This window comes from Janthinobacterium sp. GMG1, assembly GCF_034427795.1.
Taxonomy (GTDB): domain Bacteria; phylum Pseudomonadota; class Gammaproteobacteria; order Burkholderiales; family Burkholderiaceae_D; genus Janthinobacterium.
The window spans coordinates 972,753-1,029,109 of the sequence record NZ_JAXQNT010000001.1 but is presented as its reverse complement, the minus strand read 5'-3'; the positions used below and the strand labels follow the sequence as shown (position 1 = coordinate 1,029,109).

The window sequence follows — 56,357 nt, the reverse complement described above, 5'->3', positions numbered from 1 at the left end:
CGACGATTTCGCTGCCGTTCAAGCTGATGCTGTTCGTGCTGGTCGATGGCTGGCAGTTGCTGCTGGGCTCGCTGTCACAGAGTTTTTACTAGGGGAAGTACGATGACACCCGAAAGCGTCATGACCCTGGGCCGCCATGCGATGGAAATCACGCTGATGGTAGCGGCGCCCATGTTGCTCGTCGCCCTCATCATCGGCTTGATCGTGAGTATTTTCCAGGCGGCCACGCAGATCAACGAGGCGACCCTGTCCTTCATTCCCAAACTGGTCGGCATTTTCGTCGCCCTCGTCGTGGCCGGCCCGTGGATGCTGTCCGTCATGCTCGACTATATGCGCCAGGTGTTTACGGGCATCCCGAACCTGGTGGGCTAGTGCAGTCGCTGTTGCCATGCTGACCCTGTCCAGCATCGAACTCAATACCTGGATCGCAGCACTGCTGTGGCCACTTAGCCGCATCCTGGGCCTGATTGCGGCCGCCCCCCTGTTCGGCAACGCGGCCGTGCCGGCCACCGTCAAGGTGACCCTGGGCGCGCTGCTGGCCATGATCATCGCCCCCACCGTGCCGGCCTTGCCTGCCGTCAACCCGATGTCCTTGCCAGGCTTGTTGATTCTCACGCAGGAGATGCTGGTGGGCCTGGCCATGGGTTTTTCCATCCGTATCGTGTTTTCCGCCATCGAAATGGCCGGTGAAATCAGCAGTCTGACCATGGGCCTGGGCTTCGCCTCGTTCTTCGACCCGCAAACCAAGGGCCGCTCTTCCGCCATCAGCCAGTTCCTCGTCATGCTGGCCACCTTGATGTTTCTGACAGTCAACGGCCACCTGGTCTTGCTGGCGGCGCTGGCGGAAAGCTTTGTCAGCCTGCCGATTTCATCGAGTCCTATCAGCGGCGGCGGTTTCCAGCAATTGGCGGCCTGGGGTGGGGAAATCTTTCGTTCCGGCCTGCAAATTTCGCTGCCCATCATCGCGGCCCTGCTGCTGACCAACGTGGCGCTGGGCATCCTGACGCGGGCCGCGCCGCAGCTGAACATTTTCGGTATCGGTTTTCCCGTCACCCTGGGCGTGGGCTTGCTGGTGATCGGCATGGTCCTGCCCTACCTGGCCACGCCGTTCCAGAACATGTTCCTGCGCGGCATAGAAACGGCGCGTTTGCTGCCACGCGGCTTTGCCACGCGCGACCGGCCTGCGCCGCCCGTACCGCCGAATCCCTTGCGCCCGGCGCCACCGGCACCGCTGCCAGCCGCGCGCTGAACAGAAGTATCAGCCCAGCGCGTGGCGCAGCAGCAGCGCCGACAGCACGAACATCGTGATACCAATCAAGCCATCGAGCACTTGCCAGGCCCGGGGCCGCGCAAACCACGGCGCCAGCCAGCGCGCGCCAAATCCCAGCGAGGCAAACCACAGCAGGCTGGCCGCGCTGGCGCCGGCGATAAACCAGGCGCGCAGCGCGCCCGGCTGCTGGGCGCCGATGCTTCCCACCAGCAATACCGTATCCAGATACACATGCGGATTGAGCAAGGTAAAGGCCGCAGCCTGCGCCAGGATGGCAGCCAGGCCCAGTTGCGCCCCGCCTTCGGCCGCGCGCAACTGCTGCGGCCGGCGCGCGCGCTGCAGGGCTTGCCAACCGTAGACGACCAGGAAAGCGGCGCCACCCAACGCCAGCGCGCTGGCCAAAAGGGGACGCTGCCCCAGCGCACTGGCCATGCCCAGGACGCCGGAGGCAATCAGCGCCGCGTCGGCCAGGGCGCAAAACAGCACGATGGCGCCCACGTGTTCGCGGCGCAAGCCTTGTCGCAAGACAAAAGCGTTTTGCGAACCGATGGCAACGATGAGTCCCAAGCCCAGGGTCATGCCTTGGAGAAAGACGGAAAAAACCAGTGGTGTGGTGGCGGTCGGGAGTGTCATGCGGCGATCTTGCCAGCCCCACGAAATGAAGGCAAACTACCTTTTCTACAGCCAGTTAAGGAAAACTTCATTCATGCTCGATTATGCCGCCCTCGCCGCACTGGCCGCCGTCATCCGCGAAGGCAGTTTCGAGCGCGCGGCGCGCGCCTTGCACGTGACGCCATCGGCCATTTCGCAGCGCATCCGCCTGCTGGAAGAGCGCGTCGGCTGCGCGCTGGTGATACGCGACCAGCCCTGCCGCGCCACGCAAACGGGCCGGCGCCTGTGCCAGCACGTGGACCAGGTGCAATTGCTGGAGCAGGATTTGCAGGGGACCTTGCCGGCGCTGGCAGCGCAAGGCCCCTCGCGCGCCAGCGTGCCCGTCGCCGTGAATGCCGACAGCCTGGCCACCTGGCTGGCGCCCGCCATCGCTGCCTTCGCTGCCGAACACCCGGTGCTGCTGCAGGTGGCCGTCGACGACCAGGACCATACGGCCGAGTGGCTGCGCAGCGGCGCCGTGCTGGCGGCCGTCAGCGCCACGGCCCGGCCCGCATCAGGCTGCAACAGCCGTCCGTTGGGCGCCATGCGCTACCTGGCGGCCGCCAGTCCCGCCTTCGTGCAGCGGCATTTTGCCCACGGCGTGGGCGCCGCCAGTCTGGCGCTGGCGCCCAGCCTCGTCTTCAATGCCAAGGACGAGCTGCAATCGCGCTGGGTGCGCCGCCTGTGCCACCGGCACGTGGAATTGCCGCGCCATGCCCTGCCTTCGTCGCACGCCTTCGTCACGGCAAGCCTGGCCGGCATGGGCTGGGGCTTGCACCCGCAGGCGCTGATCCAACCCCACCTTGACAAGGGCGCCCTGGTGGAACTGCTGCCCGCTACGCCATTGGACGTTCCCCTGTACTGGCATACGGCGCGTGCCGCGTCCAGCCTGCTCGACGGCTTGAGCGCAGCCATCCTGGCCGCCGCCCGCACGGGCCTGCTGCCGCCCTGATCCGTCGCGTCAGGGCTGGTCGCTGCTGAACGCAAAACGCCAGTGCCGCAGGTCGACGTTCAAACGCAACTGGTGATGCTTGACCAGGTAGCGCACGCCGACCAGCGCCGCCGCCAGGCCCGAGAGTGCGCCTATACCCAGCGCCCAGCGCGGGCCGAAGGTATCAGCTACCCAGCCCACGATGGGCGCGCCCAGCGGCGTGCCGCCCGCCGAGATGGCCAGCACGATGGCCATGACCCGGCCCCGCATGGCGGGCGCCGTCGACAGTTGCACGCTGCTGTTGACGCTGGTGGTAAAGGTTTGCGCGGCAATGCCGATGACCACCAGCGTCATGCCGAACAGCCAGTAATTGGGCATCACGGCGGCCAGCGCGCACGCCACGCCGAACAGCGCTGCGGCGCCCAGCAGCAAGGCCAGGGTGGGCTGGCCGCGCCCCGCCGCCAGCAAGGCGCCGGCCACGGAGCCGCAAGCCATGATGGAACTGAGCACGCCATACTGGCCGGCGCCCGCATGGAAGGCCGTCACGGACATGGTCGACAGGAAAATCGGGAAGTTCAGGCCAAAGGTGCCGATCAGGAATAGCATCAGCAAAATAGCCATCAGGTCGGGCCGCTGGCGCACGTAGCGGAATCCCTCGCCCAGGCTGGCGCGCGTGGCCTTCAGGCGCGGCGCGCGGCGCAGCAATTCCACGCGCAGCAGCAACAGCGATCCGATCACGGCGGCAAACGAGACGGCGTTGATGATGAAGACCCAGCCGCTGCCGACGCTGCTGATCAGCAAGCCGGCGACCGCCGGGCCCAGCATGCGCGCCGCATTGAACGAGGTGGAATTGAGCGCCACGGCGTTCGTCAAATCTTCCTCGCCAACGATTTCGGCAACAAAAGTCTGGCGCACGGGCGAATCGAAGGCCGTCACGCAGCCCAGCAGGAAAGCAAACACATACACGTGCCACAGTTGTACCAGGCCGCTGATGCACAGCAAGCCCAGGCCCAGCGCCAGTAAACCCATGGCCGCCTGCGTACACAACAACAATTTCCTGCGATCCAGCAAATCGGCCGCCATGCCCGTCAGCGGCAGCAACAGCAGTTGCGGGCCGAATTGCAAGGCCATGACGATGCCGACGGCGCTGGCATTGTGCTGCGTCAATTCGCTCAGCACCAGCCAATCCTGCGCCGTGCGCTGCATCCAGGTGCCGATATTCGACACGAGGGCGCCGCCGGCCCAGATACGGTAATTGGGAATGCGTAGCGAACGGAATGTGTTGTTCATCTGGGCGTGCGGGCTCCTTGCCGGGGTCGTGGTGAAAAATTCAGCGGATCACTCCGCCAAGCGTTTGAGTAATGCCACCGCATGGTTCAGTTCGGTGACTTCGTCCGGCGTGAGCCGGGTTTCAATGGTGCGCGCCAGCCAGTCTTCGCGCGCGGCGCGGCTGGCCGCTATCCAGGCGCGGCAGCTGTCCGTCAGGGTCAATAGCGTTTGCCGGCCATCAAGCGGATCGGGCGAACCCGTCACCATCTGCGCTTCCGTCAAGGCTTGCACGGTGGCGGCCATCGACTGGGGCCGCATGCCTTCGGCGCGCGCCAGGCTGCTGGCAGTGGCCGGGCCGTCGCGTTCAAGACGGCTGAGCACGGATGCCTGCGACATGCTGACATCGCCCAGGTGCGCCTCTTCGCGCAGGCGGCGGCGCAGCTTGCCGACCAGGATGCGCAATTCGCCGGCCAGTTGCAGGACTTGTTCGTGGTCTTCTTGCGGGGTGGTCATGGTAGCCGTGTGGTGGATCAACGGCCCCTACTATAACACATATGCAGGTAGACTGCACAGTTTGCCTGTATATCTTGTCAAGACAGCCATCTTGCGGACGCAAAAAAGCCGGGGCGGGAGATCTCCTCCCTGCCCCGGCTTGCCGGACTTCCTGCCGATGCGGCTGTTTAGCTGATGTAGTTGAACAACGACAGGCCCGAGATCGAGGTGAACGTTTTCTGCGCCGCCTGCAGGGTAACTTGCTGCTGGCTGAAGTTGGAAATGGCTTTGACCATGTCGAGGTCTTGCAGGTCCGACAGGGTGGTGGCGTACTGGATGTCGAGGTCGTCGCCGGCGCTGTCGAGATAATCGAGTTCCTTCATGCGCGAACCGACTTCCGCGCGCACGGACAGGACATTGTCGTAGGCTGTGTCGAGAATATTATGCGCGGCGTTCAAGCCATTCGTCAGGCGCGCCTGTCCCGCATCGCCACTGCCCGGCTGGCGCAGCACGCCGATCAGGTTTTTCACGGTGGTAAACAGCGATTCCTTGGCGCTCGGCTCCAGGGTAAAGCTGTCCTGGTCGGCCGGCTTGCCCGTGATGTTCACCTGCTGGCCATCGAAGGTGATGGCGTCGCCCGCCTTGTAGGGGATGGGCACGGCGGGATTGGGCACCGTCTGGCCCAAGGTGGCGTCCGTGACAGTGTACGTGGTGACGGCATCCGTGCCCGTGCCCGTGACCTTGAAATCGATCGAATACTTATGCCCCGTCAATGCCGACGGGTCCGTCACCGTGCCGCCGGAAACGATGCCCGAGCCGCCGCGCGTGAAGTTGGCGGTGGCGGCCGCCGTGGTGAACTTGCCGTTGCCGGTCAGGTTGTTTTCAAACACGGTAGCGCCGGAATCGCTGGTAGCCAGGTAGCGCGCCGAGCCCACCTGCAGTTCGCGCTGGCCCTGGTCGCCCACATAGCTGGCGCCCGTCGGCGTCTGGCTGAATGGCTGGGTGGTGGATTTATAGCCGGAAAACAGGTAGCCGCCGGCGCCGTCGGCCGTGTTCGCGATGCCCAGCAAGTCGGTCAGCCGGCCTTCCAGTTCCTTGGCCAGGGTATCGCGGTCGACATCCTTGAGGGAAGGATTGCCGGCCTTCACGACCAGGTCTTTCACGTCGGCGATCAGCGAGGTGGTGCTGGCCAATGCCAGCTCTTCCTGCGACAGGAAGTTCTTCGCGTTCGAGCGGTTCGTCACGAACTGCGTGTTGATCGATTGCGACTGCGTCACTTCCAGCGCGCGCGCCGAGGCGATCGGATCGTCGGCCGGCGTCAGGTTGCGGCGGTTCGACGACAGCTGCATCTGCGTACGGTTCAAGGCACCCTGCAGATTGTTCAGCTGCGAGCTGCCCTGGTCATAAATCATTCGTGTGCTGATGCGCATGATGCTGCCCTTCCAGAAAGCCGCCGCGCGCTGCGCTGCGGTGAAAATTGATTAACGTCCCAGGCCGATCACCACGTCGAACAGGGTACTGGCAATTTGCATGACTTTGCCACATGCCTGGTAGGACTGCTGGTAACGCAACAGGTTGGCAGCCTCTTCATCGAGGTTGACGCCGGAAACGGCCTGCTGCTGGGTACTGGTCTGCTGCAGCAAGGCCAGGCTGGCCAGGCCGCTGACCTGTACTTCGCGCGTCTTGTTGCCCACGAAGCTCACGGTTTGCGCATACGAACCCTGGAACGTGGCATTGCCGCCATCGAGGATGTTCTTCGTCTGCAAGCCCGCCAGCAGCGCGGCGTTGCGATTGTCGCCCACACCACCCGTGTTCGGCGCAATGGTAAATTTATCGCCCTGCGCCGGCGTGCCCGTCATGCCGACATTGATGCCGCCAAAGCTGAAGTTGTCGCCTTCCGTATACGGGATGTTCGCCGTGCCGGCCGGATAGGTCGTGGTGGCGCCATTCAAGCCCTTGACCGTCACCGCCTGACCCGCCGGGAAACCCGTCAGCGAGGTGGTCGCCTTGTCGTAAGTCAAGGTCACGGGACCGGTCAGGGCATTGCCTGGTGTCAGGTAGGCCTTGTCGACGGAGCCGGCGCTGAGCTTGCCCGAACCCGTATTGGCCACGGGCGCCGCCGTGACGATCGGTGCGGCCGCGGCGATCTTGTTGCGGTCGGTGATCAGCACAGCCAGGCCGGCCGCACCGTTCGCCGTCGGCCTGATGACGTAGTTGTCGCCCTGGGCAGCCGTGCCCGAGATCGAGAAATCGACGCCGTCGATGGTTTGCGGCGCCGTTTGCGGGTAGGGATTGATGATGGTGTGCGCGCCGTCGGACTCGCGCGTCACCACATAATTGCTGCCGTCGTATTTCAGGCTGTAATCGCTGGCCGTCAGTTTGGTGGGGTCGCTGACCTTGGCCGACAGCACAGTGGTGCTGCTGGCGTTGTTGCCGCGATCGGCGCCGATCACGGGATCGGGTATCTTGAAAAAGTCGCCGCCCATGGCGCCATTCAAGTCCAGGCCCAGCTTGTGCTGGTCGTTGAAGGTGCTGGCCAGTGCGATGGCCACCTTGCCCAGCGAGTTCTGGACATTGTCCAGGGTACCGCTGCGGAATTCCAGCAAGCCGCCCAGCGAGCCGCCGGTCAGGGAGCTGTCCGGCAGTACGGTGACGGTACTGCCCGTGACATAGCCCACCTCGATGCGGTTCGGGTCCGTCCGCGAAGGCGTGGCCGCCAGCTCGAAGCTGCGGTCCGCCACCACCAGCGGCTGGCCCGAGCCGATGGAAATGGTGACGGTATTGTTGGCAGCGGGCTGCACCGTCGCCTTGACATATTTGTTCAATTCCGTGATCAGCTGGTCGCGCTGATCCAGCAGATCGTTGGGCTGGTTGCTGGCATCGACCGACAACTGGGAAATTGACTTGTTCAGCTCGGCGAGCTGCTTGGCGTAGGTATTGATCACCGTCACATTCGAGGTGATCTGCGAATTGACGCCGTCGCCGATCTCCGTCAGGCGCGCGCTCAAACCCTGGAAACGGGAAGCGAGCGAGCCGGCGCTCGACAGCAGCGCCTGGCGCGATGCGACCGAGGAGGGATTGGAGCTGAAATCCTGCACGCCCTTGAAGAAGTCCTGCAGGGCGGGCGACAGGCCCGCCGTGGGATCGGCCAGCAAGTTATCGATCTGACTGATCTGCGTGTAATAGGCGTCGAGCGCGCTGGTGGCGCTTTGCGCGGCATTGACCTGGGTAGCCATGAAACTGTCGTACTGGCGCTTGATCTGCGACACTTCCGTACCCGTACCGATGAAGCCATAGCCGGCATAGTTGGACTGCGAAGTCTGCTGCAGCACCACCTGGCGGTTGTAGCCGGCCACGTTGGCATTGGTGATGTTATGCCCGGTCGTCGACAGGCCCACCTGCGCTGCAAGCAAACCGCTCTTACCGATGCTGAGTAGATTCGAAGTCATGGTGTCTTATTGGTTACCGTCAAATGTATTTACGGCAGCCGCGGCGAAAACTTGAAGCGCGCGGCCTGCACAGGGGTATGGCGGTGGCTTAACCGACCAGCGAATTTTTAATGATTTTTGTCAATTTAGCAGCGTAATTCGGGTCCGTCGCGTAGCCGGCTTTCTGCAAGCCGTGGGCGAACGTGCTGGCGTCGCCCGCGCTGGCCAGGACTTTCTCGTAGCGCTTGTTGTTCGTAATCAACTGCGCATAGTCCTTGAAGCTGTCCGCGTAGTTGTCGTAGGCGCGGAATTTTTCCACCTTGCGCTGCGCCTTGCCATTCACGTATTCCGTGGTGACGGCTTCCGTGACCTTGCCCTTCCAGTCGCTGGATGCCTTGATGCCGAACAGGTTGTGGCTGCTGCTGCCGTCGCGGGCGATGATTTCGCGCTTGCCCCAGCCCGTCTCCAGCGCCGCCTGGCCCAGCATGAACTTGGCCGGGATGCCCGTGGCGCGGCTGGCTTCTTCCGCATGCACGCCCAGTTTTTCCTGGAAGGCGCGCACGTGCGGCGCCTGCGTGGCGTTGGCCTTGTCGCTCAGGGTCTTGCCGGCGGCGGCGGCGCTGCCGGCGCCATCCGTGAGGGCGCCCTGTTGCTGGCGGAAGGCGGCCAGCGCCTGCGCCATGCTGGACGACCGGGGCGACGGCGCTTCGGCGCCATCGGCGGCCAGCGCCTGGTTCGACGACGACAGCTGGCGGATCAGCACGTCCGCCAGGCCCGTGCCACGCTTGGCCAGGTTCTGGCTCGTCTGCTGGTCCAGCATCGAGGTGTACATCTTGCTTTGCTGGCTATCCATGATGCCGTCTTGCGGCGTCGCTTCGCGCATGCTTTTCATCATCATGTTGATGAACATGGCTTCGAATTGCGTGGCCGCCTCTTTCAGGGCGGCGGGGTCCTTCGCCTTGGCGGACTGGCGCAAGCCATCCATGCCTTTCACGTCATAGGCGGCGGTATTGCTGAGGTCGGTTTGACTGATCATGGCGTGTCCATCAAATGATTTCAAGTTCGGCGCGCAGCGAACCGGCCGCCTTCATCGCCTGCAGGATGGCCAGCAAGTCTTGCGGCGAGGCGCCGATGGCGTTGAGGGCTTTCACCACGTCGGACAGCGAGGCGCCGCCCTTGATCAGCATGACCTTGCCCGGTTCCTTCTTGATATCGATCTGCGCCGTCTGCGTGACCACCGTGCGTCCGCCCGACAAGGGCGCCGGCTGGCTCACTTGCGGCTCGACATTGATGGTGACGGACAGGTTGCCGTGCGAAATGGCGCACGTTTCCAGGGTCACGGACTGGTTCATCACGACGGAACCGGTGCGCGCGTTCATGATGACCTTGGCCGCCAGGCGGGCCGGATTGACTTCGATGCTTTCCAGCTGGCCCAGGAAGGACACGCGCTGGTCGCTGCCGCTGGGTGACTGCACCTGAATCACGCGGCCATCGAGCGCGGCGGCCGTGCCGGCGCCGTAGCGGCTGTTGATGGCGTCGACCACGCGGCTGGCGGTGGCAAAATCGGTGGCGTTCAATTCCAGGCGGATGGTGTTGTTGGCGCCCAGCACTGACGGCACGCTGCGCTCGACGGTAGCACCACCAGAAATACGTCCCACGCTCAGGTGATTGATGACAACGGAGCTGCCGGCCGCCTGCGCGCCCACGCCTCCCACCAGCACGTTGCCTTGCGCCATGCCATACACCTGGCCATCGGCGCCCTTCAAGGGCGTCATCAATAAAGTGCCGCCGCGCAAGCTTTTCGCATTACCCATCGACGACACCGTCACGTCGAGCAACTGGCCCGGCTGGGCAAACGCGGGCAAGGCCGTCGTCACCATCACGGCGGCCACGTTTTTCAGCTGCAAACTGGTGCCTTGCGGCAAGTTGATGCCCTGCTGCTGCAGCATCGCCGCCACGCTCTGGATGGTGAATGGGGTTTGCGTGGTCTGGTCGCCGCTGCCGTCGAGGCCGACGACGAGGCCATAGCCCATCAGCTGATTCTGGCGCACGCCGGCGATGCTGGCCAGGTCCTTGATGCGCTCGGCCTGCGCCATGGGCGCCAGCAGAGAGATGGCCAGGCCGAAAATGGCGGCAAAGCGGGAAAAGGTAAAAGTTGCCATAATCAGAAAGGCAGCAGGCTGAGGAAGAAGCGCGAGGCCATCGAAGCCATCTCGGCGCGGTCGATCTGGCTGTTGGTGCGGTATTCGACGCGCGCTTCGGCCACCTGGGTCGAGGGCACGACATTGCCCGTGCCGATGGTGTCCGGATTGACCATGCCCGAGAAGCGGATGAATTCCGTGCCCTTGTTCATGGCGATCTGTTTTTCGCCGGCAACGATCAGGTTGCCGTTTGGCAATACCTCGATCACCGTCACGCCGATCGTGCCGCTAAAAGTGTTGCTGGCGGACTGGTTGTCGCCATCGGCAAATTTCGTCGCGCCATTTGCCGCCACGGTGCCGCCGAAACGGCCTTGGGCGAAGCCGGGCGTGCTGAAGCCCACGCTGCCCGACTTGTTGCCGGAACTGGCACCCGCCTTGACGGCATTCGTGCGCTCGGTGATGGCGATCGTCATGGTGTCGCCCACGTGGCGCGCGCGGCGGTCTTCGAAGGCGGGACGGTAGGTCGACGGCTGGTAGATGGAGCCGTTGTTGACGACCACGGGTTCCGGCATCGGCGCGCGCGTGGTGGTCGGGTATTGCACGATGGACGTAGGCGTGATGGCGCAGCCGGACAGCAGGACTGCAGAGAACAAAGCGATGATGGGGTATTGCATGGCGAACCTCCGCTGCCATCCGGCGGCGGATGGCATGACGACTATGAAAATTAAAGTTGCGACAGTTTCTGCAGCATTTGATCGGATGTGGTGATGGCCTTGCTGTTGATCTCGTAGGCGCGCTGCGTCTGGATCATGTTGACCATTTCCTCGGCCACGTTGACGTTCGACGTCTCGATATAGCCCTGCATCAGCACGCCGGCGCCGTTCGTGCCCGGGGTGTTGGTTTGCGCCACGCCGGAAGCGCCCGTTTCCATGTACAGGTTTTCGCCCTTCGATTCCAGGCCGGCCGGATTGACGAAGGTGGTCAGCTGCAACGAGCCGATTTGCGATGGCGCCACCGTATCGGGCAAGGTGACGGAAACGGTGCCATCGCGCGCCACGGTCAGGCTCAGCGCATTGGTCGGCACGGTGATGGCGGGCTGGATGACGAAACCTTCGGACGTCACCAGCTGGCCGTTGGCATCCGTCTGGAACGAGCCGTCGCGCGTGTAGGCGGTGGCGCCGTCCGGCATCAGCACCTGGAAGAAACCGGTGCCGTTGACCATCACGTCGCGCGAATTGCCCGATGCCTGGGGATTGCCCTGCGTATGGATGCGTTCGGTTGCCACGGTGCGCACGCCCGTGCCGATCTGCAAACCCGATGGCAGCTGGGTTTGCTGCGACGATTGCGCGCCCGGCTGGCGCACATTTTGGTAAAGCAAGTCTTCAAACACGGCGCGCGACTTCTTGAAGCCGGTGGTGCTGACGTTGGCCAGGTTATTGGCGATCACGTCCATCTGCGTCTGTTGCGCTTCCAGGCCGGTTTTGGCAATCCAAAGGGAACGAATCATGATTTTTCTCCAATAACAGCGCTAACCAGCCCTGTAGACTATTTCTATGTGACCATTATGCGGTGGCCCCTATCAATTCAAAGCGAGGATCTGGGTGGCTTTCGCCGCGTTATTCTCGGCATTCTTCAACAGGCTCATTTGCGTTTCGAACTGGCGCGCCAGGGCGATCATGCTGACCATGGAGTCGACGGGGCTGACATTGCTGCCCTCCAGGGCACCGGTGGTCAGCTTGACGGCCTGGTCGGCCTGCGCCACCGTGCCATCCTTCAGGCGGAACAGGCCGTCGTCGCCGCGCACCAGTTGCTGCTCGGGCGGATTGACCAGCTTGATGCGCCCCAGCACCGTCGACGGGCCCGGCGGCACGTCCGTAGAAATCGTGCCCACCGTGCCGTCGCTGGCAATGGCTACCGTCACGCCGGGCGGAATCGCCATGGGGCCCGTATCGCCCTGCACCATCAGCCCGCCCTGCGTTTGCAGCATGCCGTTTTCATTGAGCTTCAGGGCGCCGTTGCGCGTGTAGGCTTCGGAACCGTCAGCCGACTGCACCGCGATCCAGCCGCCGTTTTCCACGGCCACGTCGAGCGCGCGGCCCGTGTGCTGCATCGGACCTTGCGTGAAATCGGAACCGACCGTCGAATCGACGACGAAGGCGCGCGTTGGCATCATGCCGTCGGCCACCACGGGCACGGCGCGGAACGAGTCGAGCTGGGCACGGAAACCCGTGCTGGTAGCGTTCGCCAGGTTGTTCGCCGTGGTCGCCTGTTTGTCGAGGATATGCTTGGCGCCCGAGCCGGCGGTGTAAATGAGACGGTCCATTTTTTATTTCTCCCAAACCAACAATAAAATCGGGGGCATGCGCCCCCGGTCAACTTATTAGCGGAGGTTGACGAGTGTTTGCAGAACCGAATCCTGCGTCTTGATGGTCTGCGCATTCGCCTGGTAGGCGCGCTGGGCCGTGATCATGTTGACCAGTTCCGCCGTCAGGTCGACGTTCGACACTTCGACGGCCGACGCGCGCAAGTCGCCCAGACCGCCCGAGCTTGGCGAACCCGTCATGGGACTGCCCGAGACCGAGCTTTCCGCCCAGGCATTGTTGCCCAGCGGTTCGAGGCCATTCGGATTGGCAAACTTGGTCAATACCACCTGGCCCAGATCGCGCGTCTTGCCATTGTTGTACTGCCCCTGGATCACGCCATCGGAACCCACGACGAAACGGCTCAGCTGGCCGGCCGCGTAGCCATCGGCCACGGTCCGCTTTTCGCTGGTGGACGAACTGAGCTGGGTGGAATTGGTGAAGTCGACCTTGATCGCCAGGTTGGCGTTCGCGCCTGTGGCAGGGAAGACGGGCAGGTTCACCGTCACCGGCAAGGTTTGCGGCGGCGTCAGGCCCAGCATGGCTGCCTTGTCCAGGTTGCCGACGCTGTTGAACACCAGCGAAGCCGACTTCACGGCGGGCACCTCCGTCACCGAGGAGATATTGGCGTCAATCTGGTCTGGCGTCAGGCTGGAATTGACGCCGTTGGGCACGGCGCTGCCATAGGTGGCGCTGATGGCATTCAACTGGGCGGTGCTGGCGCCGGCCAGCACCGCGGCGGCGCGCACTGCGGCGCCGGCCGCATTGCCATAGGCGACGGCGGCAGCCGTGATAGCCGCCGGTACCAGCGGCACGGCCGTGACGGCGGCCTGGTAGGTGGCACGCGCGGCCACCGAGGCGGCATCGGTCTGCGCTGCGGACGCCACTTTCGCGCTGGTGATTTCCTTGCCGTCAGTGGCCGAGTAGACATCCCATGTATTGGTACCCGTCTTGACATAGAAATTGGACATGGTGTGCGCATTGCCCAGCGAGTCGAAAACCGGCACAGGGAATTGCTGGGTCCACGACTTTTGCTCGCCCACGGTGAACGGCACCACGGTCGGCATGGCCGATTTGGAATCGAGATTAATCTGGGTATCGACCTTGGTGGTCGCCTGTGGCGCCATGTCGGACGGGTCGATCTGCAGCGGCACGGTGGCGCCGGCCAGGATCTTGCCGTTCGCATCGGCCGGATAGCCGGTCAGCTGGGCTTTCTGCGCATTGATGATGAAGCCGCTCTTGTCGACCTGGAACTGCCCGTTGCGCGAATACTGGATGGCGCCGTTCACGCTGGTGCGGAAGAAACCGCCGCCATTGATGGCGATGTCGAGCGGATTGGACGAGCTCTCCAGGTTACCCTGGTTGAACAGCTGCGCCACTTGTGACACGGACACGCCGATGCCGGGCTGGTTGCCGCCCACGCCATACAGCGAGTTGGCATAAATGTCGGCAAACTGCGCCTGCGATTGCTTGAAACCCACGGTGGCCGAGTTGGCGATGTTGTTGCCGATGACGTCCAGCGATTTGGCGGCGCCGTTCAAGCCGCTCAGGCCTTGTTGGAAAGACATTGTGTTCTCCTGGTAGAAATTAGGGGTAGAGGGTCACGCTAAGGGGAAGCGGCTTACAAAATCTGTTTCACATCGGCCATGGTGATACTGCCCACGCCCGGCACGTTCAATTTCACGCCACCCGCGCCCGTCGACACGCTGGCGACCGAGCCAAACATCAGCGCCGCGGCATCGGTCAGCTTGGCGCCGCCGCGCGTGGCTTCCACCGAAAAGGTGTAGGCGCCATCCGGCAGCACGATGTTCTTGCCATCCTTGTCGAGCTCGGCGGTGGAGCCGTTCCAGCCCAGCGGCAAGGTACCCGCGTCCTGCGGGCCCAGGTCGATGGAATGGACTTCCTTGCCCGTGCTGTTGTAGATGATGACCTTGACCTTGTCGGCCGGAGTCGCCAAGTCCACGCCCAGCAGGGCCGCGCTCTTGCTCAAGTTGATGCTCTTGCCTGCCGTCAGCACGCCGTGGCCGATGATGTTGGCCGCCTGCATCGATTCGGCCTGCTGGTAGCTGGTCTTGAGCGTTTCCAGGGTGGTATTGAGCTTGTTGACGCCCGTCACCGTGGACAGCTGGGCCAGCTGGCTCGTCAGCTGTGCATTGTCCAGCGGGTTCATCGGATCCTGGTTTTGCAGCTGGGTCACCAGCAGGGTCAGGAATTTGTTCGTTTCTTCCTCGACGCTGCCTTTCTCGGCCGTGGTCTTCTTCGGATTCATCGTCGCCATCAGGTCGGTGACTTTGGAGGTGCTGGTATCGATGGTTGCCATAATGATCAGTCAGCCTTATTGGCCGATGGTGAGGGTTTTCAGGAGCAGCGACTTGGCCGCGTTCATGGTTTCCACGTTGGTCTGGTACGAGCGCGAAGCCGACAGCATGTTGACCATCTCGTCGACCGTATTCACGTTGGGCATGGTGACGTAGCCCTTCTCGTCGGCCAGCGGGTTCTTCGGGTCGTAGACCAGCTTCATCGGCGACGGGTCTTCGATCACCTTCTGCACCTTGACGGCCGTGGCGCCATTGGCCATGGGCACGGCTTCAAACACCACCTGCTTGGCGCGATAGGCTTCGCCCGTGGCGCTGGTGGCGCTGTCCGCATTGGCCAGATTGCTGGCCACCGTGTTCAGGCGCTGCGCCTGGGCGCTCATGGCCGAACCGGAAACATTGAAGATATTAAATAGCGACATGATTATTGTCCTCCCTGGATGGCCGTCAGCATGCCCTTGATCTGCGAGTTGAGGAACGTCACGGCCGCCTCGTAGCGGATGGCGTTATCGGCAAAGGCATTGCGCTCGAGATCCATGTCGACCGTATTGCCATCGACGGCGCCCTGGGCCGGCGCGCGGTACAGCAACGGCGTGCCGTCGGCCAGGGTCTCGACCTTGCCGCCACCGGCTGCGCCCGCTGCGGCGGCCACGCCCTTGCCCGGCATATGCTGCGGCGCCGTGCCCTTCAGCGCAGGCGGCACGCCGTCCTTGCGCGCCATCGCGCCCTTCAGCGCGGCGGCGAAATCGACATCGCGCGCCTTGTAGTTGGGCGTATCGGCATTGGCGATGTTCGAGGCGAGCAATTCCTGGCGCGTCGAGCGCAGGCTCAGCGCCGTCTCGTTGAAGCGCATGTAATCGTCGAGTTTCCCTATCATGTCAGGCTCCGGAAAGATCTGCCACTGGCGCCCGAGATGGCGGAAGGATGGCGGTATAGTGATGACAGGAAACATAGTACGGCGCCCACCAGCAAGACCATCGCCGGATCAGACCATACTTTTACCCCTTAATCGGCGCTTCGAACGGGGCGGCGCGCACTATCATGGCAGTATTCCAGAGGCCTATCACCATGAAAACACCGCTTGCTTTCTTCTTTGCTTTTGCCGCCCTGCCACTGCTGGCGCAGGCGCAAAACGCCGGCCGGCAAACGCCGGAAGCGCTGCGCAACAGCGTGGACCAGTTCCTGCAGGTGCAAAGCAACGGTTTGCCGGGCAAGGTGACCATCACCGTCGGCGCCGTCGATCCGCGCCTGAACCTGGCCGCCTGCCCCGCGCCGCAAGCGTTCATGGCGCCGGGCGCGCGCGCCTGGGGCAAGACCACCGTCGGCGTGCGCTGCACGGCGCCCTCCAGCTGGACCATTTATTTGCAAGCGAACGTGGCCGTCGTGGGCGACTACGTGGCCAGCGCCGTGCCGCTGGCGCAGGGACAAGCCATCGACGCCAGCCAGCTGGTGACGATGCAGGGCGACCTGGCCGCATTGCCGGCAGGCATCGCTACAGACATGGCGCAGGTGGTGGGCGCCAGCACGAATATTTCCTTACCGCCAGGCACGCCGATGCGCCTCGACACCCTGCGCCGCAAGCCGGTGGTGATGCAGGGCCAGCTGGTGCGCGTCGTTTCCAGTGGCAATGGTTTCCAAGTGGCATCAGAAGGACGCGCCATCGGCAGTGCCGGCGATGGCCAGACGGTGCAGGTACGCACGCAGAGCGGCCAGCAGATCAGCGGCGTGGCGCGGGCTGGCGGCATGGTGGAGGTGGCGTTCTAAACACGGATGGACAGCGATATTGTGGTCTGGCGCACTAAAGTTTCGGAAGAAGGTGCCGATAATGACACATATCCCGGAGTTTTTTGACTTCGACCAGACGAGGATCACGCTGTGAAAATTACCGACAACACCATTAAAAGCAATCCCGGCCTGCCGGTGGCGCCCGCGAGTACCTCCGGCGCCCGGAATGCCGAGAAAGCCCAGGCAACACCGACAACGTCGGACAATGTACGCCTGTCGCCGCAAGGACAGGCATTAGCGGCCAGTGCAACTGCCGGCAGCGGCGCCGTGTTCGACACGAAAAAAGTCGAACGCATCAAGCTGGCGATCGCCGACGGCCAGTTCCAGGTCAACTCAGAAAAAGTGGCGGACGGTCTCCTCGACACGGTCAAGGACTTGCTGCACTCACGAAATAGATAGGTTCCCTCATGCAATCAGTGACTCCGTTTTCCAGCCTGCGCGACGAGCAACAGCTCATGACCACATTGCTGGCATTGATGAAAGAAGAACAGCGGCATCTGGTTGCGGCTGACATCGATGCAATCACGGAGCTCACCGTACGCAAGACGGCACTCGTAGGACAATTGAGCCAGCTGGCGGCGCAACGCCACCAGGCGCTGGCGGCAGCCGGCTTCATGGCCGCCGAAGCGGGCATGGAAGACTGGCTGGTCGGCGCCAATGAAGCCGAAGCGGCGCCCCTGTGGAAAGCCCTGCTCGAGACGACGCGCGAAGCCAAGGAACAGAACCGCCTGAACAGCCTGCTCGTCAACAAGCACATGGTACATACGCAAGGCGCCCTGAACGCCATGCGCCCCCCGGCCCAAAGCGGCAATTTCTACGGCCCCAGTGGCCAGCCAACGAGCAACACGGCCAGCCGGCGCGTCGTCATCGGCTAGCTTCCCTTATTGACCAGTTCAACCGTGCGCGGAACGCCCCGCGTGCTGGCGCCATTTCGCCACGATGGCTTGCGCCCTGGCGCTGGCGGCCGCCTGCTGCTCCGGCGTCAGTTCGGCCTGCAGCCAGTGCCAGTATTCATCCTGATATGGATTCGTGACGCCGGGCGCCAGGATATCGTCGTAGACCTGGCGCAGGGCCAGCAGGTAGCCATACGCCTGCGACGCATCCTTCCGCACCACCTCGCCATCGCGCAGGTAGGCCATCATCAGCGTCGACACGCTGCTCAGTTCCGCCTCGTCCGCCTGCGCCGTCAGCTGGGCGATGGCTTGCCGCTTCCACGCCTGCACCAGCGGATCGTCGGGACGGTTGCGCAGCGCGCTGCGGTCGCCGAACGGCCCTTCCGACAGGAACAGGGTGGCCGCACCGGGCACGCCGCCTTGCGCGGCGGTGGCCAGGTAGCCGAGGCGATCCTCGCGCTGGCGCTGCGTCAGGCCCCCGCACAGCTGCTGCTGGGCGGCTTTTTCTTCCGCCGTCATCTCGCGCCCCAGCTCGAATTCCATCCCCGGCAAGCGGCTTTCGCGCTGGAAGACGATGCAGTCGTCGATCAGGTTGAAGGCCGCATACGCGTCTTCCGCCCTGCCGCTGGCGCCCAGGCGTTCGAGCCGTTGCGCCAGGGAAACGACAACGGGCATTTCAGCCGCAGGGACGGAAGCATCGATACTTAAATACGATTCCAGGCTGCGCCCCGGCGCAGCGCTGGCCACAGATTCCGGCGCGCCGCCGTCGGGTGCTGGCCAGTACACGAGCGCCAGCACTGCCGCGATGGCGGCGGCGATGGCGATGCTGGTGAATTTGACGTTCATGGTGAGGATGCGCGTGGATGGGAAGCGCACGTTACCACAGGCGCGCGGCAGTGGGCCGCACGCCTGTGCACTCTCAGCCGCCGGCCTTTTTCGCCTGGTGGCCCAGTTTGGCCAGCGCGGCCAGGATGGTGTCCACATGGTCGCCCTGCACTTCGATCACGCCATCCTTGACCGTGCCGCCCGAACCGCACTGCGTGCGCAACTGCTTGCCCAGCAGGGCCAGCGCAATGGCGTCCAGCGCCAAGCCTTTTACCACGGTGACGCTCTTGCCGCCGCGGCCCTTGGTCTGGCGCGACACGCGCACCACGCCGTCTCCGGAGGGCGCCGCCTTGGCTTGCGCCTTGCACGCGCATTGCGCCAGCGGCTGTCGGCAGGCGGGACACATACGGCCCGTTTCGGTGGAATAGACGAGACCGCCCAGGGAGCTGCTTTTCATGAGGAAGAGATAAAAAGAGAGAAGGCCGCGATTGTACCAAGCGGCGGCGTTCAATTGGCTGGTGCCACCGGCGCCGTCGGCACTTCCGTCACCGTTTCGGGGATGCCCGACAAAATCGTCACGGCGACCCGGCGGTTACGCGCGCGCCCTTCCGCCGTTTCGTTGGGCGCCACGGGAATATTGTCGGCGTGGCCCACGGCCGTCAGGCGCGAAGCCTTGACGCCGCTGGCGATGAACAGGCGCACCACGGCGCTGGCGCGCGCGGCCGACAATTCCCAGTTCGAGGCAAAATTGGAATTGCTGATCGGCTGCACGTCCGTATGCCCTTCCACCTGCACGTCGTGCGTGTCGTCCTTGAGCAGCACGGCCACGGCGCGCAAGGCCTGGTCCGACTCCGTCGTCAGCCGCGCCGCGCCCGGGTCGAACAGCACGCTGGCATTGATTTCCACGCTCACGCCGCGGCTCGTCTGCGTGACGCGCACCTTGCCCTCCTTCACCAGCGGCGCCAGGGTCGACGTCAGGTCCTGCGCCAGGCGCGTCATGTGTTCGCGTTCGCGGCGGATGGCTTCCGTGCGGCGTTTCAGGGCGGGGTTCGGCAGCGGGATGGCCTGTGGCGCTTCCATGATGATGGGCGGCGCGCCCTTTTCCAGGCTGAAGGCCTGGCCGATGGCGTTCTGGAAGACGCGGTATTTACCTTCGTTGACTTGCGAAATCGCATACATCACGACGAAAAAGGCGAACAGCAGGGTGATGAAGTCGGCGTACGAGATCAGCCAGCGGTCCTGGTTGTCCGGTTCCTCGTCATACTTCCTGCGCGCGCGCCGCATCATGGTCAATGCTCGTGCAAGAGGCTGGACACGCGCTCTTCGATGATGCGCGTATGGTCGCCCGTGGCGATGTCGTACAGCACGGCGGCCGTGATTTCGTACTGCAGCACCCGGCGCGAAACAATGGCCTTGAGTTTATTCGCCACCGGCAGGAACAGCAGGTTGGCCAGGCCCACGCCATAAATCGTCGAGACAAACGCCACGGCGATGCCGCTGCCCAGCTTGCTCGGGTCGGTGAGGTTTTCCATGACGTGGATCAAGCCCAGCACGGCGCCCAGGATGCCGATGGTGGGCGAATAGCCGGCCGCCGATTCCCACACCTTGACGGCCTGGCGCTCGGCCATTTCGTAGGCGGAGATTTCCACGTCGAGCAGCTGGCGCAGCTTGTCGGGCGCGATGCCGTCGACGATCATGCGCAAACCCTTGGCGTTGAAGCGGTCGGCCGTGTTTTCCATCAGGCGCTCCAGCGCCAGCGGGCCGTCGCGGCGCGCCGTCAGACTCCATTGCCCGATGTCGCGCGCCAGCGCGGCGCGCGTGTCGGACGGCGGCAGGAAGACCCAGCGCAACATTTCCAGGCCGCGCACAAAAGTGCGCAGCCGCGTTTGCAGCAGCACGGCGCCGAAGGTGCCGACGATGACGATGGCAAAGGCGGCCGGCTGCAGCAGGGAGGCCATCTTGCCGCCTTCCAGTGCCTGGCCGACCAACAGGCCCGCCAGCGCCAGCGCCAGCCCGATTACGCTGGACCAGTCCACGCCAGCTCCCTCAAGGTTGCGCGCAGGCGCGCGACGGCCTGGGTATGCAGCTGCGAGACGCGCGATTCCGACACGCCCATCACCGCGCCGATCTCCTTCAGGTTCAGCTCTTCTTCGTAGTACAGGCCCATGAGTATTTTCTCGCGTGGCGGCAGCGCGTCGATGGCATCGATCACGGATTGCCGGAAATCGGTATCGAGCAGGGAACGCAAGGGGTCGCTGTCCTCGTCCACGCAATGGCGGTCGAGGAAGCTGTCATTGCCGTCCGGGTCATGAAAGTCTTCGTAGTACACAAGCTGGTGGCCGCCGCCGTCACCCAGCATTTCCTGGTAGTCGGCCAGCGACATTTTCAGCAGTTTCGCCACTTCCGACTCCGTCGGCGGGTGGCCGAGGCGCTGCTGCAAGGTGCTCATCGCCTCTTCGATCTTGCGCATGTTCTGACGCATGCTGCGCGGCAGCCAGTCGCTGGTGCGCAATTCGTCGAGCATGGCGCCGCGGATGCGCAGCACGGCATACGTCTCGAACTGCGCGCCATGCGTCTCTTCATAGCGGCTGATGGCATCGAGCAGGCCGATCATGCCGGCCTGGATCAGGTCATCGACCTCGACCGAAGGCGGCAATTTCGCCTTCATATGGTGCGCCAGACGCTTCACCAGCGGAATGTGCTCCGTCAGCAAATAGTCCTTGTTCGATTTCCCTTTGACCGTGTACATAGGCTGCTTATTGTTTTCTCATCTTATCTGGTGCTACGGTTGGCTTCAGGCGCTGAACTGGTGTGGGCTCCCCGTCTGGTACAAGGTGCCGCCAAGTACCGGCGCCGCCGAACGGGCCAGCCGCTCGGCCAGTCCGCGAAACGCCACCGACGCGCCCGCCAGCGGAAACGCATCGACCACGCTGCGGCCCAGGCGCGCCGCGCGGTGCAGATACTCATCGGCAGGCACCGAACCCATCGAGGTCAGCTTCACGGCCAGATAGCGGCTCGCCGCCTGCGCCATATTATCGTATACCACTTTTGCTTCGGATTCGGAAGCGCCGGTGACGAGAATGCCGAAGGGACGGCGTCCCAGTTCCTGGCTCAGGCGCTTGATCAGGCAGTACGCCGCCTTGATCGAGGTGGCGCTGGTGGACACTTGCACGACGATATCGGACGAAGCCATCAGCGGCACGGGGAAACAGGCGCCCTCGTCAGCCACGACGCCGTCGACCAGCACGATGCCGCTCTGGCGCGCCAGCACGTCGAAAGTCTTGCCCAGGCGGCGCAGTTCGTCCTCGCCCGCATAGTCCATGCTGTCCATCAAATGGTTGCGCGCGCCAAGGCTGGCCACGCCGAAGCCTTGCGGCACCTGGTGGATGACCTGGTTCAAGCCGCACTGCTGGCGCGCCACGTCGCGCAGGCTGGCGCCGTGCGCCAGGCCCAGGCGCGCAGCCACGCCATCGCTGCCGCCGCTGGCGTCGAGCAGCAGCACGTCATTGCCGCCGTAGACGAGCGAAGCGCCCAGGTTGACCAGCATGGCGCCCTTGTCGTCCTGCGGCGTGGCCGAGAGGAACGTCATGACGCGCGGCTGCGGGCCGGCCAGCATGCGGCGCAAGCCTTCGGCCTGGTCGAAATCGAAATTAGCCAAGGTGCACCCCGCGCGCTTCATTGTTGCGGGCGGCCGCCTGCGCCATCAGCAGCGGCAGTTCGGCATCGGAAAACTGCGTGGCCGCCGAATCGCGCTTGAGCTTGAAGGCGCGGTCGATCAGGTAGCCGCGGTCGGCAAGGTACAGGTCTTCCGGCACGCGCTGGCCGTTCGACACATAAAACAGGTTCAGCTTCTGGCGGATCACCACGTCGAGCACGTTGCCGATCGAGGCCGCTTCATCGAGCTTGGTCATGATGCAGCCGGCCAGGCCGCTGCCCTGGTAGGCGCGCACCACTTCGTTCAACGTTTCCTGCGTCGCCGTGGAATTGAGGCACAACAAACGTTTCACGTCGGCGCCGGCGCCCGACAGCATGGCCACCTGTTCCGTCACCATCTGGTCGCGCTGGCTCACGCCCACCGTATCGATCAGCACCGTGTGCTTGTTCTTCAATTCCTTCAGGGCGATGCGCAAGTCCGCCTCGTCCTTCACCGAATGCACCATCACGCCGAGGATCTTGCCGTAGATGCGCAGCTGTTCGTGCGCGCCGATACGATAGGCATCCGTGGTGATCAGGGCCAGCTTTTCCGGGCCGTGGCGCATCACGCAGCGGGCCGCCAGCTTGGCCGTGCTGGTGGTCTTGCCGACACCGGTCGGGCCGACCAGCGCAAACACGCCGCCCTGCTCCAGCATGGCGTCTTCATTGGCCACAGTATTCAGGTTGCGGCTCAGGACGGTCTTGATCCAGCGCATGCTTTGCGCGCCATCGAGGCCGGCCGGCAACTTGTCGATCAGGTAGCGCGCCAGGCTGGCCGAAAAACCGGCGGCCAGCATTTCGCGCAGCACGACGGCTTTTTGCGGCTCGCGCTGCTGCGTCGAACCCCACGAGATTTCCGCCAGCTGAGTTTCCATCATGCCGCGCATGGCGCGGATTTCATTCATCATGCCGCTCATCTCGGCGGCGGCGTTCTCTTTGACGTGCGCCAGCGCGCTGGCCATCATCTGCTGCATGCGGGCCATGTCCACTGGCTCGGAGGCAGCCTGGCGCGGCGCGGCAGGACGTGGCGCGGCCGGGCGCTGGGCCGGGGCGGCAGGACGCTGCGGCGTGGCGAACTGGGTCTGCAACTGGGGACGGGGCTGGGCCATTTCGGAGGCGGCCGGCGGCGACGCCAGCGAAGCGGCATCGTCATTGGCCAGCGCGAGGATTTCCACCACGCCATCGGCCTGGCGGTTCGACAGGATCACGGCGTCGGGGCCCAGCGCTTCGCGCACCTTGCGCAGCGCATCGCGCGACGAGGCGCCCGTAAATTTCTTCACATTCATGACCGGCCTCCCAAGGCGGGGGTGGCGCAATATTGGCTGAACTGTGTGACCATCGTCGACTCCTGTTGCTTGAGTGCTGTCTTCCACATGGACACAGATCACCCGGACAGTTTCCATTATTAGCGATGCTTACAGGAAATGATCGAAGGAACAGGACGGGAAAGTACCCGTTATTCAGTTTGCCGAGAGGAAATTGATGTTTATTTGACCAAAAGCAACTGCTGGGGTCAGCCCCCCCCACTGACGCTAACGAAATCTGGGGCCAGACCCCCTCGCACGTTGGCGATAACCTTCGTGTTGGAGGTGTTGAGGGTCTGACCCCGGCATTAACTCTGTCAACTACTGCGCGCCCACCAGGGCCGTGACGCGGATCGTCTTGGTTTCCGGCACTTCCGCATGCGACAGCACTTTGAGCTGCGGCAAGGCGCGGCGCAGGAAGCGCGACAGCAGGGCGCGCAGCGGCGCCGGCACCAGCAGCACCGGCGTCAGGCCCAGCGCTTCCTGTTGCTGGGCAGCCAGGCCCGCCTGGTGCGCGATGGTGTCGGCCAGGCCCGGCTCGATGCCGGCGCCATCGCCGCCATTGCCCATCGCTTGCATCAGCAGCCGCTCCAGGCGGCTGTCCAGGGTCATCACGGACAGTTCGGCCGAGCCGGGGAACAATTGCTGCACGATGGCGCGGCCCAGGGCCACGCGCACCAGCGCCGTCAGTTCATTCGGGTCTTGCGTGCTGACCGTATGCTCGGCCAGGGTTTCGATGATGCTGCGCATGTCGCGGATGTGCACGCCCTCGGCCAGCAGGTTCTGCAGCACCTTTTGCAAGGTCGACAGCGACAGCATCTTCGGCACCAGATCTTCCACCAGGCGCGGGGCATCCTTGCCCAGGTGGTCGAGCAGCGACTGCACTTCCGCGCGGCCCAGCAGCTCGGAAGCGTGCGAGGTGATCAGGTGATTCAGGTGCGTGGCCACCACGGTGCCCGCATCGACCACCGTGTAGCCCATCGATTGGGCCTGGTCGCGCAAGCTGGCGTCGATCCAGGTGGCGGGCAAGCCGAAGGCGGGGTCGTTGGTGGCCACGCCCGGCAAGGTGCCGCTGGCCATGCCGGGGTTGATCGCCAGGAACTGGCCGTTGAACGCTTCGCCCACGCCCACTTCCACGCCCTTGAGGGTGATGCGGTAGGCGGACGGTTTCAATTCCAGGTTGTCGCGGATATGCACGGGCGGCGCCAGGAAGCCCACTTCCTGGGCAAATTTCTTGCGGATGCCCTTGATGCGTTTGAGCAATTCGCCGCCCTGCGTCTTGTCGACCAGGGGAATCAAACGGTAGCCCACTTCCAGGCCCAGGGTATCGACGGGCATGATGTCTTGCCAGCTGGCTTCTTCCTGCTCGGGCGCCACGGTTGCCTGCGGCACTTCGGCCGGCTTTTCGGCCGCCTCTTTTTCCTGCGTGCGTTTTTTGCTGATCAGATAGGCGGAACCGGCCAGCAGCGACGCCAGCAGGATGAAGACCATGTTCGGCATGCCGGGAATCAAGCCCATGCCGCCGATGATGCCGGCGGTAATATATAGCACTTGCGGTTTCGCAAACAATTGCCCTACCAGCTGGGTGCCGATGTCCTGTTCGCTGGCCACGCGCGAGACGACGATACCGGCCGCCGTGGAAATGATCAGCGAAGGAATCTGCGCCACCAGGCCGTCACCGATGGCCAGCAGGGTGTAGTTCTTGAGCGCATCGGCAAAGCCCATGTCGTGCTGCAGCAAGCCCACCAGCAAGCCGCCGACGATATTGATGACGGTGACCATGATGCCGGCGATGGCATCGCCGCGCACGTATTTGCTGGCACCGTCCATGGCGCCATAGAATTCCGCTTCCTGCGCCACTTCCGTGCGGCGGCGGCGCGCTTCGTCTTCGCCGATCAGGCCGGCGTTCAGGTCGGCATCGATGGCCATCTGTTTACCGGGCATCGCGTCCAGCGCGAAGCGGGCGCCCACCTCGGCGATACGGCCCGCGCCCTTGGTCACGACGGTAAAGTTGATGATCGTCAAAATAATGAAAACCACGATACCGACCGTGTAGTTGCCGCCGATCAAGAAGTGACCGAACGCTTCAATCACTTTACCGGCCGCGTCGGCGCCCGTATGGCCTTCCGTCAGCACCACGCGCGTGGACGCCACGTTCAGCGACAGGCGCAGCATGGTCGACACGAGCAAAATGGTCGGGAACGCCATGAAGTCGAGCGGCTTGACCGTGTACAGCGCCGTCAGCAGCACGATGATGGACAGCGCGATATTAAAACTGAAGAAGATGTCGAGGATGAAGGCCGGCAGCGGCAGCACCATCATCGCCAGCAGCATGATGATGATGATAGGCGCGGCGATGCCCTTGCTGGCGTTGCCACCCATTCCACTGAGCCAGGCTGGCATTCTCAGGCCGTTCATGGTGTACTTCCTTTATTCTTGTCTGCTGCGCCAGTTGCGGGCGGTGTCTGTGATGCGGGATTCTGCGGGTCGAGCTCGGGCGGCACGTCGAGTTTCTTCGGCTTGTCGGGACGCTCGCCCTGGCCCTTGCCATAGCTGCGCAGCTGGAACACATAGGCCAGCACTTCGGCCACGGCGCCATACAGCGCTTCGGGAATCTCGTCGCCGATGTCCGTATGCTTGTACAGCGCGCGCGCCAGGGCCGGCGCTTCCAGGATGGCGACCTTGTGCTCGCCGGCCAGTTCGCGGATCTTAGCCGCCACCTCGTCGATGCCCTTGGCCACCACCTGCGGCGCGCCGCGCGAATTCTCGCCATATTTCAAGGCCACCGCGTAGTGGGTAGGATTGGTCACCACCACGTCGGCCGTCGGTACATCGGCCATCATGCGGCGGCGCGACATTTCATGCTGCATCTGGCGTATCTTCGCCTTGATCTGCGGATTGCCGTCCGATTCTTTCGACTCTTGCTTGACTTCCTGCAAGGACATTTTCATCTTGTTGGCGTAATGCCACATCTGGTATGGACCGTCGATGGCGGCGATCAGGCCCAGCGCGCCGACGATCAGCAAAAAGGCCGTGATCAGCAGGCTGATCAGATGAGCCGAGCCGGCGCGCAGGGATTCCACCGACAAGCCCAGCACGGCATCCTTTTGATGCTGCATCACCATCCAGGCGACGACGCCGACGACGAGGGTCTTGGCGATGGCCTTGAGCAATTCCACCAGCGCATTCTTCGAAAACATATTGCCCAGGCCGCGAATCGGGTTGAGCTTGCCAAAATTGGGGGTGAACGCCTTGGAACTGAACAGCCAGCCGCCCACCAGCACGGGCGAGGCCAGGGCCACGAGCATGATGGCCAGCGCGTACGGCAGGCAAGTGAGCAAGACGGAGCCCACGTCGTAGCCGATGCGCAACATCATCGCGTCGGGATTGAGTATCTGCTCGCGGTCCAGGGTCAGGCCGGAAACCATGACAGCCGTCAGCCGCCGCACGATGGCGTCGCCGGCAAACCACAGGCAGCAGCCGGACGCCATCAACACAGTGAACGTTGCCACTTCACGCGATCGCGGAACGTCGCCTTCCTCACGCGCCTGCTCGAGGCGCTTCGGTGACGCGGCTTCGGTCTTTTCTGCGTCGCTGTCTTCCGACATCAATCAACTCCGGTGAAGTCCTGCAGCCTGGCTAGGCGCAATACGGACTGGGCATGGAGCATTATCGAGTCAAGTGCCTGCTTGCCATCGGCGGAACAGGGGGGCAAATCCCCTGCATTTCCTTTACTCTCAAGTAACCTTAGCGGGACTTCCTCGCTTCCGCCTGCTTCACGGTCTGCTCGATGGCGCCAAACAAGGATTTACCGTCATCACCGAGCATTTCCAGCCGGACCACATCACCAAACAACAGGAATGGCGTGCTGGCGATGCCATCGGCGATCATCTCCTGGTTACGTCGCTCAACGATGCTGGAAAATCCCTTCTTGACTTCTTTGTTGGCGACCCCGCCCGCGCTGACCACGCTGCCGGCGCGCGCGTTGCGCGTCTGGCACAGATGGGCGAGCAATTGCGGATAATTGAAGGCCATGTCGGCGCCCGCGTGGGGCTGACCCGTCAACTTGCCGTTCAGGCTGCAGCGCAGGGCGTAATGCACCTTGCCGCCGCGCCAGGCGTCGCCCAGCTCGTCCGGCGTGATGGCCACAGGCGAGCAGGCCATGGCCGGTTTCGCCTGCAGGAAGCCGTAGCCACTGGCTTGCTCGTCGGGCGCCAGGTTGCGCAAGGTGATGTCGTTGACCAGCATCAACAGCTTGATATTCAGGTGCGCCTGGTCGGGCGTGGAACCCATGGCCACGTCGTCCGTGATGGCGGCGATGCCTGCCTCGTAATCGATGCCCCACTGCTCGTGCGCCAGGGTGATGTCGTCATGGGCGCCGAGGAAATCGTCGCTGGCGCCCTGATACAGCCGTGGCGCCTCGCGCAAGTTGGCGGGCACATCAACGCCAGCAGCCTTGCAGGCGCGCTCGATCTGCTGCAGATAGGACGCACCGGCCACGCGCAAGCTGCTGCGCGGCAAGGGCGCCATGCAGTTGGCCGGGTCGAACTCGAAGGCGCGATGGCCGCGGCCGCTATTGATGGTCTGGTACAGCAAATCGAGCTGGGGCGCGATGAAACTCCAGTCATCGAGCGCCTTTTGCAGGGTCGGGGCGATGCCATCGGCCAGGTGGGCCGTTTTCAGGTCGCGCGAGACGACAGCCAGCTGGCCGTCGCGCGTGCCATCCTTCAGGGTTGCTAATTTCATGTACGGAAAACTTCGTCAAATGCAGGCAATGGAAACTAAAGACGCAAAAAAGCCGGCAAATACCGACATTTAGCGATCAAGAAGAGAGGTGCAACACCAGACAAAACCGTAGCGAGCGGCAGTGATTTGTGGCCGAGAAGCGCAGCCGTGCTAAAGCACGGTGAGCATCGCAGGCTGCAAAGCACGACGCGCAGTAGGTTTGGCCTGGTGTTATTACGCCAGCAACGCGATCTGCTCGGGTGTCAGATAGCACCACTCGCCTTCGGCGATGCCCAGCGATTCCAGGGTCAGGCTGCCGATGGCGGAACGGTGCAGCGCGCTGCAATGGTTGCCGGCGGCGGCCAGCATGCGCTTGACCTGGTGGTATTTGCCTTGCTCGAGCACAATTTCCAGCTGGTGCTCGCCGCGCTTGACGCAGACGAGGGCCGCCAGCGGGGCCGGTTCGTCGTGCAATTGCACACCAGCCAGCAACAGGGCCACCAGTTCATCCGTCACAGGCTCTTGCGTGGTGGCCTGGTAAATCTTGGGAACGTGGCGCTTCGGCGACGATTGTGCATGGATAAACGGGCCATCGTCAGACATCAGCAGCATGCCGGTCGTATCGTGGTCAAGCCGGCCGACGGGCTGGACTTCGCGCCAGGTGAATTGTTCCGGTAGCAAGGTCAATACGCCAGGATGATGGCTGGGCTTGCGCGAGCATTCGAAGTTGGCGGGCTTGTTCAGCGCCAGGTACAGGTGCGTGCGGACCACCCACTCTTCTTCGAACACGTGCAGCACCAGGCCTTCGGTCTCGACGGTGGTGCGGTAATTGGTCTGGGTGACGCCATCGATGACGACATCGCCATCCTCGATGAGGGAACGACAATATTTACGGGTGCCAAAACCCTGCGATTGCAGGATGCGGTCTAGGGATAATTTACTCATGGGCGTGACTTTACCAGAAGCGGCTGGCAGCGTGAAGCGGCGGCAACTGGCGTCCGCGCGGCGGTCCAGGCAGCGCGAAACCATGCTGCACGCAGAAATACCAAAAAGTACAAGGTGAGAATTGGCGAGAAATGGTTGATTCTTTTGAGAAATATCAAGCGCTCGGAATATCGCGTTGATAGACTGAAACTTCGTTAGGAATCCGCCTAACGAGCTTTAGGAATAATAACCAGGCAACGACCCACAAGGACATTGTATGAAGCATACCGATACCATCGCCTTACAAGGCAGCATCGCCGACATGCGCCACCGCATCGCTGCGGAACAGGCGGCCATGCACAAAGTCAGACTCGGCGTGGCGCGCTGGAGCAACGCTCCTGCGCCGCAGGATGCGGACGCGCCGCCATCGCCAGCCAGTCAGACGCACTGGCATGCCGAGGCGCAATGTCAATTCATGTGCTGGCTGGAACTGGGCGGCTTTGCGCACGCCGATGCGGAAACCGACACCACGAGCGCGCCTGCCATGGCGGACATGCCGCCCGACACCAGCGCCATTGCCAGCGACGGCGCCAGCATGAGCATCAATGCGGCGGCGGCCAGGCAGCCCTTGCCCTCGCACTGCAACGGCTGCGCCGTCTGAGTTCGCCCCATCCGACCAGCCATGCCCCGCCCTCGCATGCCTGCCTTGCCAGCACGCCCCGACACAACAGCCGGCGACACCGGCCCATCCGGCACACACAAAAGGGAACGGCGGCATTGCGCCGCCGTTCCCAAGCCCCATCGGGACTTTAGTGAGGAATGTAAATTCACTCAAAACCACATCTGCGATGCGGCGAGTAGTTCCAAGACTTGCCAATCAAGTTAGTACTGACAACATAGTTGATATATCGCCCCTCCTTGAAAAGAACTACGCTTTCACTATAGCCCAAGCAGCCCCATTTTCAAGTCAATTTACCACCTTATTGAAAATCATTCTCGACTGGCTTGTCTGCCAGCCAAGAGTGATGTTCTCAGCGCAACGCCGGTTGTGACTGCTGCGCGGCTGCCTTCATGGCGCCCGCGCCCATGGCGGCGCCAAACTTCTTCAGCACCCGTTCCGGCAAGCCTTCATGCTGCGTGTAGTCGACGATGTCTTCCGCCTTGACGACGTCGCGCGCCACGCTGTCGACCGTGCCGAAATCGTCGGCCAGACCCATTTCCACGGCTTTCGCGCCCGTCCAGTACAGGCCCGAGAAGGTATCGGCCGTTTCCTTCAGACGCTTGCCCCGTCCCGCGCGCACGACGTCGATGAATTGCTGGTGGATTTCATTGAGCATGCCTTGCGCATACGCCTTGTGTTTTTCCGTCAGGGGGCTGAACGGGTCCATGAAGCCCTTGTTCTCGCCTGCCGTCAGCAAACGGCGCTCGACGCCGACCTTTTCCATCACGCCCGTAAAGCCGAAGCCATCCATCAGCACGCCGATGGAGCCGACCACGCTGGCCTTGTTGACGTAGATGCGGTCGGCGGCGGCCGCGATGTAATAGCCGCCCGAGGCGCACATTTCATCGACCACCACATACAAAGGCTTGTCGGGATAGCCCTTGCGCAGGCGCTGCATCTCGTCGACGATCATGCCGGCCTGCACGGGACTGCCGCCCGGACTATTAATATGCAGCACCACGGCCACGGAGCCGGCATCGGAAAACGCCTTGTCCAGCGCGGGGATGACGACGGCGGCCGAGCCGCTGCCTTCGGACTCGATGGCGCCGCTGATGTCGATCAGGGCCGTGTGGCGACCCAGGGTTTCGCTGTCGTCGGCCGTGTTGTAGTCATAAAACACCCACAGGGCGAACAGCACGATCAGCAGGCTGAAGACCTTGAAAAAGATGCTCCAGCGGCGGTGCGCACGTTGCTCTTGCAAAGTGGCAAATACCAGCTTTTCCAGCACGTCGCGCTCCCAGTGTCCCGCAGGGGCGCCGTGGCCGGCGGCTGGCGCGCTGCTGTCCAGCTTGTCATTCGTGTTATCGCTCATGGTTCACTTTGCTTAAATTACAGAAAGCCTGCCCCGGCCTCAGGCCGGCAGTGGCTGGACATACTCGTCGGGTTGCCAGTACAGCTGGCCATCGCGCTCGGCCACGGCGATCGGACGCAAGCGCCCGCCCTTGCAGGGGCCGCCCGCGCACAGGCCGCTTTCCGGCACATAGATGGCGCCATGCGTCGAACACATCAGGTACAAGCCGCTGGACTCGAAAAACTCGCCTTCCGCCCAGTCCAGCTCGATCGGCACGTGGGCGCAGCGGTTCAGGTAGCCATACGCCTTGCCGCCATGGCGCACGACAAAGCCCGTGGTCGCTTCGCCACCGGCCGAGACGGGAAAGCGCACGCCCTTGCCGCCATCGGCCACGGCGTCGGCGGCGCAAATGAATACATCGACAACATCGTTCATCATGCGTGCTCGCTCAGCCATTGATGCAGCTCCGCCACCGTGGCGGCCGAATACAGGGGATTGCAGGCTTGCAACTGCTCCACGGGATGCGCTCCATACTCTACGGCAATACTGGCCGCACCTGCATTGCTTGCCATCAATAAATCATGACTGGTGTCGCCAATCATCACGGTGCGGCGCATATCCTGGCCCAGTTCACGCGTCAGTTCCTGCAGCATGGCCGGATGGGGCTTGGAAAAGGTTTCGTCAGCGCAACGCGTCGCATCGAACAGCGACAGCAGCTTGACGGCATTCAAGGAGCGGTTCAGGCCAACGCGGCTCTTGCCCGTGGCGACGGCAAGAAAGTACGCCTGCTGCGACAGATCCTGCAGCATTTCGTAGACGCCGGGAAACAAGGCCAGCTCATGGTCGCGCGACAGGTAGTGATAGCGGTAGCGTTCCGCCATGCGAGCATGGTATTTCGGCTCCACGTCGGGCATCACCAGCTGCATGGCTTCCTGCAAGCCCAGGCCGATCACGTGCGAAGCGAGCAACTCGGTGGGAATTGGCAAGCCCAGGTCTTTGGCCGACGCCTGGATGCACTTGACGATGGTCGAGGTACTGTCTATCAGGGTACCGTCCCAATCGAAGACGATCAGATCAAATTGCTTTCTTGCCATGTTTCCCGACGGCATAGCCGTCGGCTCCTTGAGAATGAATGATGGCGACTGACTACCTTGTGGGTAGTGTCACGCGCACGCGTCGAATTTTATCGTGCGGCAACGGCCAATGGTTTGCCCAAGCTTACCAAGAAACGCTCGCATTCGGCAGCCAGCGGCGCGTTCAGGGTCATCGTCTTGCCCGTCTCCGGATGCGTAAACGTGATCTGGTGCGCGTGCAGGAACATGCGCTTCAGGGCGCCGCGCGTGCTGTCGGCTTTCAACAGGGCACGGTTGAGGGCAAAGTCGCCATATTTATCGTCGCCGGCGATGGGGAACCCGGACGAAGACAGGTGCACGCGGATCTGGTGCGTGCGTCCCGTCTTCAATTCCGCTTCCAGCAAGGCGAAGTTGTGATATTTATGCAACAGTGAAAACACCGTGTGCGACGCCAGTCCATCGGCTTGCACGGCCACCCGGCGCTCGCCTTCCGCCGTCGTATATTTATGCAATGGCAACTTGATATGCTGGCGCGCATTCTTCCAGTCGCCGGCCACCAGCACCAGGTAGCGCTTGTCCGTGACGCCGTCGCGCATCTGTTCATGCAAGTTCGTCAACGCCGTGCGTTTCTTTGCCAGCAACAGCAAGCCGGACGTGTCGCGGTCCAGGCGGTGCACCAGTTCCAGGAACTTGGCGTCGGGGCGCGAAGCGCGCAATTGCTCGATCACGCCGAAGGACACGCCCGAGCCGCCATGCACGGCCACGCCGGCCGGCTTGTCGATGACGAGCAGCTGCGCATCTTCGAAGATGATCTTGAATTCGGCGGCCGGCGCGCCCGTGGGCGCCTTTTCGGCCACGCGCACGGGTGGAATGCGCACCACGTCGCCGGCGGCGAGACGGTACAGCTGATCGATACGGCCTTTATTAACCCGCACTTCTCCCGATCGCAAGATCCGGTAGATGTGGCTTTTAGGCACTCCCTTGCACACTCTTAATAAGTAGTTGTCGATGCGCTGGCCTGCTTCTTCCTCGGCGATCGTTACGAATTGGGCTTGCGGCTGAACCGGGGGTGTTGAAGGGGGAACAACATCATTTTGACTCTTCATTTACTATGTCTTCCCAGAAATCTCTCTAAGTCCTTCATTTTGAATATATAATTGTTTTTGCTGCGGCCCTGGCTGCTGCGAGTGTAAGAATAAAAGCACATTTTACACAGGGGCGTCTCCACCGGCCTCGCCAAATTGCAAATTCGGTGGAAAAAAATGTATATGCACCATCCCTGCGCGAATCAAGGTTGCACCGTAGTTGTAATCGGATAACGCGTGGAGATGCTGAAGTGAGTGTGGGATTATAAGGATAAGTACCCGTTAGCGCGACTTATCGAGTCGGGCTCGCGGGTTGATGAAGTTGATAACGCTTGCCGTTTTCGCCAAACCCCGTATGTGGCCAAATACTGAGGGTTGTCGATGATAGGCTGAGGCCAAGCCTCGCCATCGCGATCCCTGTAATGAGCCGGCTAACGATTTTGGCTCTGAATTTGCTGACCACTTGCATTCTCTGTCCCCGATGCAGTTCATTCTCATCCGGGTTGTTTCAGATGAGTTGCAAGTGTCCTGTGCACTCGGCATGACGATCGACCTCACCGCGCCTGTTGCGGCCGTAACGTATACCTCGTACGCGTTGTTGCTCCGCACACCTAGGCATTTCCCCCGCCAGCACTCCCGTTCTCGCATATATCCCTGTACTTCGCCGCTTCCCCGGAAGCGGCTTTGAGATGGCCTACGGGTCGCGGAGTTATAAAAATGAAACGCATGTTGTTTAATGCCACGCAGCAAGAAGAACTGCGCGTAGCGATTGTCGACGGACAAAAACTGATCGACATCGATATCGAGACAGCCGGGCGCGAACAGCGCAAATCCAACATCTACAAGGGCGTGATCACGCGCATCGAGCCATCGCTCGAAGCGTGCTTCGTCAGCTATGGCGAAGACCGCCACGGCTTCCTGCCTTTCAAGGAAGTTGCCCGCACGTATTTCCGCGAAGGCGTTGATGTGCGTAACGCTTCCGTCAAGGAAGCGCTGCGCGAAGGCCAGGAAATCATGGTCCAGGTTGAAAAGGAAGAGCGCGGCAACAAGGGCGCTGCCCTGACTTCCTTCGTTTCGCTGGCCGGCCGTTACCTGGTATTGATGCCGAACAACCCGCGTGGCGGTGGCGTATCGCGCCGCGTGGAAGGTGAAGAGCGCCAGGAATTGCGCGAAACCATGGATAAACTGGACTTGCCAGCTGGCATGTCCGTGATTGCCCGCACGGCAGGCATCGGCCGCAACGTCGATGAACTGCAATGGGACTTGAATTACCTGATGCAACTGTGGCGCGCCATCGAAGGCGCCGGCAAGTCGGCCAACGGCGCTTTCCTGATCTACCAGGAATCCTCGCTCGTCATCCGCGCCATCCGCGACTACTTCCAGCCCGACATCGGCGAGATCCTGATCGACACCGACGAGATCTACGACCAGGCGCACCAGTTCATGAGCCACGTGATGCCCGACATGGTGCACCGCGTAAAACGCTACAGCGACGACGTGCCGCTGTTCTCGCGCTTCCAGATCGAACATCAAATCGAAACGGCGTACAGCCGCACCGTGCCGTTGCCATCGGGCGGCGCCATCGTGATCGACCACACCGAAGCGCTGGTCTCCGTCGACGTCAACTCGGCCCGCGCCACGCGCGGCTCGGACATCGAGACAACCGCCTTCAACACCAACTGCGAAGCGGCCGAAGAAGTGGCCCGCCAGCTGCGCTTGCGCGATCTGGGCGGCTTGATCGTCATCGACTTCATCGACATGGAAGTGGCGAAGAACCAACGCGAAGTGGAACAGCGCCTGAAAGATGCGCTGCACCATGACCGTGCCCGTGTACAAATGGGCAAGATTTCCCGCTTCGGCCTGATGGAACTGTCGCGCCAGCGCCTGCGTCCTTCGCTGTCCGAAGGCTCGCACGTGACGTGCCCGCGCTGCTCCGGCACCGGCCACATCCGTGACACGGAATCGTCCGCCCTGCAGGTGCTGCGCATCATCCAGGAAGAGGCGATGAAGGAAAACTCGGCCACCATCCACGTGCAAGTGCCCGTGGACGTGGGCGCCTTCCTGCTGAACGAAAAGCGCGGCGAAGTACTCAAAATCGAAAACCGCCACCGCATCGCCGTGATCCTGATCCCGAACAAGCATCTGGAAACGCCGCACTACAAGCTGGAACGCATCAAGCACGACGATCCGCGTCTGGAAGACAGCCAGGCCAGCTACAACCTGGCTGAAAGCGCTGAAACCGACATGGCTTACAGCAAGCGCCAGAAGGAAGAAGCCAAGCCGCGCCAGGAAGCCGTCGTCAAGACGATCACCCCTGACCAGCCGGCACCGCTGGTCGAGCGCAAGCCCGTCGAAGCGAAACCGGCTCCGGTGGCCGCGCCTGCCGCGCCACAAGGCCTGATCGCCAAGATCATCAGCTTCTTCACCGGCGCCCCGGCACCGGTGGCACCGGCACCTGCCCCAGTCGCCCCAGCCAAACCGGCCGGCGCCGACCGTGGCGACCGCAACAGCCGTGGCCCGCGTGGCCGTGGCCGCAACGGCAAGCCAGGCCGCGAAGAACGCGAACCGGGCCAAGGCCGTCCAGCCCAGGACGATGCAGCAGCGGAAGCACTGGAAAAGGCGGCCCGTCCGCCACGCCCACCGCGTCCGCCACGCGAACCGCGTGAAGCCCGCGAAGGTGGCGATGCAACGACGGCGCCACGCGAACGCGGTGAGCGTCCGGAACGCGCGGAACGTCCTGAGCGCGCAGAGCGCCCGGAACGCGCCGAGCGTCCGCCACGCCAGCCACGCGAAGGCCGCGAACCACGCGCCGACAAGGCTGTTGTTGCTGAAGTGAAAGCTGATGAGCTGGCCCTGGTTGGCGCCACCGCCAGCGCGGTGAATGTCGTCGTGCCGTCAAACGGTCCTGAATCCGACGCCGCACCGGCGAACTTGCTGAAAGCACCGGCAAATGCCGGCCCTGAAGGCGAAGAGACGGAAAACGACGTGGAAGGCGAAGAACCGCGCCGCCGCCGTCGTCGTGGTGGCCGCAACCGCAACCGCCGCGACCGCGAAACGGGCGAGCTGATCGAATCGGCAAACGGTGAAAATGAAGGCCAGGACGCGCCAGTGATCAGCTTTACGGTTGCTCCGGCGCCGGAAGCTGCCGCTGATGCGGCTCCAGTAGCCGTCGTGGCTGCCGACGCTGTCGTCGCCGTCGCTGCGCAAGTGGAAGCGGCATTTGATGCCGCTCCTGCCGTCGTGGCTGAAGTGGTCGAAGCAGTGGAAGTGGTCGAAGTCGCCAAGGTTGAAGAAGCCGCTCCTGCTGCTGAAGCTGCACCAGTTGCTGAAGTTGCTGAAGTGATCGTGCCGCCAGCTCCTGTCGAAGCCGTCGTTGCTGCAGTGCAAGCTGAACCAGCCGCTGCCGAACCAGCACCAGCTGCCGAGTACAGCTTTGCCGAGAAAGCGGAAGCCGCACCAGCGCCAGCGCCTGCTCCAGCGGAAGTCATCGTCGAAGCGGCGCCAGTCGTGGAAACGGTTGCTGTCGTGGCGGAAGAAGCGCCAGTCGCCGAAGCGGCACCTGCCGTGGTGGAAGCCGCCCCGGTGGTTGCCGAAGCGGCTCCCGCCCCTGCACCAGCACCAGCACCAGCACCTGTCGTTGCTCCTGCTCCGGCAGCACCAGTGGCCACGCCGCTGGACTTGAGTGCAGTGCTCGGTTCGGCCGGCCTGACCCTGGCTGCCACCGATCCGGAAAAACTGCGCCTGGCGCAGGAAGCGGCTGCCAAGGCAGTTGCTCCCGTACGCAAGCCGCGCGAACGCAAGCCATTGCCGCCGCAATCGGATGAGCCGTTGATCCAGGTCAACACGCAACGTCCATAAGCGGGCCGGGTTCGCCCAGCCGCCAATGATGAAAGGGGGAGCTCAGGCTTCCCCTTTTTTACGTCCACACCTTTGCCAGCCATCCGCCATGCACGAGCACGCCCCTCCTTCCCCCGTCAGCCTGCGCAGCGCCTTCTGGTACTGGCTCAAGCTGGGCTGCGTCAGCTTTGGCGGCCCGGCCGGGCAAATCGCCATGATGCATGCGGAACTGGTGGAGAAGCGGCGCTGGATTTCCGAGCAGCGTTTCCTGCACGCCTTGAATTACTGCATGCTGCTGCCGGGGCCGGAAGCGACCCAGTTGGCCATCTACATCGGCTGGCTGATGCACCGCACGCGCGGCGCCCTGGTGGCGGGCCTGCTGTTTTTGCTGCCTTCGCTGCTGCTGCTGATCGCCCTGTCCTGGCTGTACATGGCATATGGCCACGTGGGCGCCATCGCCGGCGTCCTGTACGGCATCAAGCCGGCTGTCGTCGCCATCGTGCTGGCGGCCGCCTGGCGCCTGGGCCGGCGCACCTTGCGCAGCCCCGGCCTGATCGCCATCGCGACGGCCGCATTTGTCGCCATCGCCGCTCTACATCTGTCATTTCCGCTGATCGTGCTTGCCGCAGCCCTGCTGGGCATGGCGGGCGGGCGCTGGCTGCCGGGCCACTTTCATATTGGCGCCACGCAACATGGCGGCGCGGCCCGCTACGGAGCCGCCCTGATCGATGACGACACGCCCACGCCGGAGCACGCGCGCTTCAGTTGGCCGCGCCTGCTTGGCACGGCCGCCGTGGGCCTGGCGCTGGCCTTCGTCGCCTGGCTGGGCCTGGCGCTGGCGGGAGGCGCGGAGCAGCCGCTGGCGCAGATGGGCGTGTTTTTCAGCAAGGCGGCCCTGCTGACGTTCGGCGGTGCGTATGCCGTGCTGCCCTACCTGGTGCAGGGCGCCGCCGAGCACTACCACTGGATCAGCAGCGCGCAAATGATGGATGGCCTGGCGCTGGGCGAAACGACGCCCGGCCCCCTGATCATGATCGTCGCCTTCATCGGTTTTGTCGGCGGCTGGAGCCATGCCGTGACAGGCGAGCACCTATGGCTGGCGGGCGTGTGCGGCGCGCTCGTCGCCAGCTGGTTTACGTTCCTGCCCTCGTTCATCTTCATCCTGGCCGGCGCGCCGCTGGTGGAAGCATCGCGCGGCAATTTGCGCCTGAGCGCGCCCCTGACGGCCATTTCGGCGGCCGTGGTGGGCGTCATCGCCAGCCTGGCCCTGTTCTTTGGCCACCACGTCTTCTGGCAGGAAAATCCGCTGCCGCACTGGGACTGGCTGGCGATCGCCATCGCGCTGGCGGCCGGCGTGGCGCTGATCCGGTTTCAAGTGGGCACCATCAAATTGCTGCTCGCCTGTGCCATCTTCGGCCTCGTGCTATCGTATCTGCCTTGACCGATTTAACGTAAGTGGTATCACCTTTCATGGCTGACAAGATTATCTACCTCGCCGAAGCCCGCAATGGGGCACCGGCGATCCCCGCGCAGCTGGAAAGCCCGAGCGGCAACGTGGCCGACAGCCTGGGCCGGCCCCTGCACGACTTGCGCATCTCGATTACCGACCGTTGCAATTTCCGTTGCGTGTATTGCATGCCGAAGGACGTGTTCGACAAGAATCACGTGTATCTGCCGCACACGGATTTGCTGTCGTTTGAGGAAATCACCCGCGTCGCGCGCCTGTTCGTCGCGCACGGCGTGGAAAAGATCCGCCTGACGGGCGGCGAACCGCTGCTGCGCAAGAATATCGAAAAGCTCATCGCCATGCTGGCCGAACTGCGCACGCCGTCGGGCCAGCCGCTGGACCTGACCCTGACGACCAATGGTTCCTTGCTCGCCAGAAAAGCGCAGGCACTCAAGGATGCGGGCCTGAACCGGGTCACCGTGTCGCTCGATTCGCTCGACGACGCCACCTTCAAGCGCATGAACGATGTCGATTTCGCCGTGGCCGACGTGCTGCACGGCATCGATGCGGCGCATGCCGCAGGGCTGGGACCGATCAAGATCAACATGGTCGTCAAGGCCGGCATGAACGAACAGGAAATCGTGCCCATGGCACGCCACTTCAAGGATACGCCCTACATCCTGCGCTTCATCGAATACATGGACGTGGGCGCCTCGAACGGCTGGAACTTGCAGGAAGTCATCCCGTCCGCCGAAGTCGTGCGGCGTATCGCCGCGCACATGCCCTTGCTGCCCATTAACCCCAACTACGCGGGCGAGACGGCGGCGCGCTGGCGCTACGCGGATGGCAGCGGCGAGATCGGCCTCATTTCCAGTGTCACGCAAGCGTTCTGCGCCGACTGCAGCCGCGCCCGCCTCTCGACCGAGGGCAAGCTGTACACATGCCTGTTCGCCAGCAGCGGCCACGACTTGCGCAGCCTGCTGCGCGGCGGCCACAGCGATGCTGAAATCTCCTCGGCCGTGGCGCAGCTGTGGCGCGGCCGCGGCGACCGCTATTCACAATTGCGCACCAGCCAGACGGATTTGACGGGCGGCGCGCTTGAGCACGGTAAAAAGAAAGTGGAAATGTCGTATATCGGCGGCTGAATCGGGCGCGGCGCAGGCCCGCCGCTGCTACCATGGCGCATGCACCAATTTTCCTACCTGACATGATCAACAAACACGACATTACCGGCCTGGTCCTGGCCGGCGGCCTCGGCACGCGCATGGGCCAGCGCGACAAGGGCATGCTGCCCCTGCATGGCCAGCCCCTGGCGCGTCACGTGCTGCAGAGCCTGGCGCCGCAAGTGGGCCAGCTGGCCATCAGCGTCCACGCGGACGCCGGCGATTACGCAAACTTCGGCCTGCCCGTGTGGCCGGATGTGCTGCCAGGCCAGTTGGGGCCGCTGGCGGGTTTGCACAGCGGCATGCAACATGCCACCACACCCTACCTGCTGACGGTGCCGTGCGATTCGCCATTGCTGCCGCCCGACCTGGCGGCGCGCCTGGCCGCCGGCTTGATGCAAAACAATGCCGACCTGGCCATCGCCGTCACCGAGGAAATCGATGCGGCGACGGGTCAGACGGTGCGCCGCCCGCACCCCGTCTTTTGCCTGGTGAAAACCTCGGCCCTGCCCCAGTTAGACTCGTATCTGCGCGGCGGAGAACGCCGCATGCGCACCTGGCACGGCCCCCTGAAGCTGGCCGAAGTGCTCTTCGAGAACAATAGTGCGTTCGGCAACATCAATACCCCGGACGAGCTGGCCGCCCTGCAGGCGCAGGGCTTTTCCGTGCCGATGGCGCAAGCCATCCTGGCCGACACCGTCGCGCCCGTCGCCGAGATCGAGGAACTGCCGTTGCCGCAAGCGTTCGAGCGCATCCTGGCGGCCGACATCATCTCGCCCATCAGCGTGCCCGCGCACGACAATTCCGCCATGGATGGCTATGCGCTTCACGGGGCTGACCTTGGCGCGGATCTCGGCGGCGACACCCCCGTCACCCTGGCCGTGGTCGACACCATCCTGGCCGGACGTCCCGGCAGCGTCACCGTGCAACGCGGGCAATGCGCGCGCATCATGACGGGCGCTGTCATGCCGGACGGCTGCGACAGCGTGGTGCCGCAGGAACTGGTGCAGCACGCCAGCGACGCCAGCATTACCGTGGCGCCCGACTGCATCCGCCCCGGCGACAACCGCCGCTTCAAGGGCGAAGACTTGATGCAAGGCCAACCAGCCCTACTGCAAGGCAAACTACTCGGGCCGGCCGAACTGGGCTTGCTGGCTTCGCTAGGCATCGCCACGGTGCCCGTGCGCCGCCGCCTGCGCGTGGCCTTCTTTTCCACCGGCGACGAATTGCGCTCGATCGGCGAGCCGCTGGACGCCGGTTGCATCTACGACAGCAACCGCTATACCCTGCTGGGCATGCTGACCCGCCTCGGCTGCGAGGTGCTCGACATGGGCATCGTCAAGGACAATCCGCAAGCGCTGGAAGCGGCCCTGCGCGGCGCTTGCGGCAAGGCTGACGTCATCATCACTTCCGGTGGCGTGTCCAGCGGCGCGGCCGATTTTACGCGCGAGATCCTGGCGCGCCTCGGTGAGGTGGCCTTCTGGCAAATCAACATGCGCCCGGGCCGCCCCATGGCCTTTGGCCGGATTGCCAGCGAGGGCGACACGGCCTTGCTGATGGGCCTGCCTGGCAACCCAGTGGCCGTGATGGCGGCATTTTATTTCCTCGCCCGCCCCACCCTGCTGCGCCTGATGGGCGCCGATGCGGACACGGCCGCCCTGCCGCTGCTGCAAGTGGCGGCCCAGGCACCGATCCGCAAGAAGCGGGGCCGCACGGAATATCAGCGCGGCATCGTCGAACGGGGCCCGGATGGGCGCCAGCACGTGCGCGTGACTGGCGCGCAAGGCTCGGGCATCCTGCGTTCGATGACGCAAGCCAATTGCATGATCGTGCTGCACGAAGCGCAAGGCCATGTGGCCGCCGGCGACCTGGTCGATATCGTACTATTCCATGGACTGATATGAAACTGATACTGGCACTGGCCCTGCTGCAGGGCATGGCGGCGTACGCCGGCGAAGTCCACAGCAATGGCTACACGGTGCGCTTCGACGAGCGCATCGAGGAAGCAAGCGGTGACTTGCACGGCGAAACCGTGGGCCGCGTCAGCATCGTGCGCACCAGCGACCAGGCGCTCGTGTGGCAGGAAAACACGCCCTTGCGGCCCGATTGCGGCGTCGTTGCGGCCGTCACCGCCATCAACGACCGCTTCGTGGCCCTGTGCGGCCACCTGGGCGGGCGCCATTACACGCAAAAGATTATCTTTATGCAAGGCAACGCACTCTCCATGGCGAGCGTGGACCAGTACGACTCGCCCAGTCCCGTGCGCGTGGAGCGCAACGGATCGCTGGCCATCGACGTGCTGCGCCGCGACCGCTTCCCTGGCGAACTGACGGGCCCGCATTACTATCCCACCGTGTACCGCTTGCACCACGATGACGCCACGTTCGGTTTCGTCCCCAGCTTTGATGCCGATGCCGCCGAGCGCTACTGGCAGCACTACCGCGCCACGCGCCAGGTGGCGCCGGCTGCGGACGTGCTGCCGGAATTGCTGGCCTCCCTGCTGGCGGCGCAGGCCGGCAAGCAATCCATCTGCGCGGAGCTGGACACGCTCGCCGCGGACTTGCAGCAGGGGCGACAGCACGATGCGCAAGGCGCGCGCACCTTGATGCGCACGTGGCTGCACAAGCTGCCCGCCATCGGCTATCCCGCCTTCGATACGCAAGCCTGCCCGGGCCGCATCTAGGCGCATCCCTTGCCGCGCCGCCTGCTGGCGGTGCATTCGCCCCCCCTGCTCTCACGAACGGCCCGCCCTGCGCGGGCCGTTCGCATTACCCCTTCGCAATCAATTTTCCTCCCGGAAACTGCTCGCCTATTGAGATAAAAATATTAATTATTTCTCTAAATAACATATAAATAAACACAACACTAATTGTAATTATTTTATTTATTTGTTGATATTGAAGTTTCTTCGGTGATAACATCTTGACTAATACGAAAAGTTCAATTTTGATATTGTTTTCACGAGGAAACTAATAATGAGACACCGCTCTTGGATCGCGGGCGCCAGCATGCTGGGAGCGGCTTGCCTGCTAGGCATATCGACCCTCGCACCGCTGCCCGCCTATGCCAAAGGGGCCCCTCGGGCCGACGTACTGGACAACTGCAGCTGGAACCGCCCCGGCGCCGACCCGTTCATGGGCGATGTCGTGGCCGCCGTGGACAGGTACCCGGACATCGCGCCGCAGGTGCGCGAGCAATTGAAGGCGCGCATGCGCGCGCGCCAGTATGATGAAATCGTCGTGATCAGCCGCGACGCTATCCGCGGCAAGGGCAATTACGATGCGCGCATCAGCGACATGCATTTCGGGCCGGGCCGCGTCTGCCGCAATGTCACGCGTGCAGGCTGGAGCGAGCAGATGCAGGAACGGGGACTCGTGTATTGCGTGCAGGGCGCCTGCATTCTCGTGCCCACCGTGTGCCGCAATGTCAGCCGCATCACGCAGGCGGCGGCCGGGCCGCGCGGCGCCGGTGCTGCGCCTGGCGGAGCTGCGCCAGGTGGCGCGACGCCGGTGGCCACCGCAGCGGCGGGCGTGCCCGTCATCGAGCATCCCGTCGGCGCGCATGGCGGTTCGCTCACGGGCGTGCCGCCGGCCGTGGTGGCCAGCCTGCCCCTGCTGGTCTTCGATGTCGTGCACACCGGCAGCGCCACGCTGCTGCCGTCGAGCATAGGCGGTGGCCAGCCACCGCGCGGCAGCAGCATCATCGTCGAGCCGTTTATCCCCACCGTCATCCTGCCCTCGCTGCCGCCCACCGACCTGTCCGTCTTACCGGCCGTGCCGGAACCGCACACCTGGGCCATGCTGCTGGCGGGACTCGCGCTGCTGGTCGGCGCCAGGCTGCGCCGCCGGCCGGCGGCAGCAGCCTGAACGCGGACGGCGCTATTCGCCGTCCGCCTCGGCCGACAGCCCCGCGTCCGCCTTCCCCAGCAGCAAAGCAGCCGCCTCGCCCGGCAAGGCTTCCACGGATTTCAATTTGCGCGCCATCTGCCGGCTGCGCACTTCCGCGCTTTCGATATTCTTCGCCGCCTTTTCCAGGGTCAGCCGGGTTTGCGACAGCACGTCGCCAAACTTGCCGAATTCCGTCTTCACGGCGCCCAGCACTTGCCACACTTCCGACGAACGCTTTTCCAGCGCCAGGGTGCGGAAACCCATCTGCAAACTATTGAGCAAGGCCGTCAACGTGGACGGTCCCGCGATGCTGACCCGGTGCACGCGCTGCAATTCGTCGGCCAGTCCAGGACGGCGCAACACTTCCGCATACAGCCCTTCCGTAGGCAAGAACAGGATGGCAAAGTCGGTGGTCAACGGCGGCGCCAGGTATTTCTCGGCGATGGTTTTCGCTTCGCCGCGCACGGCCCGTTCCAGCTCGCGGCCGGCCAGGGCCACGCCGTCGGCATCGGCCCGCTCGGCCGCATCGACCAGGCGCTCGTACTGTTCCTTGGGGAACTTCGCATCGATCGGCATCCACACGGGCGGCCCGCCATCGGCAAGGCCCGGCAGTTTCAGGGCGAATTCCACGCGCGCGCCGCTGCCCGGCAAGGTTTCCACATTCTTCGCGTACTGGTCGACAGTGAGTACCTGCTCCAGCAGCATCTCCAGCTGCACTTCACCCCAGGTGCCGCGCGTCTTGACGTTGGTGAGCACCCGCTTCAAATCGCCCACGCCCAGCGCCAGCTGCTGCATTTCACCGAGGCCCTGGTGGACTTTTTCCAGCCGCTCCGACACTTGCTGGAACGACGCACTCAAACGCGTTTCCAGGGTGGCATGCAGTTTCTCGTCGACCGTCTTGCGCATCTCTTCCAGGCGCGCGCCATTGTCGGCCTGCAAATCGCGGATCTTGTTTTCCAGGGTGGCGCGCACTTCCAGCATGCGCTGCGCATTCGATTCCGTCAGTTGCGCCAGCGTCTGGTTGGTGCTGTCGGCAAAGCGCGCCAGGCTTTGCGCCTGTTCTTCGCGCCCGACTTTCCCCTGCGCCTGCATCTGCGTGCGCAGGCTGTCGAGCTGCTGCAGGGTCGCCGCCTGGAATTGCGCCAGGCTGGTGGCGAGGTCTTGCCGCGCCGCTTGCGCCGACGCCTGCAGTTGCAGCCGCACTTCGCGCTCGACCCGGTCGATGCGTTCCAGGCTTTGCTGCTGGTGCTGCTGCACCAGGGCCAGGGTGGTGGCGCCATCGCCGGCGGCACCACGCGGGCGCAGCAAGATCAATAGCAATAAAACGATGGCGACGATGGCGGCGCCCAGCAGGCTGTAAAACTCGATAGGGCTCATGGGTGTCAGTCAGGTTTGTTGCGCATCCAGTCGGCCGTCTGATAGAACGATTCCATCAGGCGCACGCGCAAGGATTCTTCGATGCCCGTGTCTTCCATGGCCCAGGCCATGGCGCGCAGCCACTGGTCGCGCTCGCTGGTGCCGATGGCGTAGGGCAAGTGACGCGCGCGCAGGCGCGGGTGGCCGAATTTCTCGATATACAAGTCCGGTCCGCCCATCCAGCCCGTCAGGAAGAAATACAGCTTGTCGCGCGAGCCGTCCGTCGAGGGCGGATGCATGACGCGGATGCCGGCGAACTCGGCTTCGAGTTCCATCAAGTCATAAAAACGGTCGACCATTTCGCGCAGCACGGGGGCGCCGCCGATGGTCTCGTAGAGGGTGGGGGCAGTGGTATCAGTCATGGCCGCCATGATAACGCAAGCGCCGGCGGCCCATGCGGCGCCGGCGCCTCTGCCACAATAAAAAGCAATATACTTGACCACTCAAGCTTATATCAACTACTATGCAATCTTTAAACACGGACAAAACCACCATGCCGACCACCGCAGAACCGCATTTGCTACGCCATACCAATTTCCGCTGGCTGCTGGGCGGCGGCCTCGTGTCCATGCTGGGCGACCAGTTCAGCATGCTGGCCCTTCCCTGGCTGGTGCTCAGCCTGACAAACGATAGCCTCAGCCTGGGCATCGCCGTGGCCCTGATGGGCGCGCCGCGCGCCGTGCTCATCTTGTTCGGTGGCGCCATCGCCGACCGCTACTCGCCCCGGCGCGTGCTGCAGCTGAGTAAATATGCGAACGCCGCCATCCTGCTGGCGCTGTCCGGCCTGCTGATGCTGGACCAGGCCAGCCTGGCGCTCGCCTATGCGGCCGCGCTGGCGCTGGGCATCGCATCCGCCTTCGCCATTCCCGCCGGCACGGCCATCCTGCCGCAAGCCGTGCCGCCGCAATCGTTGCAGAGCGCCAATGGCTTGCAGATGGGCGCGCGCCAGCTGTCCTTGCTGGCCGGCCCCCTGCTGGCGGCGCTCGTGCTCGGCGCCCACGGGGGCGGGCAGCAAACCGGCATGGCGGCGCTGGCCGCCGCCTTTGCCATCGATGCGCTGACATTCCTGTTTTCCGCCTGGACCTTGCGGCAAGTCAGCCTGCGGCCACTGGCTGCTGCGGCGGCGCAGGGCATGTGGCGCGACATGGCGGCGGGCCTGGCCATGGTGTGGCGCGACATTGCCTTGCGCAGCTGCTATGCCTACTGGGCCGTGGTGGCGTTCTTCGTCATGGGACCGCTGCAAGTGGCCTTGCCCGTGCTGGCCAGCGAGCGCCTGCACGGCGCCGCAGCGCTGGGTTTGCTGATGGGCGCGCATGGCGCCGGCACCCTGGCCGGCATGCTGGCATCCAGCCTGGGCGGCGCCTGGCTGCGCCGCCGCTTCGGCGCCACCCTGCTGCTGGTCGATGCAGTCGTCGGCCTGCTGCTGATGGGGCTGGGACAAATCAGCACGGCCTGGCAAGGCGCGGCCCTGCTGGCCGTGACGGGGCTGCTGGGCGGCTACTTGCAGGTGGCCATCTTTACGTGGATACAGCGGCGCGTGGCGCCCGCCATGCTGGGCCGGGCGATGGCGCTGTTCATGGGCATCTTCCTGGGCCTGGCGCCGCTGTCGGCGGCCGCCACGGGCGCGCTGCTGCGCCACGTCACCGTGGGCGAGCTGTTCTGCGGCGGCGGTGCCCTGCTGCTGGCGGCCGCCGTGGCCGCCGCCCTGCTGACCGGCATCCCCCGCATCGGGGAAGCCGATTGCATCATTCAACCTTGAGAAAGTTCCACCATGGATAAAATACAGCAAGCGGCCCTGAAAGCTGCTTACAGGCAACAGCCACCGCCGCTGGGCATCATCGCCCTGCGGCACTTGCCCAGCGGGCGCGCCTTGCTTGAAAGCAGCCGCAACGCGCCCGGCATGCTGAACCGGCACCGCTTCGAACTGAACCTGGGCAAGCACCGCAATGCGGCGCTGCAGGCGGACTGGCGGCGCGACGGCGCGGCGGCCTTTTCCTGCGCGGTCATCGATACGCTCAAGCTCCCCGACGATCCCGCCTTCGATGCGGACGCCGAACTGGGCGCCCTGCTGGCCCTGCACCGCGCGCACTGGCTGGAACAGGGTCAGCCACTGTATTGAGCTGCGGTGCATTACACTTGCGTACTCAAGCACTTCGCAGTAAATATAAAGGATGGCATGAACGATCACACTCCACTCTCGCCGGACGGCGATGGCGCGCTGGACTTTTGCCTGCGCCTGGCGCGCGCCCAGGCGCTCATCGTGCGCCGCTTCGACAGCACCCTGGGCAATTTGCATGGCCTGAGCTTCAGCGACTATCAATTGCTGTACCAGTTGCAACGCGCCCCCGGTGCGCGCCTGCGCCGCATCGACCTGGCCGAGCGCCTGGCGTTGACGGCCTCTGGCGTCACGCGCTCCCTGATGCCGCTGGAAAAGATCGGCCTGGTGACGCGCCAGGCCGATGTACGCGACGCACGCGTCGGCTATGCCGTGCTGACCGCCGCCGGCCAGGAATTGCTGGAACATGCCAGCGCCACGGCGCAGGCGGTGGGACGCGAATTGCTGCAGGACGCGCCGCCAGAACAGCTGGGAGCGCTGTCGGCCATCCTGGGCAAGCTGGCCGGCTGACGCTGCCAGCCAGCCGCTTACACGAGCGCCAGCTTGCGCAGGCGCCGCGTCGACTGCCAATGTTCCACGCCCGCTTCGGCGCGGATGGCGGCGCAGCCCGCCAGCACCCGGTCGATGGCCGCCTCGTCGAGTCCCGCATTCAGGGTCAGGCGCACGAGGGCGCGGTTCTTCGCCGTTGCCGGGGCGCAAAACATGGCGCCGAAAATACCTTGCCGTTCCAGCGCCTGGCGCAGTGCCAGGGTGGCCGGTTCGCCGCCCGCCTCCAGCGCCACGATCTGCTCCGTGCCATCGCTGACGTTGTAGCCCAGTTCGCGCAAGCCTTCGCGCACCTGCAGCGTATGGCGCCGCAAGGTGGCGCGCCGCCCATCGGCGGCCATGATGAAATCGAGCGCCGCGCCCAGCCACGCCAGCTCATGCGCCAACAGGCAGGAGCTGAAGATGGCGGGCCGCGATTCGGACAAAAAATAGCCCTTGAAGCGGCTGGAACAGCTGATGAAACCGGCCCGCCCCGCGAAGGCCTTGGCCAGCGACGCCGTGCGGAAATGCACGCGATGGCCCAAGCCCCACGCTTCCACCAGGCCCGCGCCCTGCGGGCCATGCGTGCCCAGCGAGTGCGACTCGTCGACCACCACCACGCAGTCGCTGCGCTCAGCGATGTCGAGCAGTTCCAGCAGCGGCGCCAGGCTGCCGTTGGTGCTGTACAGGGCATCGACGACGATCACGCCGCGGCCATGCTTTTCCACTTGCCGCCGCAAGTGCGTCATGTCGTTGTGCAGGAAGGGCACGGCCTGGGCCTGCGCCGACAGCACGCCTTCCCACAGCGAGGCGTGGGCCTGCATGTCGAGGTAGACAGGAATGCCGGGGCTGGCGATACACTGGATCAACCCCACGTTGGCCGCCATGCCGGACTGCGCCAGGATGCCGTCCTCGCAGCCCATGTAGCGCGCCAGCCGGCTTTCCAGCCGGTGCTGTTCGCTGCCTTCCTGCAAGTACACGGCCGACATCAGCAGGCCGCCCGCATTTGCCTGCAGCGACGCCACCTGGGCTGCCACCAGCGCCGGCTCGGCGGCGATGGACAGATAGTCATTGCCGGCCAGGAAAATGGCATGGGCCGGTGTCGGTTGCCAGGCGTGGGGATGCTGGCCGCCCAGCAATTTTTCGATGCGCGTGATGTGATGCGCATCCATGCGCCGCACGATGTAGTCTGGCAGGCAGTGTTCGGCACGGGCGAACGATGGAATGGGCAAGCTGGTAGCGATGGTCATGAGTTTTCTCCTGGGGAAAGGTTTGCTGCGGATTAAAGCCTTGACCGTCTCGCCAACTCATCCATTGACGTATATCAATGTCCAATCAGATAACCGTTCAACCAGGAAAATTTACGCGATGATAATGTTCTGAAGAGAATCAAGGCAGAGTCATGACGCAGCAATTGCAAGGACGATGGACACACTGGCGCAGGCGCCTGCTCCATTCGCTGCTGCATGAGCGCATGCCCCATGAAAACCTGGCCGGCAGGGTTGCCATGCTGGCCGCCGTGGGCACGGTGGCGATGCCGCTGTACTACCTGCTGTGGCATTACTTTTTTCCGCAAGCCTATGAAAACCTGACCTTGCGCCTGACGGGCGTGGGCATCTGCGCGGCCGGCCTGTTTGCGCGCCACTTCTCGGCCCGCTGGCTGTCGCGCTACCTGCTGTTCGCGCTCAGCTACATCCTGCCCTTCTTCTTTACCTTCATGTTTCTGATGAACCACGCGTCGTCCATCTGGAGCGAATCGCTGCTGATCGGCCTGGTCATACTGTTTCATTTCGAAACGAAACTGGCTTGCCGCGCCTACCTGATCGGCACCAGTACCGCCTGCCTGGCCGTCATCCTGCAGGGAGAGGGCAGCTTCCTGCTGCAGCGTGAAGTGCTGCAGCAACTGCCCGTGCACTGGTTCACCATTGCCTCGCTGTCCGTGGTGAAAGTGGGCAGCAAGGTGCTGGAGCTGGAACGGCTGGCTGGCCTGGCGGCCGGGCTCGGTTCCGTGGCGCACGAACTGCGCACGCCGCTGACCAGCGTGGAAGCGAATGTGCGGGGCATGCGCCGGCTGCTGCCGCAGCTGGCGAGCCAGGCGGACGACTTGCCCCCGTTGCAGGAAGCCCTGTCGCGCATCCAGTTCGAAGTGCGCCACATGCAGCACATGATCGATTTGTTCCTGATGAGCGCCAGTGCCGTCAACCGCAACCTCCAGCCCAGCCAGGCGCTATCGATGCTGGCGATGGTGAATTCCGTACTCAAGCGCTACCCGTTTACCGGCAACAGCCAGCGCGGCTGCGTCAAGGTGGACGTGCGCGCCGACTTCCAGTTCGCGGGCCAGGACGAGCTGTGCGTGGTGATCCTGCTGAACCTGCTGAGAAACGCGCTGAAAGCCATCCAGCGGGCCGGCAAGGGCCGCGTGCGCATCATCATCGACGGCGCCCGCCCCGTGCCCAGGCTGCTGTTCATCGACACGGGCTGCGGCATCGCGAAGAACCGCCTGCCGCTGATCTTCGAGCGTTTTTATTCGTATCCCGTGCACAACGGCAGCGGCATCGGCCTGGCCCTGTGCCGGCAGATCGTCACGGCCTGGCAGGCGCGCATCCGCTGCGTGTCGCGCGAGCATGCGTATGCGATTTTCATCCTGGAATTTCCCCAGCCCGTGCCGGCCCGCTTCCAACCCTCTTCCCCCGCAAGGTGATGCATGCAACTGCCCGTCTATTCCCATCCGACCCTGACCGTCTTGATCGATGACAGCGATTCCTTCCTGAAAAGCCTGGCCTTCCAGCTCGATCCCGCACTGGCGCGCCAGACCTTCCACGACACCAGCAGCGCGCTGCACTGGCTGCGCCACAGCACGCAGCTGGGCGAGACGCCGCTGCACGTCAATTTCGACACGCAAAATCTGCCGCCCGACCAGCGCAACGTGGCGCTCGACCTCGAACGCATCTGGCGCATCAGCGGCCAGGCGCAGCGCTTTGCCGTGCCCTCCGTGCTGGTGGTCGATTATTCGATGCCGCAGATGAATGGCCTGGAATTCTGCCAGGCCGTGCGTGACTTGCCGTGCAAGAAGATTTTATTCACGGGCGCGGCCGATGAAAAAGTGGCCGTGACGGCCTTCAACCGGGGCTTGATCGACCGTTACATCAAGAAGAGCGACGACGACGCGCTCGATATCCTGGAACAGGAAATCGTTGCCCTGCAGCGCGAATTCTTCCTGCAGCAGTCGGACACGGTGCGCGACTTGCTATTGCTGCACGACTATAGTTTCCTGCAAGACGAAGCCATGGCCGACGTCGTGCACGAGCTGTGCCGGCGCCATGGCTTTGTCGAGTTCTATATTTTTCCGAATCCCTGCGGCATCCTGTTTTTCACGCGCGACGGCCAGGCCCGCCTGATGATCATCGAGACGGAACGCAGCCTGCACACGCAGTATGAAATGGCGCGCGACAGCGACGCGCCCGAGTCCCTGCTGCTGGCCCTGCTGGAAATGCGCGTGATCCCGTATTTTTCCGATGCCGACAGCGACGGCATGTATGCGGCGCATATCGGCGAAAACTGGTTCCGCTACTGCGCCGCGCCAACCATCTGCCTGGGGCGCGAAACCTACTTCTGGGCCCTGTTCGACGTGCCGCCGCACAAGCTGGGGCAGCCGGTCATGTCCTACGCGCAATTTTTACGCGCGCAGGCGGACGACAGCGTGGGCGCTTAGCCTTCCCTTAGCGTTTGCAGCGGCGGATGCCTCAAGACATTGCGCAAGCCCAGCCAGCCGCCGGCGATCGCGCACAGGGCGCCGGCCAGCAGGCCGAACGCCCACACGCCGGGCGCAAAGCTCCAGGCGAACTTGAACTGGTAGGTGGCCAGCGCCCAGCCCATGGCCGCCGCACCCGTTGCCGCCAGCAAGCCGGCCAGCGCGCCGACGAGCGAAAACTCGATCAGCTGTGCCTGCGCCAGTTGGCGCCGCGTGGCGCCCAGCGCGCGCAGCAGGCCCGCTTCGCGCGTGCGCTCGTCCTGCGAGCCCATCAGGGCCGCATACAGCACCAGCAAGCCCGAGGCCAAAGTGAAGGCGAAGAGGAATTCGACGGCCGTCACGACCTGGTCCAGCACGCCCTGGATCTGTTTCAGCACGCCGCCCACGTCGACCACCGTCAGGTTCGGATAGTCGCGCAGCAAGGCATTGCCCAGGTCCGCCTGCGCGGGCGGCAGGTGAAACGCCGTGATCCACGTCTGCGGCGTGTCCGCCATGGCGGCCGGATTGATGATGACAAAGAAATTGACGCGCATCGAACCCCATTCCAGCTTGCGCAAACTCGTGATCGCCGCTTCGACGGGCTGGCCGGCGATGTCGAAGCGCAGCTTGTCGCCCAATTTCAATTTCAAGGTCTTGGCGATGCCCTCCTCCACCGACGCCTCGGCTGGTGCACCGGGCGCATTGCCGAACCACTTGCCGGCCACCAGCTTGTTTTCTTCCTGCATCGTGGCCATCGTCGACAGGTTGAATTCGCGGTCGGCCAGGCCCTTGGCGCGGTCATCCTCGTAGGTGGTTTCCGTGATGGCATTGCCGTTCACGGCCACCAGGCGCCCGCGTATCATCGGATACAGGGGCGCGTTGGCCACGCCGGCCTGGGACAGGCGCGCGGCGATCGGGTCTTTCTGTTCCGGCAGGATATTGATCATGAAGCGGTTCGGCGCGTCGGGCGGCGTGGCGTTGCGCCAGGCCACCATCAAGTCGCCGCGCACCACCGTCAGCAGCAGCAAGGCCATCAGGCCCAGGGCCAGGGACACCACCTGGATGACGGTGGCGCCCGGCCGGCGCTGCAAGGACGTGACGGCAAAGCGCCAGCCCTGGTGATTGAAAGCGCCGCGCAGGGTTTTCAGCGACTTGATGCCCAGCCAGCCAGCCAGGCCGAACAGGGCAAAGCCGCCGAGGAAGCCGGCCGCCGTCAGCAGCGCCAGTTTCACGTCCCCCGCCTGCCACAACAGCAGCACGACGAAGGCGGCGATACCGAGGCCATACGTGGCCAGGGCCAGCGCCTGCGGCGGCTCCTGCTCGCGGCGGATCACGCGGTTGTGCGGCACATTGCGCAACTGCAAAATCGGCGGCAGGGCAAAGCCCAGCAACAGCAGCATGCCGGTGGCCACGCCTTGCAGCGCGGGCAGCATGGAGACGGGCGGCAAGTCGCTCTGCACCAGTTTCCCCAACAACTCCAGCAGCACCAGGTGGCCGCCGAAGCCCACCATCACGCCGACCACGCTGCCGGCCAGGCCGACCAATAAAAATTCGATCACGTACATGGCCGTAACCTGGTTTTGCGTCAAGCCCAGGCAGCGCAGCATGGCGCACGCATCGAGGTGGCGCAGCATGAAACGGCGCGCCGCCATGGCCACGGCGACGGCCGCCAGCATGGCCGACAGCAAGCCGACGAGCGACAGGAAACGGTCGGCACGGTCCAGCGTCGATTGCATCTGCGGGCTGCCCGATTCCAGCGATTCGATGCGCACGCCCTTGATGGCCTGCGTCTTGATCTGGCTTTCCAGCCAGGCTTGATATTGCGCAAGCTCGGCCGCCTTGGCGGGCGGCGCCGACAGCAGCAAGCGGTACGACACGCGCGAGCCGTTCTGCACCAGCGCCGTGGCGGCCAGGTCGCCCAAGGGCAGCATCACGCGCGGCGCGAAATTCAAAAAGGAAGCGCCGCGGTCCGGTTCGCTGGCGATCAGTTGCGTGACCGTAAATGCCTTGTCGCCCAGGGTCAGGGTGTCGCCCAGTTTCGCGTTCAGGCTGGACAGGATGGCCGCATCGACCCACAGGGTGCCGGGCGCCGGCACCTGGTCCGTCGGCCGTCCCACGGCATCCTGCGCTTCGCTCAGTTTGGTCGTGATTTTCAGCTTGCCCCGCTGCGGGTAGCCGGGCGAGACGGCCTTGATGGACGCCAGTTGCGACAGCGATTGCTCGCCCTCGCCCGCCTGCGCCATGCTGGGAAACGTCACCGTGTCGGCCAAAATAAAACCGCGCTTGAGCGCTTCGGCGCGCCAGGCCGCATTGACGGGCTGGTCGGCGCTGATGACCAGGTCGGCCCCCAGCAGCTGGTGCGCGTCGCGGTTCAGGCCCGCGCGCAGGCGGTCGACGAAGAAGCCGACGGCCGACAGGGCCGCCACGGCGACGATCAGCGCGACGAGCAGGAAACGCAGTTGCCCGGCGCGCCAGTCGCGGCCGGTCATTTTCAGGGAGAGGCGGAACATGGGCGGCGGGTCTTCAGGTAGAGTTATTGCGTTGCGCCGTGGGCGGCGGCGTGCTGCGCGAAATACGCATCGACGGTGGCGAGGAAGGCGTCTTTCTGCGCCTGCGGCAGGAAGGCGGCAATGAAACCGTTGCGCGCCAGGCGTTGCGCGTGGGACAGGCCCAGCGGCAGCGCGTCGAAGATGGCGTCGAAGTTGTCGTTCATGTAGCCGCCGAAATACGCAGGATCGTCCGAGTTCACCGTCACCAGCAGGCCGGCGTCGAGCAATTGCACCAGGTTATGGTCGTGCATCTGGTCGAACACGCGCAGCTTGGTGTTCGACAGCGGGCAGACGGTGAGCGCGATCTGTTCGCGCGCCAGGCGGGCCGTCAGGTCCGCGTCTTCCAGGCAGCGCACGCCATGGTCGATGCGCTCGACTTGCAAGTCGTCGAGCGCCGTGCGGATGTAGGCTGGCGGGCCTTCCTCGCCCGCGTGGGCCACCAGGTGCAGGCCCAGCTCGCGGCAACGGGCAAACACGCGCGAGAATTTCTCGGGCGGGTTGCCCACTTCCGACGAGTCGAGGCCGATGCCGATGAATTTGTCGCGGTGCGGCAAGGCGTCTTCCAGGGTCTCGAACGCTTCTTTCTCGCTCAGGTGGCGCAGGAAGCACAGGATCAGGGCCGCGCTGACGGGGCTGTCCTGGCAGGCGCGGTGGATGCCGTTGATCACGTCGGCGATGGCCACGCCGCGCGCCGTGTGGGTTTGCGGGTCGAAGAAGATTTCCGTGTGCAAGACGTTGTCCGCTTCGGCACGGCGCAGGTAGGCTTGCGTCATGTCATAGAAATCCTGCTCTTTCAAGAGCACGCTTGCGCCAGCGTAATAAATGTCGAGAAAAGACTGTAAATCCGTAAAAGCATAGGCGCTGCGCAAGTGTTCCACCGATTCATAGCCCAGCGGCACGCCATTGCGCTCTGCCAGTGCGAAAATCAGTTCTGGCTCCAGCGAGCCTTCGATATGGATATGCAGTTCGGCCTTCGGCATGCCGCGGACGATCGCGCGCAATTGGGAGTTCATCATGGGTGTTCCTTATAGGGTGGCGATAACAATGCTGGCCCGCGCACGCACGGCGCGCGGGGCCATCAGACATGCAGGCATCTTAGCGCAAGATGGCCAGGCTCACCGGCGCCCGGCCGCCATGACGCCCGCTGCGGCGGCGCCACGGCCGGCTCCGGCACGCGCTGGCGAATTGTCGTATGATGATTTAAAAGGTACAAAATAGTTCATTGGAATCGATGAAAAATTTGATGATTTATCCAATTAAATCAACAATTTACAAACAAGTATTAAGGATATGCTGACATATCTTTTGACTTCCTGATCCTTTAGAGCAATAATAAATTTCATGGGGTAATGGTAGGTGCAACAAGCGCTATCAACAGTGAAAAAAAGCCGGCTGGCCACGTCAGCACACGGCATCAAGCGCCAGTTTTTTGGTCCGGGCAATCCGGACTCGCAAAGACAGCCGGGCTTGAAACAACAATAAAAATCGATACGGGGTACAGGAAAAATTCAAGCGGCAAGCCCAGGCGAGTGCCAGGCGGGCGGCCATGGTGACTGGCAGTACAGGTTTACATTAAAGGACATTGACATGACCATTTTTGATAACTATGCAGCACGCTACGAGCGCACCCGCGAAGAGGAAATGTCGCTCACCGAATACCTGGCCCTGTGCAAGAAGGACAAGCTGACGTACGCCAGCGCGCCCGAACGCATGCTGGCCGCCATCGGCGAGCCGCAGCTGGTCGACACGCGAAACGACACGCGCCTGTCGCGCATCTTCGCCAACAAGATCATCAAGATCTATCCCGCCTTCCGCGAGTTCTACGGCACCGAGGAAGTCATCGAGCAGGTCGTCTCGTATTTCCGCCACGCGGCGCAAGGCCTGGAAGAACGCAAGCAGATCCTGTATCTGCTGGGGCCTGTCGGCGGCGGCAAGTCGTCCATCGCGGAAAAGCTCAAGTCGCTGATGGAGCATGTGCCCTTCTATTGCCTGAAAGGCTCGCCCGTCAACGAATCGCCGCTGGGCCTGTTCAACGAGGAAGAGGACGGCACCATCCTGGAAGAGGATTACGGCATCCCGCGCCGCTACCTGCGCAACATCCCCAGCCCGTGGGCCGTGAAACGCCTGCATGAATACAATGGCGATATCAACCAGTTCCGCGTCGTCAAGCGCTACCCGTCCGTGCTGAAACAGATCGCCATCTCGAAAACGGAGCCGGGCGACGAGAACAACCAGGATATTTCTTCGCTGGTGGGCAAGGTCGACATCCGCAAGCTGGAAGATTATGCGCAGGACGACCCGGACGCCTACAGCTATTCGGGCGGCCTGTGCCTGGCCAACCAGGGCCTGATGGAATTCGTGGAAATGTTCAAGGCGCCCATCAAGGTCTTGCATCCGCTGCTGACGGCCACGCAGGAAGGCAATTACAAGGGCACGGAAGGTTTCGGCGCGATTCCGTTCGACGGCATCATCCTGGCCCACTCGAACGAGTCGGAATGGAAAACCTTCAAG

At 63.6% G+C, this 56,357-nt stretch carries 54 protein-coding genes (2 of these 54 cut by a window edge); 20 read left to right on the top strand and 34 right to left on the bottom strand.

What is annotated here, in order from left to right; translation table 11 throughout:
* The 3 genes in view from fliP to fliR are tightly spaced (at most 16 nt apart) and all read left to right on the top strand, a layout consistent with a single transcriptional unit that may run on beyond the window.
* Positions 1–92 carry the 3' portion of a flagellar type III secretion system pore protein FliP gene (gene fliP / locus SJI03_RS04685; protein ID WP_369812289.1) on the top strand. 667 nt of this gene lie to the left of the window's left edge, so 92 of the gene's 759 nt are visible here — the last part of the coding sequence; its start codon lies beyond the left edge, outside the window; its stop codon occupies positions 90–92.
* Positions 93–102: 10 nt separating this feature from the next.
* Positions 103–372, top strand: a complete 270-nt coding sequence (gene fliQ, locus SJI03_RS04680) for a flagellar biosynthesis protein FliQ (RefSeq protein WP_035821365.1) — start codon at positions 103–105, stop codon at positions 370–372.
* A gap of 16 nt (positions 373–388) precedes the next feature.
* The gene (gene fliR, locus SJI03_RS04675) at positions 389–1,249 is read left to right on the top strand and encodes a flagellar biosynthetic protein FliR (RefSeq protein WP_099377942.1); all 861 of its coding nucleotides are present in this window, start codon (positions 389–391) and stop codon (positions 1,247–1,249) included.
* Between the two features lie 9 nt (positions 1,250–1,258).
* On the opposite strand, the gene SJI03_RS04670 is transcribed toward fliR, so the two are convergent.
* Positions 1,259–1,903: a LysE/ArgO family amino acid transporter gene (locus SJI03_RS04670; RefSeq protein WP_322426400.1), complete on the bottom strand. Its 645-nt coding sequence runs from the start codon at positions 1,901–1,903 to the stop codon at positions 1,259–1,261.
* 73 nt (positions 1,904–1,976) lie between these two features.
* Between SJI03_RS04670 and SJI03_RS04665 the strand changes: the two genes are divergently transcribed.
* Entirely contained in the window at positions 1,977–2,873 is an 897-nt protein-coding gene (locus tag SJI03_RS04665; RefSeq protein WP_322426399.1) for a LysR family transcriptional regulator ArgP, read from the top strand.
* 9 nt (positions 2,874–2,882) lie between these two features.
* On the opposite strand, the gene SJI03_RS04660 is transcribed toward SJI03_RS04665, so the two are convergent.
* The 13 genes from SJI03_RS04660 to flgB all read right to left on the bottom strand — a co-directional run bounded on the left by SJI03_RS04660 (position 2,883) and on the right by flgB (position 15,734).
* Positions 2,883–4,142, bottom strand: coding sequence for an MFS transporter (locus tag SJI03_RS04660; protein WP_322426398.1), 1,260 nt, complete (start codon positions 4,140–4,142; stop codon positions 2,883–2,885).
* A gap of 48 nt (positions 4,143–4,190) precedes the next feature.
* A complete protein-coding gene (locus tag SJI03_RS04655; RefSeq protein ID WP_322426397.1) occupies positions 4,191–4,634 on the bottom strand; it encodes a MarR family winged helix-turn-helix transcriptional regulator in 444 nt (147 codons plus the stop codon).
* Between the two features lie 167 nt (positions 4,635–4,801).
* Positions 4,802–6,043 (bottom strand): flagellar hook-associated protein FlgL, encoded by a 1,242-nt coding sequence (gene flgL, locus SJI03_RS04650; protein ID WP_322426396.1) that lies wholly within the window; start codon positions 6,041–6,043, stop codon positions 4,802–4,804.
* Positions 6,044–6,094: 51 nt separating this feature from the next.
* Positions 6,095–8,062, bottom strand: coding sequence for a flagellar hook-associated protein FlgK (gene flgK / locus SJI03_RS04645; RefSeq protein ID WP_322426395.1), 1,968 nt, complete (start codon positions 8,060–8,062; stop codon positions 6,095–6,097).
* An 88-nt stretch (positions 8,063–8,150) separates the two neighbouring features.
* Positions 8,151–9,077, bottom strand: a complete 927-nt coding sequence (flgJ, locus tag SJI03_RS04640) for a flagellar assembly peptidoglycan hydrolase FlgJ (protein WP_322426394.1) — start codon at positions 9,075–9,077, stop codon at positions 8,151–8,153.
* 10 nt (positions 9,078–9,087) lie between these two features.
* Entirely contained in the window at positions 9,088–10,203 is a 1,116-nt protein-coding gene (locus tag SJI03_RS04635; protein ID WP_322426393.1) for a flagellar basal body P-ring protein FlgI, read from the bottom strand.
* A gap of 2 nt (positions 10,204–10,205) precedes the next feature.
* Complete coding sequence (locus tag SJI03_RS04630; protein ID WP_099377950.1) at positions 10,206–10,856, bottom strand: flagellar basal body L-ring protein FlgH; 651 nt, start codon at positions 10,854–10,856, stop codon at positions 10,206–10,208.
* Positions 10,857–10,906: 50 nt separating this feature from the next.
* Positions 10,907–11,689: a flagellar basal-body rod protein FlgG gene (flgG, locus tag SJI03_RS04625; protein WP_034754070.1), complete on the bottom strand. Its 783-nt coding sequence runs from the start codon at positions 11,687–11,689 to the stop codon at positions 10,907–10,909.
* A 72-nt stretch (positions 11,690–11,761) separates the two neighbouring features.
* On the bottom strand, positions 11,762–12,505 hold the full coding sequence (locus tag SJI03_RS04620; RefSeq protein WP_070253727.1) for a flagellar basal body rod protein FlgF: 744 nt from the start codon (positions 12,503–12,505) through the stop codon (positions 11,762–11,764).
* 57 nt (positions 12,506–12,562) lie between these two features.
* Positions 12,563–14,110, bottom strand: a complete 1,548-nt coding sequence (locus tag SJI03_RS04615) for a flagellar hook protein FlgE (protein WP_322426392.1) — start codon at positions 14,108–14,110, stop codon at positions 12,563–12,565.
* Positions 14,111–14,163: 53 nt separating this feature from the next.
* Entirely contained in the window at positions 14,164–14,862 is a 699-nt protein-coding gene (locus SJI03_RS04610; RefSeq protein WP_322426391.1) for a flagellar hook assembly protein FlgD, read from the bottom strand.
* 15 nt (positions 14,863–14,877) lie between these two features.
* The gene (flgC, locus tag SJI03_RS04605) at positions 14,878–15,279 is read right to left on the bottom strand and encodes a flagellar basal body rod protein FlgC (protein WP_034754081.1); all 402 of its coding nucleotides are present in this window, start codon (positions 15,277–15,279) and stop codon (positions 14,878–14,880) included.
* A gap of 2 nt (positions 15,280–15,281) precedes the next feature.
* Complete coding sequence (flgB, locus tag SJI03_RS04600) at positions 15,282–15,734, bottom strand: flagellar basal body rod protein FlgB (RefSeq protein WP_034754084.1); 453 nt, start codon at positions 15,732–15,734, stop codon at positions 15,282–15,284.
* Between the two features lie 191 nt (positions 15,735–15,925).
* On the opposite strand from flgB, the gene flgA reads away from it, so the two are divergent.
* From flgA to SJI03_RS04585, 3 genes are all read left to right on the top strand, one after another.
* Positions 15,926–16,621, top strand: coding sequence for a flagellar basal body P-ring formation chaperone FlgA (gene flgA / locus SJI03_RS04595; protein WP_322426390.1), 696 nt, complete (start codon positions 15,926–15,928; stop codon positions 16,619–16,621).
* Positions 16,622–16,732: 111 nt separating this feature from the next.
* The gene (gene flgM / locus SJI03_RS04590) at positions 16,733–17,041 is read left to right on the top strand and encodes a flagellar biosynthesis anti-sigma factor FlgM (protein ID WP_034787161.1); all 309 of its coding nucleotides are present in this window, start codon (positions 16,733–16,735) and stop codon (positions 17,039–17,041) included.
* Positions 17,042–17,049: 8 nt separating this feature from the next.
* Positions 17,050–17,517: a flagellar protein FlgN gene (locus SJI03_RS04585; protein WP_322426389.1), complete on the top strand. Its 468-nt coding sequence runs from the start codon at positions 17,050–17,052 to the stop codon at positions 17,515–17,517.
* A gap of 18 nt (positions 17,518–17,535) precedes the next feature.
* On the opposite strand, the gene SJI03_RS04580 is transcribed toward SJI03_RS04585, so the two are convergent.
* The 11 genes from SJI03_RS04580 to SJI03_RS04530 all read right to left on the bottom strand — a co-directional run bounded on the left by SJI03_RS04580 (position 17,536) and on the right by SJI03_RS04530 (position 29,027).
* Positions 17,536–18,381: a hypothetical protein gene (locus tag SJI03_RS04580; RefSeq protein WP_322426388.1), complete on the bottom strand. Its 846-nt coding sequence runs from the start codon at positions 18,379–18,381 to the stop codon at positions 17,536–17,538.
* Positions 18,382–18,454: 73 nt separating this feature from the next.
* Entirely contained in the window at positions 18,455–18,817 is a 363-nt protein-coding gene (locus SJI03_RS04575) for a translation initiation factor Sui1 (protein ID WP_322426387.1), read from the bottom strand.
* 50 nt (positions 18,818–18,867) lie between these two features.
* A complete protein-coding gene (motD, locus tag SJI03_RS04570; protein ID WP_099378177.1) occupies positions 18,868–19,644 on the bottom strand; it encodes a flagellar motor protein MotD in 777 nt (258 codons plus the stop codon).
* 5 nt (positions 19,645–19,649) lie between these two features.
* Positions 19,650–20,396 carry a flagellar motor protein gene (locus SJI03_RS04565; RefSeq protein ID WP_322426386.1) on the bottom strand — a complete coding sequence of 249 codons (747 nt, stop codon included), beginning with the start codon at positions 20,394–20,396 and terminating at the stop codon, positions 19,650–19,652.
* Entirely contained in the window at positions 20,378–21,109 is a 732-nt protein-coding gene (locus SJI03_RS04560) for an RNA polymerase sigma factor FliA (RefSeq protein ID WP_035821402.1), read from the bottom strand. The genes SJI03_RS04565 and SJI03_RS04560 overlap by 19 nt, the downstream gene beginning before the upstream one ends.
* Positions 21,110–21,154: 45 nt before the next feature.
* Positions 21,155–22,018 (bottom strand): MinD/ParA family ATP-binding protein, encoded by an 864-nt coding sequence (locus SJI03_RS04555; RefSeq protein ID WP_099377958.1) that lies wholly within the window; start codon positions 22,016–22,018, stop codon positions 21,155–21,157.
* Positions 22,011–23,339: a flagellar biosynthesis protein FlhF gene (flhF, locus tag SJI03_RS04550; RefSeq protein WP_034754102.1), complete on the bottom strand. Its 1,329-nt coding sequence runs from the start codon at positions 23,337–23,339 to the stop codon at positions 22,011–22,013. The genes SJI03_RS04555 and flhF overlap by 8 nt, the downstream gene beginning before the upstream one ends.
* A gap of 339 nt (positions 23,340–23,678) precedes the next feature.
* A complete protein-coding gene (gene flhA / locus SJI03_RS04545; protein ID WP_099377959.1) occupies positions 23,679–25,775 on the bottom strand; it encodes a flagellar biosynthesis protein FlhA in 2,097 nt (698 codons plus the stop codon).
* Positions 25,772–26,965, bottom strand: coding sequence for a flagellar biosynthesis protein FlhB (flhB, locus tag SJI03_RS04540; RefSeq protein ID WP_099377960.1), 1,194 nt, complete (start codon positions 26,963–26,965; stop codon positions 25,772–25,774). The genes flhA and flhB overlap by 4 nt, the downstream gene beginning before the upstream one ends.
* A 139-nt stretch (positions 26,966–27,104) precedes the next feature.
* On the bottom strand, positions 27,105–28,103 hold the full coding sequence (locus tag SJI03_RS04535) for a fumarylacetoacetate hydrolase family protein (RefSeq protein ID WP_099377961.1): 999 nt from the start codon (positions 28,101–28,103) through the stop codon (positions 27,105–27,107).
* 213 nt (positions 28,104–28,316) lie between these two features.
* Complete coding sequence (locus SJI03_RS04530; RefSeq protein ID WP_322426385.1) at positions 28,317–29,027, bottom strand: 16S rRNA pseudouridine(516) synthase; 711 nt, start codon at positions 29,025–29,027, stop codon at positions 28,317–28,319.
* Positions 29,028–29,283: 256 nt separating this feature from the next.
* Here SJI03_RS04530 and SJI03_RS04525 point away from each other — a divergent pair, with 256 nt between their 5' ends.
* Positions 29,284–29,667, top strand: coding sequence for a hypothetical protein (locus SJI03_RS04525; RefSeq protein ID WP_322426384.1), 384 nt, complete (start codon positions 29,284–29,286; stop codon positions 29,665–29,667).
* A 370-nt stretch (positions 29,668–30,037) separates the two neighbouring features.
* Here SJI03_RS04525 and SJI03_RS04520 read toward each other — a convergent pair whose 3' ends face one another.
* From SJI03_RS04520 to SJI03_RS04505, 4 genes are all read right to left on the bottom strand, one after another.
* Positions 30,038–31,039 carry a S49 family peptidase gene (locus SJI03_RS04520; protein ID WP_322426383.1) on the bottom strand — a complete coding sequence of 334 codons (1,002 nt, stop codon included), beginning with the start codon at positions 31,037–31,039 and terminating at the stop codon, positions 30,038–30,040.
* Positions 31,040–31,078: 39 nt separating this feature from the next.
* Entirely contained in the window at positions 31,079–31,456 is a 378-nt protein-coding gene (locus tag SJI03_RS04515; RefSeq protein ID WP_092608465.1) for a Rieske (2Fe-2S) protein, read from the bottom strand.
* A complete protein-coding gene (locus SJI03_RS04510; RefSeq protein ID WP_099377964.1) occupies positions 31,453–32,112 on the bottom strand; it encodes an HAD-IA family hydrolase in 660 nt (219 codons plus the stop codon). Before SJI03_RS04510 ends, SJI03_RS04515 begins: the two co-directional genes overlap by 4 nt.
* An 89-nt stretch (positions 32,113–32,201) precedes the next feature.
* Positions 32,202–33,197: an RluA family pseudouridine synthase gene (locus SJI03_RS04505; protein ID WP_034754116.1), complete on the bottom strand. Its 996-nt coding sequence runs from the start codon at positions 33,195–33,197 to the stop codon at positions 32,202–32,204.
* 696 nt (positions 33,198–33,893) lie between these two features.
* Here SJI03_RS04505 and SJI03_RS04500 point away from each other — a divergent pair.
* From SJI03_RS04500 to SJI03_RS04475, 6 genes are all read left to right on the top strand, one after another.
* Positions 33,894–37,034, top strand: a complete 3,141-nt coding sequence (locus tag SJI03_RS04500; RefSeq protein ID WP_322426382.1) for an Rne/Rng family ribonuclease — start codon at positions 33,894–33,896, stop codon at positions 37,032–37,034.
* Between the two features lie 88 nt (positions 37,035–37,122).
* Complete coding sequence (chrA, locus tag SJI03_RS04495; protein WP_322426381.1) at positions 37,123–38,454, top strand: chromate efflux transporter; 1,332 nt, start codon at positions 37,123–37,125, stop codon at positions 38,452–38,454.
* A 29-nt stretch (positions 38,455–38,483) separates the two neighbouring features.
* Positions 38,484–39,605: a GTP 3',8-cyclase MoaA gene (gene moaA, locus SJI03_RS04490; protein ID WP_322426380.1), complete on the top strand. Its 1,122-nt coding sequence runs from the start codon at positions 38,484–38,486 to the stop codon at positions 39,603–39,605.
* A gap of 62 nt (positions 39,606–39,667) precedes the next feature.
* A complete protein-coding gene (glp, locus tag SJI03_RS04485; protein ID WP_322426379.1) occupies positions 39,668–41,527 on the top strand; it encodes a gephyrin-like molybdotransferase Glp in 1,860 nt (619 codons plus the stop codon).
* Positions 41,524–42,306, top strand: coding sequence for a hypothetical protein (locus SJI03_RS04480; protein WP_322426378.1), 783 nt, complete (start codon positions 41,524–41,526; stop codon positions 42,304–42,306). The genes glp and SJI03_RS04480 overlap by 4 nt, the downstream gene beginning before the upstream one ends.
* 292 nt (positions 42,307–42,598) lie before the next feature.
* On the top strand, positions 42,599–43,489 hold the full coding sequence (locus SJI03_RS04475) for an MHFG family PEP-CTERM protein (protein ID WP_322426377.1): 891 nt from the start codon (positions 42,599–42,601) through the stop codon (positions 43,487–43,489).
* 12 nt (positions 43,490–43,501) lie between these two features.
* Here SJI03_RS04475 and rmuC read toward each other — a convergent pair whose 3' ends face one another.
* Both rmuC and SJI03_RS04465 read right to left on the bottom strand, forming a co-directional pair.
* On the bottom strand, positions 43,502–44,887 hold the full coding sequence (gene rmuC, locus SJI03_RS04470; protein ID WP_322426376.1) for a DNA recombination protein RmuC: 1,386 nt from the start codon (positions 44,885–44,887) through the stop codon (positions 43,502–43,504).
* Between the two features lie 5 nt (positions 44,888–44,892).
* Positions 44,893–45,288 (bottom strand): group II truncated hemoglobin, encoded by a 396-nt coding sequence (locus tag SJI03_RS04465; protein ID WP_034785429.1) that lies wholly within the window; start codon positions 45,286–45,288, stop codon positions 44,893–44,895.
* A gap of 131 nt (positions 45,289–45,419) precedes the next feature.
* On the opposite strand from SJI03_RS04465, the gene SJI03_RS04460 reads away from it, so the two are divergent.
* The 3 genes from SJI03_RS04460 to SJI03_RS04450 are packed head-to-tail and all read left to right on the top strand — an operon-like array spanning position 45,420 to position 47,552.
* Entirely contained in the window at positions 45,420–46,685 is a 1,266-nt protein-coding gene (locus SJI03_RS04460) for an MFS transporter (protein ID WP_322426375.1), read from the top strand.
* 12 nt (positions 46,686–46,697) lie between these two features.
* Positions 46,698–47,045 carry a GIY-YIG nuclease family protein gene (locus tag SJI03_RS04455; protein ID WP_322426374.1) on the top strand — a complete coding sequence of 116 codons (348 nt, stop codon included), beginning with the start codon at positions 46,698–46,700 and terminating at the stop codon, positions 47,043–47,045.
* Positions 47,046–47,102: 57 nt separating this feature from the next.
* Complete coding sequence (locus SJI03_RS04450; protein WP_322426373.1) at positions 47,103–47,552, top strand: MarR family winged helix-turn-helix transcriptional regulator; 450 nt, start codon at positions 47,103–47,105, stop codon at positions 47,550–47,552.
* 17 nt (positions 47,553–47,569) lie between these two features.
* Here the strand turns inward: SJI03_RS04450 and cqsA are convergent, their stop codons facing one another.
* Positions 47,570–48,817, bottom strand: coding sequence for an alpha-hydroxyketone-type quorum-sensing autoinducer synthase (gene cqsA, locus SJI03_RS04445; RefSeq protein WP_322426372.1), 1,248 nt, complete (start codon positions 48,815–48,817; stop codon positions 47,570–47,572).
* Between the two features lie 152 nt (positions 48,818–48,969).
* On the opposite strand from cqsA, the gene SJI03_RS04440 reads away from it, so the two are divergent.
* Together SJI03_RS04440 and SJI03_RS04435 are read left to right on the top strand one after the other, a co-directional pair.
* Positions 48,970–50,268, top strand: coding sequence for a HAMP domain-containing sensor histidine kinase (locus SJI03_RS04440; RefSeq protein ID WP_322426371.1), 1,299 nt, complete (start codon positions 48,970–48,972; stop codon positions 50,266–50,268).
* A 3-nt stretch (positions 50,269–50,271) separates the two neighbouring features.
* On the top strand, positions 50,272–51,279 hold the full coding sequence (locus SJI03_RS04435; protein ID WP_322426370.1) for a response regulator: 1,008 nt from the start codon (positions 50,272–50,274) through the stop codon (positions 51,277–51,279).
* Here the strand turns inward: SJI03_RS04435 and SJI03_RS04430 are convergent.
* Positions 51,276–53,807: an ABC transporter permease gene (locus SJI03_RS04430; protein WP_322426369.1), complete on the bottom strand. Its 2,532-nt coding sequence runs from the start codon at positions 53,805–53,807 to the stop codon at positions 51,276–51,278. The two genes, SJI03_RS04435 and SJI03_RS04430, sit on opposite strands and share 4 nt — an antisense overlap.
* Positions 53,808–53,830: 23 nt before the next feature.
* A complete protein-coding gene (locus SJI03_RS04425; protein WP_099377979.1) occupies positions 53,831–54,862 on the bottom strand; it encodes an adenosine deaminase in 1,032 nt (343 codons plus the stop codon).
* 571 nt (positions 54,863–55,433) lie between these two features.
* Here SJI03_RS04425 and SJI03_RS04420 point away from each other — a divergent pair.
* Positions 55,434–56,357 carry the 5' end (the start) of a PrkA family serine protein kinase gene (locus SJI03_RS04420; RefSeq protein ID WP_034785249.1) on the top strand. 999 nt of this gene lie beyond the right edge of the window, so the window shows 924 of its 1,923 coding nt (coding positions 1–924); it begins with the start codon at positions 55,434–55,436; its stop codon lies beyond the right edge, outside the window.

What these genes read in the sequence shown, in the direction of transcription:
- SJI03_RS04670 (WP_322426400.1), bottom strand. Translation starts at nt 1,903, where the DNA reads ATGACACTCCCGACCGCCACCACACCACTGGTTTTTTCCGTCTTTCTC.
- fliQ (WP_035821365.1), top strand. Translation starts at nt 103, where the DNA reads ATGACACCCGAAAGCGTCATGACCCTGGGCCGCCATGCGATGGAAATC.
- SJI03_RS04515 (WP_092608465.1), bottom strand. Translation starts at nt 31,456, where the DNA reads ATGATGAACGATGTTGTCGATGTATTCATTTGCGCCGCCGACGCCGTG.
- SJI03_RS04520 (WP_322426383.1), bottom strand. Translation starts at nt 31,039, where the DNA reads ATGAGCGATAACACGAATGACAAGCTGGACAGCAGCGCGCCAGCCGCC.
- SJI03_RS04655 (WP_322426397.1), bottom strand. Translation starts at nt 4,634, where the DNA reads ATGACCACCCCGCAAGAAGACCACGAACAAGTCCTGCAACTGGCCGGC.
- SJI03_RS04440 (WP_322426371.1), top strand. Translation starts at nt 48,970, where the DNA reads ATGACGCAGCAATTGCAAGGACGATGGACACACTGGCGCAGGCGCCTG.
- SJI03_RS04525 (WP_322426384.1), top strand. Translation starts at nt 29,284, where the DNA reads ATGAAGCATACCGATACCATCGCCTTACAAGGCAGCATCGCCGACATG.
- SJI03_RS04530 (WP_322426385.1), bottom strand. Translation starts at nt 29,027, where the DNA reads ATGAGTAAATTATCCCTAGACCGCATCCTGCAATCGCAGGGTTTTGGC.
- SJI03_RS04435 (WP_322426370.1), top strand. Translation starts at nt 50,272, where the DNA reads ATGCAACTGCCCGTCTATTCCCATCCGACCCTGACCGTCTTGATCGAT.
- SJI03_RS04615 (WP_322426392.1), bottom strand. Translation starts at nt 14,110, where the DNA reads ATGTCTTTCCAACAAGGCCTGAGCGGCTTGAACGGCGCCGCCAAATCG.
- SJI03_RS04465 (WP_034785429.1), bottom strand. Translation starts at nt 45,288, where the DNA reads ATGACTGATACCACTGCCCCCACCCTCTACGAGACCATCGGCGGCGCC.
- flgC (WP_034754081.1), bottom strand. Translation starts at nt 15,279, where the DNA reads ATGTCGCTATTTAATATCTTCAATGTTTCCGGTTCGGCCATGAGCGCC.
- SJI03_RS04610 (WP_322426391.1), bottom strand. Translation starts at nt 14,862, where the DNA reads ATGGCAACCATCGATACCAGCACCTCCAAAGTCACCGACCTGATGGCG.
- motD (WP_099378177.1), bottom strand. Translation starts at nt 19,644, where the DNA reads ATGCGGCGCGCGCGCAGGAAGTATGACGAGGAACCGGACAACCAGGAC.
- flhA (WP_099377959.1), bottom strand. Translation starts at nt 25,775, where the DNA reads ATGAACGGCCTGAGAATGCCAGCCTGGCTCAGTGGAATGGGTGGCAAC.
- SJI03_RS04500 (WP_322426382.1), top strand. Translation starts at nt 33,894, where the DNA reads ATGAAACGCATGTTGTTTAATGCCACGCAGCAAGAAGAACTGCGCGTA.
- flgG (WP_034754070.1), bottom strand. Translation starts at nt 11,689, where the DNA reads ATGATTCGTTCCCTTTGGATTGCCAAAACCGGCCTGGAAGCGCAACAG.
- cqsA (WP_322426372.1), bottom strand. Translation starts at nt 48,817, where the DNA reads ATGACCATCGCTACCAGCTTGCCCATTCCATCGTTCGCCCGTGCCGAA.
- SJI03_RS04510 (WP_099377964.1), bottom strand. Translation starts at nt 32,112, where the DNA reads ATGGCAAGAAAGCAATTTGATCTGATCGTCTTCGATTGGGACGGTACC.
- rmuC (WP_322426376.1), bottom strand. Translation starts at nt 44,887, where the DNA reads ATGAGCCCTATCGAGTTTTACAGCCTGCTGGGCGCCGCCATCGTCGCC.
- SJI03_RS04620 (WP_070253727.1), bottom strand. Translation starts at nt 12,505, where the DNA reads ATGGACCGTCTCATTTACACCGCCGGCTCGGGCGCCAAGCATATCCTC.
- SJI03_RS04430 (WP_322426369.1), bottom strand. Translation starts at nt 53,807, where the DNA reads ATGTTCCGCCTCTCCCTGAAAATGACCGGCCGCGACTGGCGCGCCGGG.
- SJI03_RS04505 (WP_034754116.1), bottom strand. Translation starts at nt 33,197, where the DNA reads ATGAAGAGTCAAAATGATGTTGTTCCCCCTTCAACACCCCCGGTTCAG.
- SJI03_RS04660 (WP_322426398.1), bottom strand. Translation starts at nt 4,142, where the DNA reads ATGAACAACACATTCCGTTCGCTACGCATTCCCAATTACCGTATCTGG.
- flhF (WP_034754102.1), bottom strand. Translation starts at nt 23,339, where the DNA reads ATGAATGTGAAGAAATTTACGGGCGCCTCGTCGCGCGATGCGCTGCGC.
- SJI03_RS04580 (WP_322426388.1), bottom strand. Translation starts at nt 18,381, where the DNA reads ATGAACGTCAAATTCACCAGCATCGCCATCGCCGCCGCCATCGCGGCA.
- SJI03_RS04460 (WP_322426375.1), top strand. Translation starts at nt 45,420, where the DNA reads ATGCCGACCACCGCAGAACCGCATTTGCTACGCCATACCAATTTCCGC.
- flgA (WP_322426390.1), top strand. Translation starts at nt 15,926, where the DNA reads ATGAAAACACCGCTTGCTTTCTTCTTTGCTTTTGCCGCCCTGCCACTG.
- SJI03_RS04450 (WP_322426373.1), top strand. Translation starts at nt 47,103, where the DNA reads ATGAACGATCACACTCCACTCTCGCCGGACGGCGATGGCGCGCTGGAC.
- chrA (WP_322426381.1), top strand. Translation starts at nt 37,123, where the DNA reads ATGCACGAGCACGCCCCTCCTTCCCCCGTCAGCCTGCGCAGCGCCTTC.
- SJI03_RS04630 (WP_099377950.1), bottom strand. Translation starts at nt 10,856, where the DNA reads ATGCAATACCCCATCATCGCTTTGTTCTCTGCAGTCCTGCTGTCCGGC.
- glp (WP_322426379.1), top strand. Translation starts at nt 39,668, where the DNA reads ATGATCAACAAACACGACATTACCGGCCTGGTCCTGGCCGGCGGCCTC.
- SJI03_RS04475 (WP_322426377.1), top strand. Translation starts at nt 42,599, where the DNA reads ATGAGACACCGCTCTTGGATCGCGGGCGCCAGCATGCTGGGAGCGGCT.
- SJI03_RS04480 (WP_322426378.1), top strand. Translation starts at nt 41,524, where the DNA reads ATGAAACTGATACTGGCACTGGCCCTGCTGCAGGGCATGGCGGCGTAC.
- flgB (WP_034754084.1), bottom strand. Translation starts at nt 15,734, where the DNA reads ATGATAGGGAAACTCGACGATTACATGCGCTTCAACGAGACGGCGCTG.
- moaA (WP_322426380.1), top strand. Translation starts at nt 38,484, where the DNA reads ATGGCTGACAAGATTATCTACCTCGCCGAAGCCCGCAATGGGGCACCG.
- flgJ (WP_322426394.1), bottom strand. Translation starts at nt 9,077, where the DNA reads ATGATCAGTCAAACCGACCTCAGCAATACCGCCGCCTATGACGTGAAA.
- flgL (WP_322426396.1), bottom strand. Translation starts at nt 6,043, where the DNA reads ATGCGCATCAGCACACGAATGATTTATGACCAGGGCAGCTCGCAGCTG.
- SJI03_RS04560 (WP_035821402.1), bottom strand. Translation starts at nt 21,109, where the DNA reads ATGTACACGGTCAAAGGGAAATCGAACAAGGACTATTTGCTGACGGAG.
- SJI03_RS04635 (WP_322426393.1), bottom strand. Translation starts at nt 10,203, where the DNA reads ATGGCAACTTTTACCTTTTCCCGCTTTGCCGCCATTTTCGGCCTGGCC.
- fliR (WP_099377942.1), top strand. Translation starts at nt 389, where the DNA reads ATGCTGACCCTGTCCAGCATCGAACTCAATACCTGGATCGCAGCACTG.
- flgK (WP_322426395.1), bottom strand. Translation starts at nt 8,062, where the DNA reads ATGACTTCGAATCTACTCAGCATCGGTAAGAGCGGTTTGCTTGCAGCG.
- SJI03_RS04455 (WP_322426374.1), top strand. Translation starts at nt 46,698, where the DNA reads ATGGATAAAATACAGCAAGCGGCCCTGAAAGCTGCTTACAGGCAACAG.
- SJI03_RS04535 (WP_099377961.1), bottom strand. Translation starts at nt 28,103, where the DNA reads ATGAAATTAGCAACCCTGAAGGATGGCACGCGCGACGGCCAGCTGGCT.
- SJI03_RS04585 (WP_322426389.1), top strand. Translation starts at nt 17,050, where the DNA reads ATGCAATCAGTGACTCCGTTTTCCAGCCTGCGCGACGAGCAACAGCTC.
- SJI03_RS04665 (WP_322426399.1), top strand. Translation starts at nt 1,977, where the DNA reads ATGCTCGATTATGCCGCCCTCGCCGCACTGGCCGCCGTCATCCGCGAA.
- SJI03_RS04425 (WP_099377979.1), bottom strand. Translation starts at nt 54,862, where the DNA reads ATGATGAACTCCCAATTGCGCGCGATCGTCCGCGGCATGCCGAAGGCC.
- flhB (WP_099377960.1), bottom strand. Translation starts at nt 26,965, where the DNA reads ATGTCGGAAGACAGCGACGCAGAAAAGACCGAAGCCGCGTCACCGAAG.
- SJI03_RS04575 (WP_322426387.1), bottom strand. Translation starts at nt 18,817, where the DNA reads ATGAAAAGCAGCTCCCTGGGCGGTCTCGTCTATTCCACCGAAACGGGC.